Below are 57,671 nucleotides of genomic sequence, written 5' to 3' on the forward strand. Positions count from 1 at the left end.
GAGGCGAAGGTCGCCTTCGGAAAGCGGGCTGCGTCGAACCATGCCTTGCGCACGACCTCGCCATTGGCTTCCTCGCTGCCCGCATCGATGCTGGCGATGTCCACGTCCAGTGAGGCCTTGGACGCTTCCGGCTTCCTGGCATCGAAATCGAGCTGAACGCTGAATCTGCGGAAGCGTCCTTCGACCGGCACGCCCATCTGCTTGGAGACGAAGGCCACTTCGCTCCTGGCCGGTTCCACGCTCAACGGTGCAGCGGTGGAGACGAGGGGTGCCGCGGCGGCCACGATGGCGAATGCGCAGGCAGAATCACGGGACAAGCGGAAGGCCGGGTGCATCTGGGAGGAGCGGAATTGATTCATCGTGAGTTCGTGTGGTCCTGTCTCAGTGGGGGAACAGAAGCATGGATCGAAGCACGGAATCGCGGTCGACCCAGTGATGCTTCAACGCGGCTGCAACATGGACGACGACAAGAGCCAGCATCAGATAGTTCAAGCTCTCGTGCCAGTCGAGCAGCACTTCGGCCAGGAGCAGATCCTTGGACAGCAGATCGGGGATGGGCCAGCGGGCGAAGTACACCGTCTGGAATCCCTTGGCCGAACTGAACAGCCAGCCCGTCAGAGGCACGGCCAGGGTGAGCAGGTACAGCAGCGCGTGCGAGACCCCCGAGGCTGCGCGCTGCCACGCGGGCATGCCCGGCGGCAAAGGCGGTGGGCGATGGGTGATCCGCCAGAGGATCCGGAGCAGCACCAGCGCGAAGATCGTGACGCCGGCCCACTTGTGATAGGAGTACAGCTTGAGTTTGATCGGCCCTGCGGACAGGGGCAGGTCCGCCATGTACAGCCCGAGGGCGAGGTTGGCGAGGATCGCCAGCGCGATCGCCCAATGGAGGACGATGGCGACGGCGGTGTAGCGGCGCGCGGCAGCCATCTCAGGACACCCGCCGCGAGGCCGCGATCATGCGGGACTTGGGGGTCGACCGGCCCGACGGGATGTCGTCCACCACCATGCGGGACGTGAGCCGGTCGAGATAACTCTCGAGCCGTTCCAGTTCGCTTCCCTTCAATGCACCGAAGGCGCGCCGCAGATGCTCGACGTGCGGCGGAAACACCTCGGCAAAGAGCGCCTGGCCAGCGGGAGTGAGGCTCACGAATACCCCCCGCCGGTCGCCTTCGCACGTCACACGGGAAAGCAGGCCACGGGCCTCGAGTCGATCCAGCACGCCCGTGAGGGTGCCCTTGGTGATGAGGGTCCGCTCGCCCAGTTCCTTGCAGAGCAGGCCCGGCTGGTTTCCCAGGGTGGCGATCACGTCGAACTGCGCTGGCGTGAGTCCGGTCGTGCGCAGGTGGGCATCCGAATAGGCCTCGAAGGCCTGGAAGCACATGGCAAGGCGCCGCAGGGTTCTGAGAAATCGGTCGGGCATTGTTCGGGACAGTCGTGCAGGGCGGGCGCAGAATAGTTCGCGTTAGAACCAAAAGTCAACGCATGGTTCCTCCACGGGGGAACGCGGGATGTGGTGGTCGGGGCGACAGGGAGAGGCGGCCCTTCCCGGGCCGTTCGTCAGAATCTGAGGACGAGATTGAGCGACAGGTCGTCGAAGTTGAACTCGCCCACCGTCGCGGCATCGCCCACCTTCTGGAACCGCTGATACTCCAGGCGCAGCCCGCCCTGCGGCATGAAGAACCAGGTGACGCCGATGCCCGCCGTGGGTGCGAAGCCTGCGTCGGTCACGTTGGTGGCGGTGGAGAAGAACCGGTCCGCCTTGAGATCCCACCGGGCCACGCCTGCCTTGGCGTGCAGTTCGAATGCATTGCCCAGCGGCAAAAAGCCCACTGCGCTGAGACCGACGGCGTAGCCGTCGCGCTCGCCGCTGATCGCCGTTCCGCTCAGCGTCCCGACCGTGCGTGTCTTGCCGAAGTTCGTGTAACCCAGTTCGATGCCGAAATGCTGCTGTACCTTGTGGGCCCCGAAGATCCGGAACGACGTGTCGGAATCGTCGCAGGTCCCCGCGAAATTGACGGCCGAAGCGGAATTGCAGCTGTTCCGGGCCTTGGCCAGCCCGGTGCCCAGACCGAAGTAGTCCTCGTAATAGCGTGGCTGGGCGGCCTGGGCCCCGGTGGCGGAAACCAGCGCTGCGGCAAGCAGATACTTCGCGATCGAAGGCATGGGGAGCGTCTCCTGTCGTGCGGGCAGCGGCCCGCATCAAGGGGCATTATCGCAATGCCGCCGCAGGCTTCTCAACCCGGGGGATGACAACGGGGTGCGTGCTAAACTCGATCGAACCAGGATGGTGCCATGGCCGAAGACAGCGACCTCGAACGAACCGAACCAGCATCACAGCGACGGCTCGACGAGGCCCGCAGCCGTGGCCAGATTCCACGATCCCCCGAACTGGCGACATTCTCCATCCTGCGTGCCGGCGGGGCCGCGATCATGACGCTGGGCGGCGGGCTGGTGGGGAGTCTCCAGTCCGTCATGGTTCACGGCCTGACCCTCGACCGCGCCGCCGCTTTCCGCCTGGATGTCATGACCGCCCGCCTGCGCGAAGCCGGCGAGCATGCGCTCATGAGCTTTCTCCCGTATCTCGCCATTCTCATGCTGGTGGCTCTGCTGGCGCCCATGCTCGTGAGCGGATGGGTCTTCACCTTCGAGTCGGTGGCGCCGCAGTTCAAGCGGATCAATCCGGCTGCGGGACTGGGGCGGATGTTCTCCACTCACGGCCTGGTGGAACTCGGCAAGGCCGTCATCAAGTCGCTGGTCGTGGGCGGAATCGCGACGCTGGTCGTCATGAACGAGCTCGATGCCATCCTGGGGCTGGCTGCGGAACCACTGGACGTGGCCGCCGGCCACCTCGGGCAGTTGCTTCTGGTGACCTTCCTGTGGGTGGTCGGAGGCATGGCGCTGGTGGTGGCGGTGGATGTGCCGTTCCAGATCTGGGAACACCACCGCCAGTTGCGAATGACCAAGGAAGAAGTCAGGCAGGAATACAAGGAGACCGAGGGCGATCCGCAGTTGAAGGCGCGGATCCGTCAGTTGCAGCGTGAGCAGGCCCGGCGGCGGATGATGGCGGAGGTGCCCAAGGCCGACGTGGTGGTCACCAACCCGACGCACTTCGCCGTGGCGCTGCGCTACCGCGAGGGCAGCATGCGGGCGCCGATGGTCGTGGCCAAGGGATCGGACAAGGTCGCGGAGCGCATCATCGAACTGGCCCGCGACAATGCCGTACCGGTGCTGCGCGCCGCGCCTCTTGCGCGCGCGCTTCACGCCCACGGCGATCTGGGACGGGAGATCCCCGCCGCGTTGTACACGGCAGTGGCCGAAGTGCTCGCCTACGTGTATCAGCTCACACGCTACGAGCGGAGCGGAGGCGACGAGCCGGTGGCGCCCACCGCGATCGCGGTGCCTCCGGAACTGGACCCCGCCATCGGCGGCGACGAGGCGTAACCGATGGCAGAGGCCTCGACCGCCGCAGCCCGGCCGCCCGGCCGGCTGCCCCTGAACACCCTTGCGGGTCCGATCCTCATCCTGCTCGTGCTGGGCATGATGACGCTGCCTCTGCCCACGATCCTGCTGGACATGCTGTTCACGTTCAACATCGCGATGTCGATGATTGTGCTGCTGGCGGCCCTGTTCTCGCTCAAGCCGCTCGACTTCTCGGTGTTTCCGACGGTCCTGCTGGTGACGACGCTGCTGCGGTTGTCGCTCAACGTCGCCTCCACGCGCGTAGTGCTGCTGGAAGGGCACACGGGACCCGGGAGCGGCAGGGCACGTCATCGAGGCCTTCGGCAATTTCCTCGTCGGTGGCAACTACGCGGTGGGCATCGTCGTGTTCGTGATCCTGGTGGTGATCAACTTCGTCGTGATCACCAAGGGCGCCGGCCGCATCGCGGAAGTCTCCGCCCGGTTCACCCTGGATGCGATGCCGGGCAAGCAGATGGCGATCGATGCCGACCTCAACGCCGGACTCATCGGGGAGGAGGAGGCACGCAAACGCCGGGCGGTGGTGGCCCAGGAGGCGGATTTCTACGGTTCCATGGACGGTGCCAGCAAGTTCGTCCGCGGGGATGCCATCGCCGGGATCATCATCACCATCATCAACGTGCTGGGCGGGCTTGCCGTGGGCGTGATCCAGCACGACCTGGATTTCGCGACCGCCGCCCAGAACTACACGCTGCTCACGATCGGCGACGGGCTGGTGGCCCAGATCCCGTCCCTCATCATCTCCACGGCCGCAGGCGTGGTCGTGAGCCGAGTAGCGACGGACGAGGATCTGTCGCAGCAGTTCATGACGCAGATGTTCATGCGTCCGCAGATCCTCTACATCACCGCTTCCGTCCTGCTGTTGCTGGGCATCATCCCGGGCATGCCGCACGTGGCCTTCCTCTTCATGGCATCGGTGCTTGCCGGAGTGGGTTATCTGTCCGACCAGCGCGCCAGGAAGGCGCCGCCGCCACCGCCGCCACCGCCTCCGGCCCCGGAATCGGTGGAGGTCGGCTGGGAGGATGTCGGCACAGTCGACGTCCTGGGCCTGGAGGTGGGCTACCGGCTGATTCCGCTCGTGGACAAGGCGCAGGATGGCGATCTGCTGCGGCGCATTCGCGGCATCCGCAAGAAGATCGCGCAGGAGATGGGTTTTCTGGTCCCGGCCGTTCACATCCGCGACAGCCTGGAACTGAAGCCCAACGGGTACCGCATCACGCTGAAGGGCGTCGAGGCGGGAACCGGGGAGGTTCTGGTCGGCCAGTTCCTGGCGATCAATCCGGGACGGGCATTGGGGTCGCTCCAGGGCGCGCCGACACGGGATCCCGCGTTCGGCCTGCCGGCCGTCTGGGTGGACCAGGCGAACCGGGAGCAGGCCATCACCATGGGCTACACGGTCGTGGATGCCGGCACGGTGATCGCGACGCACATCTCGAGCATCGTGCAGGGGCACGCGGCGGAACTTCTCGGTCGCGAAGAGGTGCAGGCGCTGCTGGATCACCTGACCAAGGAAGCGCCGAAGCTCGTCGAGGATATCGTGCCCAAGGTCGTGCCGGTGGGCGTTCTTCACAAGGTGCTGCAGAGCCTGCTTGCCGAAGGCGTCCACATCCGGGACATGCGCTCGATCCTCGAGACACTGGCCGAGCACTATCCGAAACAACAGGACCCGGAAGAGCTGACGGCAGCGGTAAGGGTCACATTGTCGCGTGCTATCATCCATTCGATCGCACCGGGTACTGGCGACGTTCAAGTGATCGCCCTCGACCCGCAACTCGAACAGATCCTGTTGCAGGCCGCGCAATCGAAAACAGGCGACAGCGCGGGCTTGGAACCCAATCTCGCGGAGAACCTGTTGAAGCAGGCAGCGAAGCTCGTGCAGGAACAGGAAGCCTCCGGCCGCGCAGCCGTTCTGATGGTCCCCGCACCGATCCGCAGTCTGCTGTCACGCTTCCTGCGCCGATCCGCGCCCCAGCTGCGCGTCATATCCCACGCAGAGGTTCCCGACAGCCGCGTCATCAAGGTGATTGCGGTCCTCGGAGGCCGCGCGTGATGCGGCCCTCTCCCGTTCCGGCGCGCGATCCGAACCATGGTCGTTAGGAAGTTCTTCGCAGCCAACACGCGGGAAGCCCTGCGCCTCGTGCGCGAGGCGCTGGGCGCCGATGCGCTGATCCTGGCCAATCGGACCATGCCGGGCGGCGTGGAAATCATGGCGGTCGCCGAACACGAAGTCGCGTCGGTGGCCGCTCCGGTCAAAGGCGACGGACTCGCAGCGGCTCCACCTGCGCCGAAACCGGACTCGCCGAGGCCGGCCATGGAGACCGGGTTCGCGCAGGAACTGCTCGACGAAGTCCGGCACCTGCGCGGCATGGTGGAAGGGCAGCTCGCAGGGTTCGCGTGGCGGGAAATGGCGACCGCATCCCCGGTGCAGGCGGAACTCATGAAGGAACTGCTCATGCGCGGATTCGGCGCCGGCTTCGCCCGCGCCGTCGCTTCGCGCATGCCGCCTGGCGAATCGCTCACGCGGGCGTTGCGCTGGGTAAAAGGCGTTCTCTCCAACAGCCTTCGATGCGTGCCGGCCGGTGAGGACATCGTCTCCACGGGCGGCGTGTACGCGCTGGTGGGGCCCACGGGAGTCGGCAAGACCACCACGGTCGCCAAGATCGCCGCCAGTTGCACGCTGCAGCACGGTCCTTCCCAGGTGGCGCTGGTCACCACGGATACCTACCGGATCGGGGCCGTGGACCAGTTGCGCATCTACGGCAAGATTCTCGGCATTCCGGTCTATGCGGCGAAGGACGGTGACGATCTCAAGGTCACGCTCGCGGAACTGCACGGGCGCAAGCTCGTGCTCATCGACACGGTGGGCATGAGCCAGCGGGATCGGCGCGTGTCCGAGCAGGTGGCCATGCTCACCGGCCACGGCAAGCCGGTTGCAAGGCTCCTGCTGCTGAGTGCCGTCGCCCAGGGCGATTCGCTCGAGGACGTGCTGCGAAACTACCAGGGCGAGGGACTGAGCGGCTGCATTCTCACCAAGGTGGACGAAGCGATCTCGCTGGGCGGCGCCATCGACGTGCTCATCCGTTCCGGCCTGCCGTTGCACTATGTGGCCAATGGACAGCGGGTTCCGGAGGACCTGCATCTCGCGAACAGTCTTTACCTGATCGAGCGCGCATTCAGGGCCGAGAGCCGCGGCAGCGGTTTCCGGCCTGCCGCGGAAGAGATACCGCTGGTCCTCGCAGCACGGGCGGCCACGGTGTCGGCGATGCCGGAAGCCTGACGAAGCATGTCCATCGTCATCCCGGATCAGGCCGCCGGCCTTCGCAGGATGTTCTCCCGCGGCCTGGTCCGCACCGTCACCGTCACATCCGGAAATGCGGAATCCGGCCGTTCGTCTGTCGTGGCCGATCTCGCCGTGGCACTTGCCCGGCGGGGCCAGAACGCCTGCGTGGGCGAGCAGGGCGACTCGAGCCAGGGAGCCGCGGCACGCCTGGGTCTCACGCTGCGGCACGACCTCGCCGATTTCATTCGCCGCGACCGCCGCATCGAGGACATCCTGCTGCATGGGCCTGAAGGCGTGCGGTTCTTCGGGGCGGCCTGGGCCGGCAGGCTGCTGGGCATGCTGCCCCAGGACGAGGAGACACGGCTGACCGATGCCCTCTCACGGCTGGACCCGCCGGTGGACTTCCTCCTTCTCGATTCTCCCGCGCCCGCACGGGACGACGTCGCGCCGTGGGCTGCGGCCTCGTCCGAGATCGTCGTGGTCGTCTCCGCGGCGGCGGACGGAATCACCGACGCGTACGGACTGATCAAGCGTTTGTCGCAGGCGATCGCGCGCCGGAGGTTCCATGCCGTCGTCACGCGGGCCGGAGACGAGGACCACGCCCGGACGGTGCATGCCAACCTCGCGGCCACCGCCGAGCGGTTTCTGGGTGTCACCGTTGCGTGGCTGGGCTGGATGCCGCCCGATCCGGACATGTCGAAGGCATTGCGCTTGCATCAGGCGGTATCATGCGCGTTTCCCATGTCACGTTCCGCTGCAGCGATCGGCGCGGTCGCCGACACCCTGCTCACCTGGCCGTACGCCGGGGAAGACGGTCTCGATGGCTTCGTTCACCGGCTCGTCCAGGCGAGCCGAACGTCGCTGTCTGCAAATGTTCGAGCTAACTGATGGTCAATGCCACTTCCATAGCCAATCGCGATGTAGATGCCATCGTCAACGAGCTGGCGCCGCTCGTGAAGCGCATCGCTTACCATTTCATGGCAAAACTGCCGGCCAGCGTCGAAGTGGACGATCTCATCCAGGCGGGTCTGATCGGGCTTCTCGACGCCGCCAAGAACTTCGACGACACGCAGGGCGCCCAGTTCGAGACCTACGCGATCCAGCGGATCCGCGGGTCCATCCTCGACGAACTCCGTCAGGCCGACTGGCTGCCGCGAAACGTCCGCAAGAACCTGCGCAAGATCGAGACGGCCATGGCCCACCTCGAACAGGAACTCGGACGGATCCCGAAGGAAAGCGAACTTGCCCAGCGGATGGAGATCCCGCTCGAGGACTACCAGCAGATGCTGCTGGACGCACGGGAGCTACCAGCTGCTGCACTACGAGGACTTCCAGGAGTCGGAAGAAGGTGATTTCTTCGATTCGTTCGTCCAGGACGGTCAGCGCGGTCCTCTCGACGTGCTGGAAGACCAGGGCTTCCGGCGCCATCTCATCCAGGCGATCAGCGCACTGCCCGAGCGCGAGAAGCTCGTCATGGGTCTGTACTACGAACAGGAAATGAACCTCAAGGAAATCGGCGAGATTCTCGGGGTCAGCGAATCCCGCGTGTGCCAGCTTCACAGCCAGGCTGTGGCGCGGTTGCGTTCACGGATGAAGACGTGGACTGCCAAGTGATCTCGACCTCATCGCGCTGACCTCATCGCGCTGACCGGGGAGCCGGTCGGCCCGCCGGATGAGTGCCATTCCGGCGCCATCCTCATGCAGGTGTCCTGAAGCCGTCGCCCCCGAATCTCAAGTCGGGGCACCCCCACGCCGTAAAGGGATGCAGGTCCGGTCTCCGGGCCGTCCTTCCGCCATCCCGTATTCATGGACATCCTGAGCCTGCTGGGCCTATTCATCGCCATCGGCGCCGTCATCGGCGGTCAGTGGCTCGAAGGCGGTCACCTCGCGTCCCTTCTGCAGGCCACGGCGTTCTTCATCGTCATCGGCGGCACTCTGGGTGCCGTCCTCCTGCAGAGCCGGCTGCCCGTGTTCGCTCAGGGCGTCCGGATGGCCAGGTGGGTGTTCCAGCCACCCCCCTGCGACTACCGCGGCCTGATATCCCGAGTGATCCACTGGAGCAATGTCGCCCGCCGCGGCGGTCTTCTGGCACTGGAACCGCAGGTCCGGATCGAGAAGGCGGAATACGAGCGCAAGGGACTGCAGCTCCTGATCGATGGAGCGGATCCGGTGATGCTGCGCGAAATCCTGGAGCGCGACATCGACACCCACGAGGATACGCAACTAGCCGCCGTCCGCATCTGGGAAGCCGCCGCAGGCTATGCGCCCACCATCGGCATTCTCGGTGCCGTCCTGGGCCTCATCCACGTGATGGAGAATCTCACCGACCCGACCAAGCTCGGTGCGGGCATTGCCGTCGCCTTCGTCGCGACGATCTACGGCGTAGGCGCGGCCAACCTTCTGTTCCTTCCCGTGGCGAACAAGCTGAAATCGCTGGTCGCCCGGGAGGTCAAGAGACGCGAGATGCTCATCGACGGGCTGGTCTGCGTCGCCAACGGCGAGAACCCCAGGATCATCCAGGGCAAGCTCGAGGGCTATCTCGCGGAGGGGGATTGATGCGGTCGGTACGCCGGGCACCCTCACAGTTCCCCGGCGGCAGGTTCGGACCGCCATCCTGCGGCGCAGGGTGACGAGGCGTGGCGCGGCGCAAACGCAGGGAGAACCCCGAGAACCAGGACCGCTGGGTGGTCTCCTATGCCGACCTTGTCACTCTGCTGCTCGCTTTCTTCGTCGTCATGTACTCCATCTCGTCGGTCAACGAAGGCCGTTACCGCGAGGTCTCGGAGGCTCTGGTGCAGGCATTCCAGACGGTGGAGAAGAAGCCCACGCCCAGCGTCGTGCCGCCCCCCATCGATCATCAGTATCCCCGGATGCGGGAGCGCCAGATGCGCATGCAGGGCATGGCCAACGACCTGCGGACCGTGCTCGACTCGCTCATGAAGACCGGCCAGGTCCGCATCACCGAGAACGCCCGAGGCATCGCGGTGGAGATCAACGCCAGCGTCCTCTTCGCATCGGGTCAGGCAGAACTCAATGAGGCGTCAGCGCGGTCCCTGGAGGCCGTGGGACAGGTTCTCGCCCGGGCCCCGAATTCCATCGAGGTGGAGGGGCACACGGACAACAGCCCCATCAACAGCCCCGTGTTTCCGTCCAACTGGGAACTGTCGGCAGCTCGGGCGAGCAGGGTCGTCCGGCTGTTTGCCCAGGCCGGAGTGGCTCCCGAGCGGATGGGCGCGATTGGCTACGGCGAATATCGCGACGTCGACACCAATGACACCCCGGAAGGACGAAATCGGAATCGAAGGGTGACGGTCGTGATTCTCCCGATGGACGATCCATCCGCCGAATCGACAAACTCGCCGTCGGTGGCGCCGGCAGAGTGAGTTCGAGGAGAACCGGGTGTGGGGAAAAGCAGGTGTTGGGGGAACAGCGAACGCGGCGAAGGACCGCCTGACCGGCCTGCCGGTTATGCGAGTCCGAGGGCGCGGCTGCGCCCGCCGTCGAAGTCGGGCGCGCCGTCAGGGCCGTAGAGCGTGGATTGCTGCATGGCCGACCGCAGGGCGGTCAGCGCGGACTGATTGAACCGCAGGCGCGATTCGATGAGCACGCCGTTGGACTTGTTGAGATCGCGGGCCTCTCCTGCCTTTGCCAGCAGTTCGGCCCAGGTCCGGGACAGCCTGGAATGATCGTTGCCCCCGTGGACGATGAGCCATTCCGTCATGCCCACGCGGTCGGGAGAGAATCCCTCGTCTGCGAGCGTGGCCCGTCGAGCCGTGCCCACGAGCGACAAATTCTCCACCAGCGAAGACTTGGTTTCGGCGAGTTGCAGGACTTCGTCCACATCGCCGCGGAGCAGGGCGGAACTCTCCGCCCGGAGTGTCTCGAGAAACCGGGCGAAGGCGTCGCGTTCGGCAAACAGGGCGTCGATGAAAACTTGGCGGTTGGGCATCGTCGTCTGCGTTCGCAACTCGTTCGCGCGGGCCGCTCAACCCTTCTGGCTGAGCAGATACTCCTTGACCGTGGCGATCAGCTTGTCTGCAACCACTTCCGAATTGACGCTGAAGCGCCCTTCGGAAATTGCCTGCTTGATCGCATCGACTCTTGCGGAGTCGACGACGCTCACGTCCGAGAGCTTGCTCTCGAGCGCCTGCAGTTGCGACGACAGCGGGCTCACGGAGACGGTGTCTCCAGATCCCTTGCTGGTGGGTTGAGGCGTTACCGGCGCTTTTCCGCCGCTCACGTCCTGGGGACCCGTCACGCCCTGGGCCCTGCTCACCGGATTGTTGATCTTCACGTTTGACCTCTATTTGCTAGAAAGGCCCTCTCAGCCTTCCGGACCTGTTATCGGCAAGCCTTCTGGAAAACTTTAGCGGGTCTCCCGGCGGGCCATTCATGCATGGGCAGTCAGTATAGCAATCGGAAAACCCGGGTCCATGTGAGTGTTCGCATAAGTCGAATGACCTCCCGGACGAATCATCGGACCTCCACTTCTCCGGGCGCCGTCACGGTCCCCTTCAAGGCCTTTCCCGAGGCGCTGCGCACCTGCACCGACTCGCCCAGGCCGGCGGCGTGAAGGGCCCGTCCTTCGCTGCGAACGACGATTCCATTGCTGCGGTAGACGATGGAGACGTTCTGTCCGGCCGCGACGATGGCCTTGCCTCGCAGCATGTCCCCCCGCAGTGCCTGGCCTGCGCTCACCCCCAATCTGGGCACCTTGCCAATGGCATCGTCGACGGATGACAGCACGCCGGCGGAAAGCTTCGTGAGATCGGAATCCCGCTCGACGACATCGGTGGCGCCGATCGGCTGGCCGGCGACCAGGGGCCTCGCCGAGTAGACGGCGGGACCGAAGACCTGCACCTGCACGGGTACGAGCACAGACCACGAATCGGGCCCCTGGCAGCGGATGCCCACCTGAGTCCGGCCCCATAGCCGGGTACCGGGCGGCGTGAACGTCTCGAGCGATTCGCAGGCCGGCAGCCTGACACGGCTATCCATCGCCGGCACGTCGATGACGACGCGGCCCGGCAGATCGGCCGTTCCCTGGCGGGCGGCCGTCTCGGCGATCCGTCTCAGGGCAGCCAGATCCTGAACGTCCGCCGCCGCATGGACCGTGGACGCGAAGGCCGTGCAGGCCACCGCGGCCGCGAGGCGCCGTGCAACGCGCGCTGTCATTTGAAGGTCCTTTTCCTGTTCCAGTGGCAAGTTGCGGAGGATAATTCAAGTGCTTTGCGCGCGAAGCCGATACTGGGCCGAAGCCAGCACCGTCGACAAGAATCCATGGCCGAAGCCGACAATCCCACCGTCATCGCCCGCGAGACCCTTCGGGTCCTCGCGACCCGCCGTCTCGCGCCGACACCGGAGAACTACCGGAAGATCTACGCCGAGATCGGCGGCCAGGCCGCCAGCGAGCCGCTGGCAACCGACCGGCTGCTCTCGGTCGTCGCGCCGCTGAGCGCGCGACACCCCGACGATCAGTCGCTGGGGGCACTGGTGAAATCGCTCCAGACCGGCGACGCCGAAGGGACCGCGGCAGCCCTGCAGGCGTTCTGTGCCCGCGGGTCGCGCACGGGCGGCAGCCAGCTGGGCACCGTCTTCCGCGAGACGCTCCGTCAGATCGATGCCGCGCATCGCGGTTGGACGGTCGCACGCAAGCGCGACGGGGTGGATCGTGTCCTTGGGGCGGCGCCCAGCGACGAGGCACTCGCGGTGCGTCTGCAGAATCTCGTGCGCAGCTGGCAGGAGAACCCGGCCGGTGCGCTGCCATTGCCGGATGCGCCGCCCGCCGATGGTCTCGAGCGTGTCCCGGCTGCCGCGACCTTTCCCGTGGACCCGGCCCTTTCGCAGGCGCGCGAGCTCCTGGCCGCCACACTGGAAAACGGCCTCGCTCCCCGGCTCGAGCGCTATTCCGACGTCTACTCCGAACTGTTCCAGATCGCCTGGCGGATCCGCGAGGCGGAATTGCCGGATGACTGGAACCGCGTGGGGCAGCAGCTCAAGCAATACTGGCTCAAGGTCGAACTGCGCGTGGAGCCGGACGAGGAACTCATCGACAACCTGATGCGGCTGCTTGCCCTCGTGGTGGACAACCTGGACGAACTGGTCGAGGATGACCAGTGGGTGCAGGGGCAGGTGGCCGTCCTCCGCGAACTCATCAGCAAGCCGGTGGATTTGCGCGCGGTGCGCGAAGCCGAGCGCGGCTTCAAGGAAGTCATCTTCAAGCAGTCCCAGCTCAAGTCGAGCCTCTCGGATGCGAAGTCGACGCTGAAGAGCCTGCTATCGGTGTTCATCGAACGGCTCGGAGAAGTCACCGGCACCACGGTGGAATACCACCAGAAGATCGAGCGCTATTCCGAGCGCATCGCGTCGACCGAGAGCATCGACAGCCTCAAGACGATCGTCGAGGAACTCATGCTGGATACCCGCAGCATGCAGGTCGACATGCTTCGTTCCCGGGACGATCTGCTGGCGGCGCGCCAGCAGGCCGAACTTGCCAGCCGGCGAGTGCGCCAGCTCGAGACCGAACTCGAGCAGGTGAGCGAGAAGGTTCGGGAGGATCAGCTCACGGGGACCCTGAATCGTCGCGGATTGGACGATGCCATGACGCGGGAGATCGCTCGCGCCCAGCGCACCGGCAAGCCGATGTGCATCGCGTTGCTCGATCTGGACAACTTCAAGCGTCTCAACGACACCTACGGTCACTCTGCCGGCGATGCAGCGCTCGTGCATCTGGCGCGCGTCATTCGCCGGACCGTGAGACCCACCGACCTCATCGCCCGCTTTGGTGGAGAGGAGTTCGTCATCATCCTGTCCGAAACGGATCTCGACAACGCCCTCGCCATCACGACGCGGCTGCAGCGCGAACTCACGAAACGGTTCTTCCTCCACGACAACGAACGCGTGCTCATCACCTTCAGTGCCGGCGTGGCCCAGTACGTGAAGGGAGAGACGGACGAGGCGTTCCTGGAGAGGGCCGACCGTGCCATGTACGAGGCCAAGCACCAGGGCAAGAACCGAGTCGTTCCTGCGAACTGAGCCCGCTGTCGGCCTGCTTCGCGACTCCGCACGTCGCATCCATCCGCTATCGCAGACGGAAGCCTGCTCCGGCTGGCGTCGCCCGACCGTGCCATGTACGAGGCCAAGCACCAAGGGAAGAACCGGGTCGTTCCTGCGATCTGAGTCCGCTGTCGGCCCGCTTCGCGACTCCGCACGTCGCATCCATCCGCTATCGCGGACGGAAGCCTGCTCCGGCTGCGCGCTCGCCCGACCGTGCCATGTACGAGGCCAGGCACCAGGGCAAGAACCGAGTCGTTCCTGCGAACTGAGCCCGCTGTCGGCCCGCTTCGGGACTCCGCACGTCGCATCCATCGGCTTCGCCGACGGAAGCCTGCTCCGGCTGCGCGCTCGCCCGACCGTGCCATGTACGAAGCCAAGCACCAGGGCAAGAACCGAGTCGTTCCTGCGAACTGAGCCCGCTGTCGGCCCGCTTCGCGACTCCGCACGTCGCATCCATCCTGTCGCGGACGGAAGCCTGCTCCGGCTGCGCGCTCGCCGACCGTGCCATGTACGAGGCCAGGCACCAGGGCAGAACGCTCCTGCGAACTGAGCCCGCTGTCGGCCCGCTTCGCGACTCCGCACGTCGCATCCATCCGCTATCGCGGACGGAAGCCTGCTCCGGCTGCGCGCTCGCCCGACCGTGCCATGTACGAGGCCAGGCACCAGGGCAAGAACCGGGTCGTTCCTGCCGCCTGAGCTTCGTGTCGGCCTGCTCCGCGACTCCGCACGTCGCATCCATCGGCTTCGCCGACGGAAGCCTGCTCCGGCTGCGCGCTCGCCCGACCGTGCCATGTACGAGGCCAGGCACCAGGGCAAGAACCGGGTCGTTCCTGCCGCCTGAGCTTCGTGTCGGCCTGCTTCGCGACTCCGCACGTCGCATCCATCGGCTTCGCCGACGGAAGCCTGCTCCGGCTGCGCGCTTGCCCGACCGTGCCATGTACGAGGCCAAGCGCCAGGGCAAGAACCGGGTCGTTCCTGCGAACTGAGCCCGCTGTCGGCCCGCTTCGCGACTCCGCACGTCGCATCCATCGGCTTCGCCGACGGAAGCCTGCTCCGGCTGCGCGCTTGCCCGACCGTGCCATGTACGAGGCCAAGCACCAAGGGAAGAACCGGGTCGTTCCTGCGGCCTGAGCTTCGTGTCGGCCCGCGTCGCGACTCCGCACTTCGCATCCATCGGCTTCGCCGACGGAAGCCTGCTCCGGCTGCGCGCTCGCCCGTTTCCATCGCTCGTGTTGCCTTGCAGCATCGATCGTGTGCCGGTGCCGCCGCCCGATGCAAGTACACTTCCCTTCGAGTCATCTGCGGCACGAAGTACATGAGCATCCCGGAATCCTCCCCCCGCGCCCTGTTCCCGAGCATCGCCAGCAAGCTGGTGGGGATCCTCGTGGCGGCACTCGTCTTCGGGCTGGTGGCCATCGGGCTCACTCTGCTGCAGTCGTGGAAGCTCGAAGGCGGAGCTGCCGCGATCAACGACATGGGCAGCCAGCGGATGAGGTCCTACCGGATCGGCATGCTGCTCTCCGAATACGCGCACACCGGCAGGACACTGGCGCAGCGCCAGGCGATCGAGGCGGAACTCGCGCAGTTCGACTCCGTGCTTGCCACCATCAAGCGAGGAGATCCCTCGCGCCCCCTGTTCCTCCCCAAGGCCACCGGAATCGCGGAAAGGCTGGCAGTGGTGGAGTCGCGGTGGCAGGAGAGCGTCCTCCCTGCGGTTCAGGGCGCGCTTGCTTCTCCATCGGCAGCTTCTCCGCCGACGGCCGCCCTCGCTGGCGAGATCACCCGGTTCGTCGCTTCCATCGACGATCTCGTGCATGCCATCGAGCAGGAGAACGCCGATGCGACGAGCTGGCTCCGCTCGCTGCAGTTCGGACTGATCGCGGTGGCCGTGATCGGCACGGTGACGCTCATCTATCTCATGTTTCTTCTGGTGATCCGTCCGGTGACGGCCTTGTGCGCTGGCATCCAGCAGATCCAGGCGGAAGATTTTTCCGCTCGCGTCCCGGTGGAGAGCCGTGACGAGTTCGGGACGGTGGCGAAGGCGTTCAATGCCATGGCGGCCCACCTCGAGAACCTCTACACGACTCTCGAGGCGCGAGTGAAGGACAAGACGCGCCTGCTCGAGGCGCAGAATCAGGAACTCTCCACGCTCTATTCCGTGACAACGGCGCTGGGCGATGGCAACGATACCGAGGACCTCTGCCGGCGGTTCCTTCAGCAACTCATGAAGAGCTACGGCGCCCAGGCCGGGGCGGTCAGGTTCAACAACGAGCGATCCGGGTCTGTCCGTCGCGGTATCGGAAGGGCTGCCCGCTCCGTTCGTGCAGGGGGAGACATGCGCTCACGCCGCCTTGTGCGACTGCGGCGAGGCCAACCGTTCTGCGGAAGCGATCTCGGTGGATCTTTCCGCGCCCCAGGGAACCCGTGCCTGCGCGACGGCGGGATTCCGGACAGTGGGCGTGTTCCCCATCCGGCTGTCGGGCCGCGCGATCGGCGTCTTCAATCTGTTCTTCGGGCGGGTCCGCAGCTTCGAGGAGCGCGACATCCGCCTGCTCGAAATGGTCGGCCAGCATCTCGGTGCGGCGCTGGAGAACGAAAGACTGCGGTCGGCAGCCCGCGAACTCGCGGTGAGCGAGGAGCGCAATCACATCGCCCGGGAACTGCATGATTCCATCGCGCAGTCGCTTGCCTTCCTCAATCTGCAGGCGCAGATGCTGGACGATTCGTTGCAGCGCGGGCACGTGGACTCGGCACGGCAGGAGGTGAAGCAGATGCGCGACGGCGTGCAGGAGTGCTACGACGACGTGCGCGAACTGCTGGTGCACTTCCGCGCGCGAGTGAGCGATGCGGAACTCGCCGCCGGACTGCGGCAGGCCGCCGAGCGTTTCGAGGGACAGACCGGAATCGCGACGAGCTTCGAGGAGTCGGGCGAGGGCGTGGAGCCGCCACCCGAAGCCCAGATCCAGATTCTCCATGTCATCCAGGAGTCGCTGTCCAACATCCGCAAGCACGCCTTGGCGCACCATGTGCACGTCCGCATGGAACGCGGTCCGGTGTACCGGTTCTCGGTGGCGGACGACGGCATCGGCTTCGCAACGGGCAATGGCACCGATGGCGGAACGCACGTGGGCCTCCAGATCATGCGCGAGCGTGCCCATCGTGTCGGCGGCAGCGTGGAGGTGGCTTCCGTACCGGGCCGCGGCACGACGGTCACGCTCAGTCTGCCGGTGTTGTCGAGGCAGGTGGCATGACCCCGATCCGCGTGCTGCTGATCGACGATCATGCGCTGTTCCGCGGGGGCGTGCGCATGGTGCTTTCCCGCCAGCCGGGATTCGAGGTGGTGGGCGAAGCGTCCGATGCGCTGGACGGCATCAAGAGAGCGCATCAGCTCCTCCCCCACGCGGTCCTTCTGGACCTGCACATGCCGGGCATGTCGGGCAAGGAGGCACTCAAGGTGCTGGTGGAAGAACTGCCGCAGGTGTGCGTGATCATGCTGACGGTGTCGGAGGACGCCGAGGATCTCCTCGACTGCCTCCGGGCCGGCGCGAGCGGCTACCTGCTCAAGAACGTGAATGTGGACGCGTTCGCCGACGCGATCCAGCGCGCCGTGCGCGGGGATTCGGTTGTTTCTCCCGAGATGACCGGCAAGCTGGTCCGGGGCGTGAAGGACATGGCGACGGCATCGCCTTCTCCGCTTGCCGTGCTGAGCCAGCGGGAACGTGAAATCCTCGGCTATCTCGCGAAGGGTGCCGCCAACAAGGAGATCGCGCGCTCGCTCGACCTCGCCGAAAGCACGGTCAAGATCCACGTGCAGTCGATCCTGCGCAAGCTCAAGCTCCAGAGCCGGGTGCAGGCCGCCGTCTTCGCCGTGGAACACGGTCTGTCCGGTTCCTGAACGGGACCGTCCCCGGACCGGGGCGTGGTTCGAATGCGTTGATCGATCCGATTTACGCGCTCACCGGATGCCGGTAGCCTTGAAGCTTCCTGTCACCGGTATGCGACAAGTGCCTTTGGAACGTACCCGCAGTCGCCAGTCCTTGCGCGCATTGACCTTTTCCTTGCCGCCGCGGGCCGTTTCCGCGCCACCATCGGCCAGGTTGCGGGTCTGTCGCGTGGCGCCCGGCGCAGCCCGATCCGGTGCTGTTCGTTCGAACTGGAACGGAGCCCCGTGTCGTGGCCGCTGAGCGGACTCAGCTCGAAGCGGGCGATCTGGTCGCCGGCGAGTCCCTTCCCCTGGATGTGTACACGCGCACGGGCGTGCTCCTGCTGGCCCGGGGGCAGGTCGTGCTGACGGAGCGGCAGCTGGCGCGTCTGCTCGAGGAAGGCATCTGGGGCGAGGCGGAGACGGTGGCCCGCCTGCGCGAGGAGCGTGGAGGTGACGCAGCACAGACGGCGGATTGGAGGAAGGTATCGGTCTTCCACGAACTCGAAACGCTCCGGAACGATCTTGGGGCGCTCTTCGGTTCCGGCAACGACGCGGGGTTGCCCGGCGGCCTTGCCGACTGCGCCATGCGGCTGCGCCGGGCGGTGTCCCTGGATGTGGATGCCGCCATCGCGAGCATCCAGTGGCTGCGGACTTCGCCCTATGCCATCCGGCAGTCGGTCAATGTGGCCGTTCTGTCCGAGGTGCTTCTGGGCGATCTCGAAGTTCCGGACGACGTGCGCACGGCCACCGCGGCTGCCGCACTCGCCATGAACCTCTCGATCGTGGAGGTCCAGGAAGCGCTGTTCTTCCGGCAGGCCATGACCCCTGAGGAGAAATCGCAGATCGCCCGGCATCCCCAGGCCGCGGTGGACCGCCTGACCGCGGCAGGCGTCGACGACGCGGTACTCCTGCAGGCCGTTCTGGAACATCACGAGGCCCACGACGGCACGGGATATCCACGCAAGCTTGCGGGCGACGCGATCGGCCTCCCGGCCCGCGTGATCTCCGTGGCGGACAAGTTCTGCGCGACCGTGAGCGAGCGCGCCTACCGCACAGCCGTGCCATGCAGCATCGCTTTGCGCAAGCTGCTCACCGACGCCGGTCCGACCATGGATACGCAGGTGGCCGCACGGCTCGCGCGCGCCGTCGGCATCTATCCTCCCGGGACGGTCGTGCGGCTCAAGAACGGCGAGACGGCCATGGCCGTCAAGCGGACGCTCGATCCGCAGGCGCCAGTCGTGCGGCTGGTGCGTTCCCGCGACGGCGTCCTCACCTCCACCTACTCCAAGCGGCTCACCAGCAAGCTCGCGTTTGCCGTGACCGAGGAAGCGGGGCGCTCCGCATTGCCGGAAGGGTTCGACGCCCTGCAGCTCTGGAACCCGGCGCTTGAACGAGGCGAGGACTGAAAGCCCTGCGTCCGCGAGTTCCGGTTCTGCCCGTTGCGGCGTGCCCGCCGAAGTCGCAGTACTCCAAGCGCCGCCCCCTTTTGCTCTATACCTCCGTCCCGCCCCGCGCGCCTGAGGCGCCGGACCGGCTCTGGCGGCGCACCCCGGCACGGGTACGCCGGTTGCGGGGCTCCTGCCACGGCTTTCGTGTGGCGCCGGACTTGATAGTTCAAAAGTACTAGCTCCGCTCCGCCTTCCGACGCGTGTCTTCTGTTCCTCCGGCGAATGCCGGTGCCGGCGTTCGCTCCGTAAATTGCGTGCATGACAAGCGGAGGAAAAGCACAGTGAGCACGCAGGTAACGCGGCAGACATCGGTACTGGTGGCAAGCACGATCGCGTTCACCATCTGCTTCGCCGTCTGGATGATGTTCGCGGTCATCGGCATTCCCATCAAGAAGACGCTGGGTCTCAACGCAACGCAATTCGGTCTGCTGACGGCCACGCCGGTCCTGACGGGCTCCCTGGTCCGCGTGCCCCTGGGCATGTGGACGGACAGGTTCGGGGGCCGCGTGGTGTTCTTCGCGCTCATGCTGGCCACCGTCGTGCCGATCTGGCTCATCTCCTACGCCACGGAGTTCTGGCACTTCCTGGTCCTGGGCCTCTTCGTCGGCGTGGCCGGCGGTTCGTTCTCGGTGGGAACGCCTTACGTCGCACGCTGGTTCAAGAAGGAACGGCAGGGGCTCGCCATGGGCGTGTTCGGCGCCGGCAACTCGGGCGCGGCCGTCACCAAGTTCGTGGCGCCGGCCATCGTGGTCGCCGCCGGCTGGACCATGGTGCCGCGTGTCTACGCCATCGCGATGGCGGTCACGGCCGTCCTCTTCTGGATCTTCACGCACTCCGATCCCGCGCACCGTGTCGATGCCACGGTCACATGGCGCCAGCAGCTTGCAGTTCTCAGGGATCCGCGGGTTTGGAAGTACTGCCAGTACTACTCGATCGTCTTCGGCGGTTATGTCGCGCTCTCGTTGTGGATGGTCCAGTACTACCTCAACGAATACGGCTTCGACATCCGCATCGCCGCATTGCTCGCCGCCTGTTTCTCGCTTCCCGGCGGCGTGCTGCGCGCGCTGGGCGGGTGGATGTCGGACAAGTGGGGCGCGCACATGGTCACCTGGTGGGTGCTGTGGGTGAGCTGGATCTGCCTGTTCCTTCTTTCCTACCCGCAGACCGACTTCACCATCCAGACCGTGCAGGGTCCCCGCACGTTCCACGTCGGACTGGGCCCCTGGGGCTTCACCGCCATCATGTTCGTCATGGGCATGGCGTGGGCCTTCGGCAAGGCCTCCGTCTTCAAGTACATCTCCGACGACTTCCCCGGAAACATCGGCGTGGTGTCCGGCGTGGTCGGCCTGGCCGGCGGGCTCGGCGGATTCCTCCTTCCCATCCTGTTCGGTGCGCTGCTGGATCTCACGGGCGTGCGGACGAGCTGCTTCATGTTGATGTACGGCGTCGTGTGGGTCTCCCTCATCTGGATGTACTTCACAGAGGTCCGGCGTCTCGAAGTCATCGGGCCCCGCGCGGCCTGAAGGAACGCCGAACCGTCTCGCCACGACGCAATTTCCAGGAGAACACCATGACAACCCAAGTCTTGAACCAAGGCCGGCGCTCCCGCGTGCTGACCATCTGGACGCCCGAGGACAAGCAGTTCTGGGAACGCCAGGGTCAGGCCATCGCCAATGCCAATCTATGGATCTCCATCCCGGCGCTGTTTCTCGCCTTCGCCGTATGGCAGCTCTGGAGCGTGGTGGCCGTCAACCTCAACGGGCTCGGCTTCCGGTTCACGACCAACCAGCTCTTCTGGCTGGCCGCGGCACCGGCGCTTTCCGGCGCGACGCTGCGCATCTTCTATTCCTTCATGGTGCCCGTGTTCGGCGGCCGCCGGTGGACGGCGCTGTCGACGGCGTCGCTGCTCTTTCCGGCCGGGGGGATAGGCGTGGCGGTGCAGGATCCGACGACCAGCTATCCGACGATGCTGGGCCTCGCGCTCCTGTGCAGACTGGGCGGAGGCAATTTCTCCTCCAGCATGGCGAACATCAGCTTCTTCTTTCCCAAGGAACGCAAGGGTTCCGCCCTCGGCCTCAACGCCGGCCTGGGGAACCTGGGCGTCTCGTCGGTCCAGTTTCTCGCGCCCATCGTGATCACCATGCCGATCTTCGGCTTCATCGGCGGCGCCTCCCAGTTCATCACGGCCAAGACCGGCCAGCCGGTCGAGGTGTGGGCGCAGAACGCAGCCTTCATCTGGGTTCCGTTCATCGCGCTGGCGGCCGCGGCAGCCTGGTTCGGCATGAACGACATCGCCGACGCCAGGGCGTCGTTCGCCGACCAGGCGGTGATATTCAAGCGCAAGCACAACTGGCTGATGTGCCTGCTCTATCTCGGCACCTTCGGCTCGTTCATCGGTTACGCCGCCGGTTTCCCGCTGCTCATCAAGTCACAGTTCCCGGCGGTGAATCCGCTGCATTTCGCGTGGATGGGACCTCTGGTCGGAGCAGTCGTGAGGCCCTTCGGCGGATGGTTGTCCGACAAGCTGGGCGGCGCGCAAGTGACCCTGTGGAACTTCGTGGCCATGACCGCAGGGGTCGTCGGAGTCCTGTTCTATCTTCCGGTTCAGGGTCAGGGCGGCAACTTCACGGGCTTCCTGATCATGTTCATGCTGCTGTTCCTCACCACGGGCATCGGCAACGGTTCGACCTTCCGCATGATCCCGATCATCTTCCTCACGGAGCATCTGCGCGCCTCGGGCAACCGCGATGGCGCCCAGCGTGAAAAGGCCGTCAAGGAAGGCAACAAGGAAGCGGCGGCGGTTCTGGGTTTCGCCGGTGCCGTCGGCGCCTACGGCGGATTCTTCATTCCCAAGAGCTACGGCACGTCGATCGCGATGACGGGCAGTCCGGCCGCGGCCCTCTACTGCTTCATCGGCTTCTACGTGACGTGCGTGCTCGTCACGTGGTGGCAGTACGCGCGCCGCAACGCGCCGATGCCCTGCTGATCGGGCACGGCCTCCTTCTTTCGCATGCCAGGACACAACAAGACAAGCACCGCGGGCAGACCCCATCCCGTCATTCCCGCCGACCTCCAGGAGCACTGAATGAGCCATTTTCTCGACCGTCTGCTTTTCTTCACCGAGACCCCGGAGGAGTTCTCCGAGGGGCACGGCATGGTCACGCGCGAAGATCGCACGTGGGAGGACGGCTACCGCAAGCGGTGGCAGCACGACAAGATCGTCCGTTCCACGCACGGAACGAACTGCACGGGCTCGTGCAGCTGGAAGATCTACGTGAAGGGCGGCGTGGTCACCTGGGAGACGCAGCAGACGGACTACCCGCGCACGCGGCCCGACATGCCCAACCACGAGCCGCGCGGCTGCGCGCGCGGCGCGTCGTACTCCTGGTACCTCTATAGCGCAAACCGCATCAAGTATCCGATGGTGCGCGGCCGGCTCATACGTCTGTGGCGCGAGGCGCGCAGGAACCTGGGGCCGGTTCAGGCGTGGACGTCCATCGTGGAAGATCAGGAGCGCGCGCGTTCGTACAAGTCCATCCGCGGGCAGGGCGGCTTCGTCCGTTCCAACTGGGACGAAGTGCAGGAGATCATCGCTGCGGCCAACGTCTACACGATCCGCAAGTACGGACCGGACCGCATCGTGGGGTTCTCGCCCATCCCCGCCATGTCCATGGTGTCCTACGCGGCAGGTTCGAGATACCTGAGCCTGATCGGCGGCGTGTGCATGAGCTTCTACGACTGGTATTGCGATCTGCCGCCGTCGAGCCCGCAGACCTGGGGCGAACAGACGGACGTTCCCGAGTCGGCCGACTGGTACAACTCCACGTTCCTCATCGCGTGGGGTTCGAACGTACCGCAGACGCGCACACCCGACGCGCACTTCTTCACGGAAGTCCGCTACAAGGGCGCCAAGGTGGTGGCGGTCACGCCCGACTACGCGGAGGTCTCCAAGCTGGCCGACCTGTGGCTGCATCCGAAGCAGGGCACCGATGCGGCACTGGCCATGGCGATGGGGCACGTGATCCTGCGTGAATTCCACCTGGACAGGAAGGCCGACTACTTCCAGGACTACTGCCGGCGCTACACCGACATGCCGCTGCTCGTGAAGCTGGTCGAGCGCGACGGACGACTGGTGCCGGACCGCTTCGTCCGCGCTTCGGACTTCTCCGACACCCTGGGACAGGCGAATCAGCCGGAATGGAAGACCGTGGGCTTCGACGAGCACACCGGCAAGGTCGTCGCGCCCAACGGTTCCATCGGATTCCGCTGGAACCAGAAGCCCGGCGAAGACCTGGGCAAGTGGAACATCGAGCAGCGCGACGGCGCGACCGGCGCCGACGTGAGGCTCAGCCTGTCGCTCATCGGTTCCGCCGACAGCATTGCGGCCGTCGCGTTCCCCTACTACGGCGGAATTTCCACGGCGCACTTCGCGGCGAACGATCAGGGAACGGACGTGCTCGTGCGCAACGTGCCGGTGAGGAAGCTGGCTCTGGTCGAAGGCGAGACACTCGTCGCCAGCGTGTTCGACCTCATGTGCGCCAACTATGGCCTCGACCGGGGACTGGGCGGGGGCAACGTTGCGTCGTCCTACGACCAGGACATTCCCTACACGCCTGCGTGGCAGGAACGCATCACCGGCGTCAAGGCCGAAGACGTGATCACGGTGGCGCGCCAGTTCGCCGACAACGCCGAGAAGACCGGCGGCAAGTCGATGGTGATCATTGGCGCGGCCATGAACCACTGGTACCACTCCGACATGAACTACCGGGGCGTGATCAATCTGCTGCTCATGTGCGGGTGCGTGGGCCAGTCCGGCGGCGGTTGGGCGCACTACGTGGGGCAGGAAAAGCTGCGCCCGCAGACCGGCTGGACGGCCCTGGCGTTCGCCCTGGACTGGCACCGCCCGTCCCGCCAGATGAACTCGACGTCCTTCTTCTACGCGCACACGGACCAATGGCGCTACGAGAAGCTGGATGTGGGTGAAATCCTGTCACCGCTGGCGGACCGCAAGGACTTCAAGGGATCGCTGATCGATTTCAACGTTCGCGCCGAACGCATGGGCTGGCTTCCGTCCGCTCCACAACTCGAGACGAACCCTATCCAGATATGCAAGGACGCGCAGGCGGCCGGAAAGGATGCGAAGGAATACGTCGTCGAGGCGCTGCAGTCGGGGAGCCTGCGGATGTCGTGCGAGGACCCGGACAATCCCGCGAACTTCCCGCGCAACATGTTCGTGTGGCGCTCCAACCTGTTGGGGAGCTCCGGCAAGGGACACGAGTACTTCCTCAAGCATCTGCTCGGGACCCGGCATGGCGTGCAGGGCAAGGACCTGGGCGTGGAAGGGGGGAGCAAGCCGGAGGAGGTGCGGTGGCGCGAGCAGGGGCCGGAAGGAAAGCTCGACCTGCTGGTCACGCTGGACTTCCGCATGTCGACGACCTGTCTGTACTCCGACATCGTGCTGCCCACGGCCACCTGGTACGAGAAGAACGATCTCAACACCTCCGACATGCATCCCTTCATCCACCCGCTCTCGGCGGCCGTGGATCCGGTGTGGGAAGCACGCAGCGACTGGGAGATCTACAAGGGAATCGCCCGCAAGTTCTCGGAGGTCGCTCAGGGACACCTGGGCGTGGAGAAGGAAGTGGTGCTCACCCCCCTGATGCACGACACGCCTGCCGAACTGGCGCAGCCGTTCGAGATGAACGACTGGCGCAAGGGCGACTGCCCTCTCGTGCCCGGGAAGACCGCGCCGGTCATCACCGTGGTGGAACGCGACTATCCGAACACCTACCGCAAGTTCACGGCGCTCGGTCCGCTCATGACGAAGGCGGGCAACGGCGGCAAGGGCATTTCGTGGAATACCGAGCACGAGGTCGACAATCTGCGCGCCCTCAACTATCCGGTCACGGAACCGAAGATCACGCAGGGCATGCCCCGGATCGAATCCGACATCGACGCCGCGGAGGTGATCCTGATGCTGGCACCCGAGACCAACGGCGAGGTCGCGGTGAGGGCGTGGGAGGCCCTGTCGAAGATCACGGGACGGGAGCACCTTCACCTGGCGATTCCGAAGGAGGACGAGAAGATCCGCTTCCGCGACGTGCAGGCCCAGCCGCGCAAGATCATCTCGTCGCCCACGTGGTCCGGCATCGAATCGGAGCGCGTGAGCTACAACGCCGGCTGGACGAACGTCCACGAGCTGATCCCCTGGCGCACACTCACCGGGCGTCAGCAGTTCTACCAGGACCACCGGTGGATGCTCGCCTTCGGCGAAGGTCTGTGCGCCTACCGTCCGCCCGTGGATCTCAAGGCGGTGGCACCGGTGGCGGGCAAGCGCGCCAACGGAAACCGCGAGGTGGTGCTCAACTTCATCACTCCGCACCAGAAGTGGGGCATCCACTCCACCTACACGGACAACCAGATCATGCTGACCCTGTCCCGCGGCGGACCGATCGTGTGGCTGTCGGAGACCGACGCGCGCAAGGCGGACATCGAGGACAACGACTGGATCGAGCTCTACAACGTGAACGGCGCCATCACGGCCCGCGCGGTGGTCTCCCAGCGCGTGAACGAGGGCATGTGCCTCATGTACCACGCGCAGGAAAAGATCGTGAACGTACCCGGTTCGGAGATCACGGGGACCCGCGGCGGCATCCACAACTCCGTCACGCGCTGCGTGCTCAAGCCCACCCACATGATCGGCGGCTACGCGCAGCTCTCCTACGGCTTCAACTACTACGGAACCATCGGCACCAACCGGGACGAGTTCGTGGTGGTGCGCAAGATGGCCAGGGTGGACTGGATGGACGAGGTCGCCTCGGGCGATCGGTGAGCAGGAGACACACATCATGAAAGTACGCGCACAGATCGGCATGGTCCTCAACCTGGACAAGTGCATCGGTTGCCACACCTGCTCGGTGACCTGCAAGAACGTGTGGACCAACCGGGAGGGCATGGAGTACGCCTGGTTCAACAACGTCGAGACCAAGCCTGGCATCGGCTATCCCAAGGACTGGGAAAACCAGGAACGCTGGAGCGGCGGCTGGGTTCGCAAGAGCAATGGCAGGATCGAACCGCGCATCGGCGGCAAGTGGCAGGTGCTGATGAAGATCTTCGCCAATCCGCACCTGCCCCAGATCGACGACTACTACGAGCCCTTCACGTTCGACTACCAGCACCTGCACACCGCTCCGGAGATGAAGGCGCCCCCGGTGGCCAGGCCGCGCAGTCTCATCACGGGACAGCGGATGGAGAAGATCGAGTGGGGGCCGAACTGGGAGGAGATTCTCGGCGGCGAGTTCGACAAGCGCTCGCGTGACGCGAACTTCGAGAACGTCCAGAAGGAGATCTACGGGCAGTTCGAGAACACGTTCATGATGTATCTGCCGCGTCTGTGCGAGCACTGCCTGAACCCGGCGTGCGTCGCGGCGTGCCCGTCGGGCTCCATCTACAAGCGCGAGGAGGATGGCATCGTCCTCATCGACCAGGACAAGTGCCGCGGCTGGCGCATGTGCGTGTCGGCCTGCCCGTACAAGAAGATCTACTACAACTGGCAAAGCGGCAAGGCCGAGAAGTGCATCTTCTGCTATCCGCGCATCGAGGCCGGCCAACCCACCGTGTGCTCGGAGACCTGTGTCGGACGCATCCGCTACCTGGGCGTCCTGCTGTACGACGCGGACCGCATCGAGCAGGCGGCCGCGTGCAGCGATCCCCGCGACCTCTACAAGGCGCAACTGGGGATCTTCCTGGATCCCCATGCCGAGGAAGTGATCGAGCAGGCACGGCGCGACGGCGTTCCCGAGGCCTGGCTCACCGCCGCGAGAAGTTCGCCGGTCTACAAGATGGCGATGGAGTGGAAGATCGCCCTGCCCCTGCACCCGGAATACCGCACGCTTCCCATGGTGTGGTACGTGCCGCCCCTGTCCCCGATCACCTCGGCGGCGCAGAGCGGCCAGATGGGCACGTTCGGGTCGCTTCCGGACGTGCGCAGCCTGCGCATTCCGCTGCAGTACCTCGCGAACATGCTCACCGCCGGCGACGAGAAACCGGTGGCCGACGCCCTGGAACGCATGCTGGCCATGCGCGCCTACATGCGGGACCGCCACGTCGAGAACCGGGAGAACCCGGAAGTCCTGAAGCAGGCGGGTCTCACGGCAGCCGAGGTGGAAGACATGTACCGCTACCTCGCCATCGCGAACTACGAGGACCGCTTCGTCATTCCCACGACGCACCGCGAGTATGCGGAGAACACATTCGATCTGCGCGGCGGATGCGGCTTCTCGTTCGGCAACGGCTGCTCGGACGGCGTGTCCGAGCCGAGCCTGTTCGGTGGCAAATCCAAGAAGAAGTTCATCCCCCTCACGGCGAAGTGAAGGCCACGGAGACAGACGACATGAAGACATTCAAGGTTCTGGGCAGCCTGCTCGACTATCCCTCCGAGGCGCTGGTCGAGGCGCTTCCCGATCTCCACGCCGTGATGGTGGATGAAGGCCTGGTGGGTTCCGGCGGCCGGCGTGCGCTCAAGGTGCTCATGCAGGAGATGGCCGGGTCGGATCCGCTCGACCTGGAGGAGCAGTACGTCGCCGTGTTCGACCGCAACCGGTCGGTCTCGTTGCACCTGTTCGAGCACGTGCATGGCGATTCGCGCGATCGCGGGCAGGCGATGGTGGATCTGCGCCAGGTGTACGAGAAGGGCGGGTTCTTCCTGGCGCCTTCGGAACTGCCCGACTACCTGCCGGCGATGCTGGAATACCTGAGCCGCCGGCCGGTGAAGGAAGCGCGGGAAATGCTCTCGGACTGCGCCCACATCCTCCGGTCCGTGGGAACGCATTTGCGGGACCGGGGCAGCGCCTATCACGCGGTCTTCACCGCCCTCCTGGATGTGGCCGGGGAGGAAGGGCTCGGCCGTCCGGGCGAACCGGCTGCGGTCGACTCGGAAGCCGAACGGGAAGCGATGGATGCGCTGTGGGCGGAACAACCGGCGTTCGGTCCGGGCACGGCCGACGCGTCCTGCAGCGCCGCCGCATCCGGGCGGGGCTGCGGTACGGGCTGGAACGGATCACCGGCGCTGCGGGACTCGCCTCGCGCAGCCTGAGTCAAAGGAGACTGGAATGGACATCGACCACTATCTGCATCAGTTCCTGTTCGGCATCTACCCCTATGTCTGCCTGGGCGTCTTCTTCGTCGGATGCCTCCTGCGCTTCGACCGCGAGCAGTACACGTGGAAGAGCGACTCCTCGCAACTGCTGAGGCGCGGTCAGCTCCGGCTGGGATCCAACCTGTTCCACGTCGGGGTGCTGTTCCTGCTGTTCGGGCATTTCTTCGGGATGCTCACGCCGCACTGGGTCTACGAGCATTTCGTGTCCGCCGGCGACAAGCAGTTGCTGGCCATGGTCTCGGGCGGTCTGGCCGGAGTCGCCGCGTTCGTCGGGCTGACCATACTGCTGCATCGCAGACTGTCCGACCCCCGGATCCGGGCCACCAGCCGACGTTCGGACATCGCCATCGCGGTGATTCTCTGGGTGCAGTTGCTGCTCGGCCTGGCGACGCTGCCGTTCTCCGCGCAGCACCTGGACGGAAGCATGATGGTGCGGCTGGCGGCCTGGGCCCAGCACATCGTCACCTTCCGCAGCGGGGCGGCCGACCTCATCGCGGAGGCGGGGTGGGTCTTCAAGCTCCACATGTTCCTGGGACTCACCATCTTCCTCGTGTTTCCCTTCACCCGCATGGTGCACATCTGGAGCGGATTCGGTGCGCTCGCCTACGCGCTGCGCCCGTACCAGATCGTGCGGACGCGTGGACGTTCACCGATGAGGAGGGCCGGCTGATGAACGCCATCGAAACCGCAGACAGCCCGCTGCGAAGCATCCGCTCGCTGCTGCTGGAGCGAGCCGACGCGCTGGGCCTTGAGGGTGACTCGGACGACGGCCGCATCGAGGCCCTGCTCGATCGTGAGGTCACCGTTCCGCAGCCGACCGAGGCGGAGTGCCAGCGGCACTACGAACGCAACGTCGCGGAGTTCACTGCCGACGAACTTGTGGAGGCCGCGCACATTCTCTTCGCCGTGACACCCGGTGTGGACGTGCGTGCGCTTCTCCACCAGGCCGAGAACACGCTGCTGCGGGTGCGCGAGGAGCCGGGAACGTTCGAGCAGGCGGCCGAGCAGCTGTCGAACTGTCCGTCCGGGAAGCAGGGGGGGCGGCTCGGACAGATCGGCAGGAACGATGTCGTTCCCGAACTCCGGGACGTGCTCTTCGATCCGGAGATCGAGGGCATTGCGCCGCGCCTCGTCCGTTCGCGTTACGGTCTGCATGTCGTCCGGATCGACCATCGCGTGCCGGGCCGGAAGGTGCCGTTCGAGGAAGTCCGTGGCTCCATCGAGGCACAGCTCACGGGCCTCGCCTGGGAGACGGCGGCGCGGCAGTACGTCGAAATGCTTCGCCGCGGAACGCAGGGCACGCTCGGCGTGGACGTCTCTCCGCTGGTGCAGTGACGCGTGAACGATCTCGCCATCGCCCGGGCCCTGCACGTCATCGCCGTCATTCTCTGGATCGGCGGCGTGGCGATGGTGACGACCGTGCTGCTGCCGGCAACACGCCGTCTCGTGGAGGAACGGCGCCGGGTCGCCTTCTTCGAGGCGCTGGAAGGGCGGTTCGCGGCGCAGTCGAGGCTCACGACACTCCTGGCCGGGGCGTCCGGCCTGTACCTGGTCATCGAGCTCGACCTGTGGCCGCGGTTCTTCCTGCCCCGGTTCTGGTGGATGCACGCCATGGTCGCCATCTGGGTCCTGTTCAGCCTCATGCTGTTCGTCCTGGAGCCGCTGTGGCTGCATCGCTGGTTCCAGCATCGCGCGGCGACGCGGCCCGGGGCGACCTTCGATCTGATCGGCCGGCTTCACTGGGTGCTGCTGCTGCTGTCTCTGGCAACGACCGGGGGAGCCGTCCTTGGCGTCCATGGCGGGTTCTAGAGCCATGGCCGGCGAGCGCGACTGCGCGCGCAGCCTGATGCAGGCGGTGGCCGTGAACGAGGAGATCAAGCGCATCGTCCGGACTGCCTTCAGCGTCAATCTCATGGCGCTCAACGCGATCTTCCTTGCGCGGCGCGCCGGCTCCAGCGCTCTCGGATTTCGCGTGCTGTCGGGAGAACTGCGCGACTTCATCCATCAGCTGCAACACGCCATGGAGCGCCTGCGCACCCTGACGGCGGAGATCGTGCGCGCAGTGACCGAGGATGCCTCGCGCACCCGTATCGAACAGACCCTGATGCGCGCCAGATCGCTCACCGGCCCCGAATCACCTGGCGGGCTTGCTCGTCTCGAGCGGGCATTGGCGGAGCACGCCAAGGACGCAGAGCGCCGGCGCCGCGCACTGGCGGGCACCCGGCGGTCCTTCGCCCAGACGCTCTCCGAGGCCGAGACGCTGGCCCAGTTCGGCGCCGTTCTCGCCCGCACCTCGCGGATCGAGGCCGCCTACGGAGGCCCTCACGCGGCGTCACTGTCCCAGGTGGCGGAAGAGTTCGGCGCCACCGTGCAGCAGATCATCGACTCCATCGACACACTCAAGCGCCACGCGCGGGAGGCGGAACAGTGAAGACCTGCCACGTGATCCACCAGGACGGCAAGCATCGCTGGCTGGTCGTCGCGAGAGATCCGGCCCGGCCGGACTACGTGATCGACACGAACGAATATCTGGTGCTGAACGGCGACGCGGGCCTGCTGTGCGATCCGGGCGGGTCCGAGATCTTTCCCGAGGTGTTCTCGGCCATCAGCGCGCAAGTGGATCCGACCTGCATCCGCGAGATCTTCGCCTCGCATCAGGACCCCGACATCATCTCTTCCCTGGCGCTCTGGCTTCAGTGCAACCCCGCGCTGCGCTGCCACGTCAGCTGGCTGTGGTGCGGCTTCATTCCGCACTTCGGCGGTGCCGCAGATACCTTCCTGCCCATTCCTGATGCGGGCAAACAGATATCGCTCGAAGGACTGACGCTGGAAGCGATTCCCGCGCACTACCTGCATTCGTCGGGCAACCATCATCTGTACGACCCCAAGGCGCGCATTCTCTTCTCGGGCGACGTCGGCGCAGCGCTGCTCCCGCCGGACGAGTCTGGCCTGTATGTCGAGGACTTCGATTCGCACATCCGGCACGCCGAGAAGTTTCACCGGCGCTGGATGGGGTCGGCCAGGGCCAGAGACCAGTGGTGCGAACGCGTGTCGTCGATGGAGATCGACATGCTGTGTCCTCAGCACGGGGCCATCTACCGTGGCAGAAGCGTGGGGCGTTTCATCGAGTGGTTCGCGGCGCTGGACGTCGGCGTGCTGGACGACTGAACCGCATGGACGCCTATGGCACCGTGAAGATCGTGCACATGTGCTGTGCCGCCATCAGCTACGCCCTGTTCGTGACGCGCGGGATCTGGCGCTTCACCGGTTCGCCGATGAGCGGCCGGCGATGGGTGCGGGTGGTACCGCATGCCGTCGATTCGGTGCTGCTGCTGTCAGCCGTGTACCTGGCGAGCCACTGGTTCGTCGTGCCTGCGATGCATGGCTTTCTTGCGGCCAAGCTGTCGCTTCTTGTCGCTTACATCGCTCTGGGCATGGCCGCCTTCCGCTGGGCACGGCCGACGCGGATCCGCGTCGCCGCATGGATCGGTGCACAGGCAGTGTTTCTTTACATCGTGGGCGTGGCCGTCACCAAGAGCGCCGTGCTCGCGCCACTCTGGAGAGCAGGATGACAATTCGAACGAGCGCAGCCTTCTGCGCATTCGCTTTGGCCACGGGGTCGGGGATGTGCCGGTCGTGCTGGCTGCGGACGCCGCTCCACCGTCAGCTTCGAGCCTGAACGAAGCACTGACCGGCGGCAAGCTGACCTTCAATCTGCGGCCCCGCTACGAACACGTGGAACAGGACGGCAAGACGGACAATGCCGATGCTTTCACCAACCGGACGCTGCTCGGCTGGCGCACGCTGCCGTACCAGGGATTCAGCCTCTACGCGGAGGCCATCAACGTCGCGCGCATCGGCGACCAGAACTACAACGACACCCCGCTGGCCTCCGCCGTGTATCCCACGGTGGCGGACCCCGAGAACACCGACGTCAACCAGCTGTACCTCGACTACACCGGTCTGCCGCAGACGAAGATCCGCGTGGGACGCATGTCGCTCAAGCTGGACAACGTCCGCTACATCGGCAACGTGGAGTTCCGGCAGGTGATGCAGGTCTTCAACGGGCCCTCGTCGAGAACCGCTCGCTCCCCGACCTGGAACTGCAATACGCGCACTTCGAACGGGTCAAGAACATCTACGCGCTGCAACGGCAGACGCGCATCGATCTGTTCCGCGCCGCCTGGACCTACAGGCCCGACAACCAGCTGGTGGCCTTCGCCTATCTGCAGGACCAGCCGAACACCGGTCAGGCGACGGGCTTTGCCGACAACTCGAACCGCATCGTGGGGGTGCGCGCGAACGGGGCGTGGCCGCTGTCTCCCGCCTACAAGGCCCTGTACACGGCGGAGTATGCCAAGCAGGACAGTTACGCAGACGGGGACAACCGGATCGACGCCTCGTACTGGCGACTCGGCGGGGGAGTCCAGCGGGACAAGCTGTTCGTCCGTTTCGATCACGAGCATCTGGGCAGCAACAACGGCCTCTACGCCTTTCAGACGCCCCTGGGGACGAACCACCTGTTCCAGGGCTGGGCGGACCAGTTCCTGCCACCCCGGCGCAGGGGATCCGCGATTCGTTCGTGTCCGGCGGAGCCACGATCGCCGGCGTTCAGGTCTACACCGAGTATCACGATCTGCGCTCGGACGTGGGGGGGATCCGCTATGGCAGCGAGTGGGATCTTGGGGTCACGTACGCATTCACGAAACAGTTCACGGGCAAGTTCGAGTTTGGCCGGTTCGACGAGGACGACGTGCTGACCCCGGCAGGTGCCCGCAAGCGGGATACGACCAAGCTGTGGGTGACGGCGATCTACAACTGGTGAACTGCCGACGAAGGGGCTGGCCGGAAAAGAAAGGCCCGGGCGCCATGGCCCGGGCACGCAAGACAAGACCCCGGAGGAGAGAGCGATCAAGGTGGGGCTTGTGACAGGATCACCCGCATCAGCATGCCGGAACATCCGTGATGCATCTGTGTTGCGGGAATCGAGCTGAGGCGATTAGAGCACAGGTACGTCCGTGATGCAAACGTGTTGCACGAAGCGCGGGTCGAGGCGGCTTCGTGTCACCGGGCAGCGACAGGCCCGGAAGACTTCCTCGAATGGGTTTCCCGCTCTACCGGTGCGGTACCGTGGGCGGTGTCGGGTCACCGGGTCTGCCACCCGGGAGTCCGGACGCCGACCGGGCGCGGGTGGCCACGAATCGCGCATTCCCAGGCTTTGCTTTCGGCGCCGCCTGGCCGGGACGGGCCCGGCTCACGCGGACGCCTGATAGACCGGGACGACGTAAGGGCCTTCCGGAATCACGGCGACGTGGGGATCGCCGGTTTCGCGGATGCTGCGCGCGACCGCGTCGTCCACCGCGTCGATCATGTCGACGCCCGTGAGGGGCCTGTCCTGGGGCCCGAGCTTGCCGGCATAGAGCCGCACCCGACCCACCCGCATCGGCTTCACCTGCATCTGGGTCTGCCATTCGTCGATGTCGGCGTGGCTCTTGACCGAGATTGCGGAGAGGAATCCATCCGGACCCAGACCGATGAGGCGCTTCTGCGCTTCGACGTATTCGGACGATCCCATGCCTTCGGAGCACTCCGATGCGATGATGAGATTGCCGCCGGGAGCGAGAATGTCCAGAGGCGCCACCATGCCCTTCACCGTCTGGTAGTACGTCTTGTCCAGAGGATAGCCTGCGGCGCTGGTGACCACGGTGCCGAAGCGCCGGTTCACCGGAACCCGGGCATAGCGGCCGATGAACTCCACCGCTTCCAGGTGGCTCGCGACGACCTCCCCGAAATTGACGAAGGAAAGGCGGCGATGCTCGTCCAGCACGGTGTTGACTGCGAACACTTCACCGACCATGCCGACGATCGCAAGCTGCTCCCGGTGCAGCGGATTGCCCTCCAGCACGCAGTTCTCCGCGGCCGGGTCGGCCATGAACCGGTGGCTGTGGAACGTCGTGATGGTCTCGGCGTGCGCGATGCCGGGTGCGATGACCTTGCGGCCGCCGGAGTAGCCCGCCATGAAGTGCGGTTCCACGAGGCCGGTGACGATCCGCAACTCGGCTTCGACGAATCGCCGGTCGAGCCGGACGGCCGTTCCATGGGGAGTGCGCCCCAGATCCACGTGATCCTCGTCGTTGCGGGCGTAGTGGTTCTCGACCCGCACCGTCTCGCGGACCCAGCGGTCACCGACCAGTTCGTCCAGTTCCGCGCCCAGGTTCGGGCGATGCAGTCCGGTGGCGACCAGCACGACGATGCGGTCGGCAGGAATGCCGGCGGCCAGCAGTGTCCGGACCAGCGGCGGCAACAGCAGCCCGTTGGGAACGGGACGGGTGATGTCGCATATCAGGATGCAGGCCGACGACTTGCCGCGGGCAATCGCCTGCAGGCGGTCCGAACCCACGGGGGCGGCGAGTGCGGCCTCGACGGCGCCTGCAGGGTCCGGCAGGACGGGCATGGCAGGCTTGCGGATGACGGTGATCTTCGCCTGCGGGGGGAGGGCGACGGGCAGGGTGCCCCGCCCATAACTCAGTTCTACTTGCATCGGTCGGGACCTTCTGGGCGAACGGCATCGCCGCCGACTATAGCACCGGCGTTCCGTGGGTCACGGGGTCGGGAAAGGACAGAAGGACCTTTCCGCTCAAGGGCCCACCCGCACTGCCGATATTGACACCATGGATCGTTCGACGTCTCCCAGGGCCCAGGTACGCCGCCGCAGTCTTCTCGCGTGGACGCTGCTGGCAGGATGGCTGACCGCCTCCGTGTGGACGCTATGGGACTTTGAAGCCGCTTCCGCGGTCGAACGGGGCATGTGCCGCGCGATCCTCAACTGACCCAGGGAGCACCATGAACACCGGTTCACATCAGGACGACGAGGGGCTCGAAGCATTCCGCACGCGAGCCGACAGGATCCTTCTGGCCGCGCTGGCGGCCCATGTCGTGGCCAGTCTGTGCGTGGCGCTCTGGAACGGAAGCTGGGTACCCGCGCTGGTCCTCGCGGTGCCTGCCGCCATCGTGCCGGCCCTCATCTACCGTCTGGCTCCCGGCGCGCTGGTGACACGCCTGGCAGTCGCGGCATCCTTCATGGTTCTCACCGGAGTGCTCATTCATCAGGTCCAGGGCGAACTGGAGGCGCACTTCGGCGTCTTCGTGCTGCTCGCATTGCTGGTGCTCTATTGCGACTGGCGGCCGATCGTGATGGCCGCAGCCGTCATCGCGGTTCATCACGTGGGGTTCGCGTGGATGCAGAGCGCGGGCGTCGCGGTCTTCGTCTTCCCGCAACCGGCCGGGTTCGGCCGGGTGCTGGTCCACGCCGTCTACGTGGTGGTGGAGTCCGGCCTTCTCTGCTATGTGGCGTCGGTGCTGCGGAGCATGGTGGAGGACGGAACGATCATCGCGACGTTCACCCGCAGGGCGTCGGATGGACATCTGGACTTCCCGTTTCCGGCGGCCACGAACCGCCCTGTGCTGATCGCCGCGGCGCGCATGCAGTCGGAGCTCAAGCGCACGCTGGTCGAGGCGTCCCACGCCGCCGACGCGATGGGATCGGTCTCCGGACGGCTGAAGGCGACTGCGGCGGAACTGGCGCAGCGCGCGGACGAGCAGAGCCGGTCGACCGAAGCGGTGGTCGCCGCCGTGGAGGAGATGACGTCCTCCATCGACCGGATCAACGAAACCTCGGGCAATGCCCGGCAGCTTGCCGGTTCGTCCATGGAGGCGGCACGCAGCGGTGCGCGGGTGGTGAAGGAAACCATCGACGAGATGTCCTCGATCGCCGCCGTGATCTCGGCGGCGTCCCGGAGCGTGGAGGAACTGGGCAGCAAGTCGGAGCGTGCCGTCGAAGTCGTGAACATCATCAAGGATGTCGCGGACCAGACCAATCTGCTTGCGCTGAATGCGGCCATCGAGGCCGCACGGGCCGGGGAACTGGGACGGGGTTTCGCCGTCGTCGCCGACGAGGTGCGCAAGCTCGCCGAGCGGACGTCGCTGTCGACCAGCGAGATCACCCAGATGATGAACGAGATGCGCAGCGCCAAGGAGTCGGTGCTGGAAGGCATTGGCGATGCGGTGAGCCGTGTGGAATCGGGCGTGTCCCACGCCGGCCGGGCAGGAGAATCGATCGGCGCGATCACCGAGAAGGTGACATCGGTCGATGCCGTCGTCGAAGGCATATCCGGGGCGATGCAGGAGCAGCACGTCGCTTCGGGCGAGATATCGAGGCATGTGGAGCGGCTCACGCAGATGGCGGAATCCGCCGCCGCCGCCACCGCGGGCATCGCCACCGAGGCCACCACGCTGGACGACGACGCGCGCAAGCTGCGCGACGTGCTGAGCCGGTTCCGCGTGGCCTGATCCTCCGTTCCGGAGTCTTGCGGCGAGGGAGCCGCACCACACCCCATCGTCCGTCGCGGCCGTCGCAGCGCGGCTCCTGACCCCTGACATCCACTGACGAGCGCGCGCCGGCCATCGGCGCGCGTGGCGTTTCTCTGCCTGCTGATCGGTACCTCACCCCCCGCCGGCTCTGACTGTTCTGTCAGGAGGCAGGCGTTTCGCGTGACGATCCCCATTGCACGAAGGCGGTGCGGACGGTCCAGGCCGGGGCACTGCAACTGTGCACTGCATTCGATCCCGGTGCACATGCCGACGGCGTTCCCGCTCTGCGATGTCCTCTGCATCGGCATGGGCACGGCCATTGCAGTCCGGTAGCGGCGAGAACAATGACCTCCGCACCCCGCGGAGGCGAATGCAGTCTTCCCCTTCAGAGGAGCGTGCCCAGCATGGACGATCATCGTTTCAACGGCAGCCGTCGCGATGTGCTCAAGGCCCTGTCGGCCCTCGGCGTCTCGGCAGGAACCGCCGCGCTGCCCTTGCGCGGCTTCGCGGCCGACAAGCTGGTCGTGGGTGTGATCTACGTCGGCCCGAAGGATGACTACGGATACAGCCAGGCACAGGCGCAGGCCGCCGCCGCCATCAAGAAGATGGCCGGTGTCACGGTGATCGAGCAGGAAAAGGTGGCCGAAACCACGGACGTGCAGAAAGTCATGGCGTCCATGATCGAGGAGGATGGCGCGAGCCTCGTCTTCCCCACGTCGTTCGGCTATTTCGATCCGCACATGCTGCGGATGGCGGAGAAGTATCCCAAGGTGCGATTCGCCCATTGCGGCGGACTCTGGACGGACGGCAAGCATCCCAGGAACACGGCGAGCTACTTCGGTTACATCGACGAGTGCCAGTACCTCAACGGTGTCGTCGCGGCGCACGCCACCAAGTCGAAGAAGCTCGGGTTCATCGCGGCGAAGCCCATTCCTCAGGTGCTCCGGAACATCAATGCGTTCACGCTGGGCGCGCAGAGCGTGAAGCCCGACATCACGACCCAGGTCGTGTTCACCGGTGACTGGCTGCTGCCGGTGAAGGAAGCCGAGGCCGCGAACAGTCTCATCGACCAGGGCGTCGACGTCCTGACCATGCACGTGGACAGTCCCAAGGTGATCGTGGAGACGTGCGAGCGTCGCGGCATCCACGTGTGCGGCTACCACGCGGACCAGTCTGCCCTGGCCCCCAAGGGCTACCTCACCGGGGCCGAGTGGAACTGGCTCACGCCCTACACCGAGCACGTCAAGGCGGCGCAGGCCGGGAAGCCGCTGCAGAACTTCCTGCGCGGCGGCCTGAAGGAAGGATTCGTGAAGACTTCGGCCTATGGCAAGTCCGTGTCCGAAGCGGCGCGCAAACAGGCCGATGGCGTGAAGGCCTCCATGATGAAAGGCGAGCACGTGATCTTCAAGGGACCGCTGAAGGACAATTCAGGCAAGACGGTCATCCCGGCCGGCACGACGCAGAAGCAGACAGACGTCGCGCTCGAGCAGATGAACTACCTCGTCGCGGGCGTCATCGGCAAGGTCTGACCTCCGGCTCGCGCGGAGCACCGCCCGCATGACCGCCCCGGCGATCGCCGCCGGTTCCGCGCCGCCCGCCACCGCGCATCCGGTGGCGCTCGACGCGATCCGGCGTGGCGCCGAGGCGCTGCTCATTCCCGTCGCGGCGCTGCTGCTCGCCTTGGTCATCTTCGGGATCTTCATCGCTTTCGTGGGCAAGTCGCCGGCCGAGGTCTACGGCTACATCTACAAGGGCGGATTCAGCTCGTCCTTCGCCTGGCAGAACACGCTCGCACGCGCAGCGCCGATCATCCTGACGGCGCTGTGCGTCGCCCTGCCGGCACAAGCGGGCCTCATCGTGATCGGGGGCGAAGGGGCGCTCGTGCTCGGAGCGCTCGCCGCAGCCGTGGCCGGACACCGTCTGGCCGGCGCGGGTCTGTCTCCCCTCACGGTGCAGGTGGCCATGGCACTGTCCGCCATGGCGATCGGAGGCGCCTGGATCGCCGCCGCCGGCGCGCTGCGCCACTTCCGCGGCGTCAACGAGACGATCAGCAGCCTGTTGCTCACCTACATCGCGGTCGCGATCTTCAATCACCTGGTGGAAGGGCCTCTGCGCGATCCGGCCAGTCTCAACAAGCCCTCCACCATGCCCATCGGCGACAGCGTGATGGTCGGTTCGCTTCCGGGCCTGGATGTCCATTGGGGTCTCGTCTACGGGATCGTCTTCTGCGTGGCTGCCTTCGTGCTGACCCGTTACTCCACGCACGGGTTCGCCGTTCGCGTGGTCGGAGGCAACATGCGGGCAGCCCGTCTCGTCGGGCTTCCCGTGGGCACTCTCGTGGTCGGCAGCTGCTTTCTCGGCGGTGCCGCCGCGGGGCTCGCCGGAATGGTGGAAGTCGCCGCGGTGCATGGCGCCGCGAACGCCTCGGTGATCGCTGGCTACGGTTACGCCGGCATCCTGGTGGCGTTCATCGCCCGGCACAATCCGCTCGCGGTGGTTCCTGTCGCCATACTGCTCGGAGGCATCAACGCGAGCGGTGGAATGCTGCAGCGCCGGCTGGATCTTCCGGACGCGACGGTGCTGGTGCTGCAGGGCATCGCGTTCATGACCATCCTGGCCTCCGAAACGCTCTACGGCCGTTTGCGCATCTTCCAGACGGACGGCCGGACGTGATGCGCCGATCCTCGATGCACTCCTGACGGAACCGCATGGACTCCTCCCTCGGCTGGCTCGGTGTGCCCATCGCGGTGTTCGGCGGTGCGCTGCGCGTGAGCACCCCATTTCTCTTCGTGAGCCTGGGAGAATGCCTCACCGAGAAGAGTGGTCGCATCAACCTGGGTCTGGAAGGCGTGCTGGTGATGGGCGCCATGAGCGCCTATGCCGTGTCCTATCTCACCGGTAATCCCTGGCTGGGCGTGATCGCCGCGGGTTTCGCGGGCTTGTTGCTCGGCATGCTGCACGCGCTCATCTGCAATCTGCCGCGCGTGAACGACATCGCCGTGGGCATCGGCCTCATGCTGTTCGGCACCGGCGTCGCGTTCTTCCTGGGCAAACCGTTCGTGCAGCCGCAGGCGCCGACGCTGCCGGCCATTCCGCTCGGGGGCTGGTCTGCTTACCCCCAGATCCAGGCGGCCCTGCAGATCAACGTGCTGTTCGTCGTGGGAATCCTGCTGGCGATCGCCTTGCACTGGGCCTTCCGCAACACCCGCTGGGGCATGGTGGTGAGGATGGTGGGCGACAGTGCGGATGCCGCGCGCGCCATGGGATACAGCGTTGCGGGCGTCCGCTTCGCCGCCACGGCGGGGGGCAGTTTCCTGTCCGGCATCGGCGGATCCTTTCTTTCGCTGTACTACCCGGGAAGCTGGAACGAAGGCCTGTCGAGCGGGCAGGGCCTGATGGCCGTGGCGCTGGTGATCTTCGCGCGCTGGCGGCCGCTCGCATGCTTCTGGGCGGCGCTGCTGTTCGGGGGCGCGGCCGCCCTGGGGCCGGCGCTGCAGTCGGTGGGCATCACCAGTGGCTACTACCTGTTCAATGCGGCGCCCTATGTGTTGACGCTCGTCATCATGATCGCCACGTGTTCGCCGAAGCGGACGCTTGCGGGCGCGCCCGGCGAACTGAGCGTGACGCGATGAACCCGCACTGCTGCCGGGATGCCGAAGGGCGTGGCGCCATGACATCCACGAAGAGAGGAGAGAGGCAACGGCGATGAACGGACTCGGCGGACTCAACAAGTCACCCCAGGGCGTGGTGATGGGGCTGGTGCAACTGCAGCTGCCCGTCGTCGTCACGCCGGAGGATCTTGCCGCGCAGACGCGGCAGATCTGCGCCATGGTCGCGAAGGCCAGGCGCAACATGGCCACGCTGGATCTGGTGGTGTTTCCCGAATACGCGTTGCACGGCCTGTCCATGGACACGAATCCGGCGATCATGTGCCGGCTCGATGGACCGGAGGTGGCGGCATTCCGCCAGGCCTGCATCGATAACCGTGTCTGGGGCTGCTTCTCCATCATGGAGTTCAACCCGCGCGGCAATCCGTTCAACAGCGGCCTCATCATCGACGATGCTGGCGAGATCCAGCTCTACTACCGCAAGCTGCACCCCTGGGTGCCGGTGGAGCCCTGGGAGCCGGGCGACCTGGGCGTTCGCGTGTGCACCGGTCCGAAGGGTTCGAAGATCGCGCTCATCATCTGCCACGACGGAATGTTTCCCGAGATGGCGCGCGAGGCCGCCTATCAGGGCGCGGAGATCATGATCCGCACCGCAGGCTACACGGCCCCGATCCGCGACAGCTGGAAGTTCACCAACCAGGCGAACGCGTTCTGCAATCTCATGGTGACCGCCAGCGTGTGCATGTGCGGCTCGGATGGCACGTTCGACTCCATGGGCGAGGCCATGTTCGTGAACTTCGACGGTTCGGTGATCGCCGCCGGCGGCGGCCGCCCGGACGAGATCGTGACGTGCGAAGTGCGTCCGGACCTGGTGGGCGAAGCGAGCCGGCACTGGGGCGTGGAGAACAACATCTACCAGTTCGGGCACCGCAGCTACACCGCCGTGAGGGGCGGCGCGCGGGACTGCCCCTACACCTACATGCGCGACCTGGTGGCCGGCAGGTACCGGCTGCCCTGGGAAGCGGAGGTGGTGCACACCGACGGCACGTCCTGCGGCTTTCCCGCACCCACCCGCGATTACGTCCCCGAATCCGACGAGGAGCGCCGCTATGCCTGATGCCGCAAGCCCGGGCCGTCATGTGGCCGCCGATCCTTACCCCTGGCCGTTCGACGGCGACCTTCGGCCGCAGAACACGGCGCTCGTCATCATCGACATGCAGACCGATTTCTGCGGCGTGGGCGGGTACGTCGACAAGATGGGTTACGACCTGTCCCTCACCCGAGCGCCGATCGAGCCCATCCGCCGGGTGCTGGCGGCGGCAAGGGCCGGCGGATATGCGGTCATCCACACTCGGGAGGGACACCGTCCCGATCTCTCCGATCTACCCGAGAACAAGCGGTGGCGATCGCGGCGCATCGGCGCAGGCATCGGCGATCCGGGTCCCTGCGGGCGCATTCTCGTCCGTGGTGAGCCGGGCTGGGAGATCATTCCGGAACTCGCGCCCGCTCAGGGCGAGGTCGTGCTGGACAAACCGGGCAAGGGCTCGTTTTGCGCGACCGATCTCGAACTCATCCTGCGCACTCGCGGCATCCGCAATCTGGTGCTCACCGGCATCACCACGGACGTCTGTGTGCACACCACCATGCGCGAGGCGAACGACCGGGGATTCGAATGCCTGGTGCTCGAGGACTGCACCGGCGCCACCGACTACGGCAACCATCTCGCCGCGATCAAGATGATCAAGATGCAGGGGGGCGTATTCGGCGCGGTCGCCTCGTCGGACGCGCTGATCGGAGCGATCTCCTGATGCGTGTTCTGGAGCCTCCCGCCGCGCCGGACCGGGCGCTCGAAGTGCAGATGCTGGGCGTGACGAAACGCTTCGGCAGTTTCACGGCGCTGGACGACGTGAGCGTGCACGTGAAGCCGGGGTCCTTCCACGCCCTGATGGGCGAGAACGGCGCGGGCAAGAGCACGCTGGTGAAGTGCCTGGTCGGTTACCACCCGCCGGAATCGGGGCAGATTCTCGTGGACGGCCGCGAGCAGGAGGTGCGCACGCCTCACCACGCACATGCGCTGGGTGTGGGCATGGTCTATCAGCATTTCACCCTCGTCCCCAGCATGACGGTGGCGGAGAATCTCGTCATGGCCCGGGACGACGTTCCCCGGGTGGTGAACTGGCGTGCGGAACGTGCGCGGCTCGATGCTTTCCTCAATACCGTGCCGTTCCGCCTCGACCTCGACGCGCCCGCGTCGAGTCTGGCCGCGGGCGAGAAGCAGAAGGTCGAGATCGTCAAGCAGCTCTACCTGCAGCGCCGCTTCATGATTCTCGACGAGCCCACTTCCGTGCTCACGCCGCAGGAGGCGGACGAAGTGCTGGGCATGCTGCGCGCGATGACGCGGGCCGGCGAGATCACGGTGCTGCTCATCACGCACAAGTTCCGCGAGGTGATGGCGTTCGCCGACCGGGTGTCGGTGCTCCGGCGGGGCAGGCTGGTGGGAGAGGGCGAGGTCGCCGACCTGGATCCGTCCAGGCTTGCCGAGATGATGATTGGCCAGAAGGAGGCCGGCATGGCCCCTGCGCACCGGACGGCGGGCAAGCCGCCAGGCGAGGTCCGCCTGTCGGTGCGCGGCCTGCAGGTTCTCGACGATGCCGGCCTCAAGGCCGTCGATATCGAATCCCTCGACGTGCGCGGCGGCGAGATCGTCGGCGTCGCAGGTGTGTCGGGCAACGGCCAGCGGCAGTTCTTCGAGGCGCTGCTGGGCCAGCGTGCGCGGGAATCGGGACAGGTGAGCGTGCATGGCGCGCCCTTCCGTGCCCGGCGCGGCGAAATGCATCTCCACCGCGTGTTCGCCCTGCCGGAGGAACCGCTGCGAAACGGTTGCGTGCCTGGACTCTCCGTGGCGGAGAACATGGCGCTGCGCCGCTTCGACCGGCCGCCGCTGGCCCGGCGCAGGTGGGTGAGATAGGGCGCGCTGTTTCGCGAAGCGCGCAGACTGGTGGCGGAATACCAGGTGAAGACGCGTGGTCCGCGGGCGCCGATCCGCACCCTGTCCGGCGGCAACGTGCAGCGAGCAGTGCTGGCGCGCGAACTGTCGGAGGAAGTCTCCGTGCTGATCGTCGCCAATCCGGTGTTCGGCCTCGACTTCGCCGCCGTCGCGGACATCCACGCGCGCATTGTCGCGGCACGCGACCGCGGTGCGGCGGTCCTTCTGATCAGCGAGGACCTGGACGAACTGCTGGAATTGTCCGACCGCATCGTGGTGATGTTCGGCGGACGGCTCGTCCTCGAAACGCCCAACGATTCGGTGGACGTGGGGCTCATCGGACGCTCCATGGCCGGTCACAGGGAGGCCGCATGACGATGAACGCCGGTCTGCACACGTCCATGGTCACTGTGCCGGGCGCCCGTCCGTACGCATTCGAATGCGTTCCCGCACACACGGCGCTGGTCGTCATCGACATGCAGCGGGACTTCATCGAACCGGGCGGCTTCGGCGAGATGCTGGGCAACGACGTGCGCCGGCTTGCCGGCATCGTGCCCACTGTCGCCCGCCTCCTCGCCGCATGCAGGGCGGCGGGCATGACGATCATCCACACACGGGAATCCCATCGGCCGGACCTCGCCGACTGTCCGCCCGCCAAGCGGCTGCGCGGCAACCCCCGGGTACGCATCGGCGACGGCGGGCCGATGGGGCGGATCCTCGTGTCCGGTGAACCCGGCAACGCGATCCTCCCCGCGGTGGGACCGGTGCCGGGCGAGATCGAACTGGACAAGCCAGGCAAGGGCGCGTTCTACGCCACGCCGCTGGCGGAGATCCTGCGGCACCGTGGTATCGGGAAGCTGGTGTTCGCGGGCGTGACGACCGAGGTGTGCGTGCAGACGTCCATGCGCGAGGCCAACGATCGCGGCTACGACAGCCTGCTGATCGAAGACGCGACGGAGAGCTATTTTCCGGAGTTCAAGCAGGCCGCGATCGAGATGATCCGGGCCCAGGGCGGCATCGTCGGCTGGACCGCGACCTGTGCGCAGTGGGAAGCGGCGCTGGGCCTTCGGGCCACGGCACCGGCCGCGCGCAGCGGAAACGCGTGAACGCATGCGGACAGCGTGTGCGGTACCCACAGCCTCCGGCCGCATGCCGGCGAGGCAGGGAGTGACGGGATGAGAGGACTCTGCAGGCCCGATGTCGCCGTGGAGGAGGTTCGCACCTACGTGCGGGCCGCATGCGAGGCACAGGATCTTCCGCTGGACGACGCAGCGCTCGAGCGCGTGGCGGAGGTGTTCGCCCGCAATGCCCGCATGGCGTCGCTCGTGACGGCGTTCGAGCTGCCGGAAGAACGTGACCCGGCAGCCCTCCTGAGGCTCGACTGACATGCGCACTGCGCTCGAAATCGCCCGCCTGGTCGGCAGCGGCGCCGTGCCCGCCCGGCAGGTCGTCGAGGACGCGCTCGCGGCAATCGCTCGCGACGATGGGGCCCTCAACTGCTTCACGACGGTCACGGCGGACCGCGCGCGCCGCGAGGCCGAAGCCGTGGACGCCGCGCTGCGCGCCGGCCGTTCCGTCGGGCCGCTGGCAGGCGTGCCCGTCGCCGTCAAGAATCTTTTCGACGTGGCCGGGCTGCCGACGTTGGCGGGGGCCGCCACGCGCGGCCGGAGCGCCCCGGCCGACGCCGACGCCGAGCTCGTCAAACGCCTCGCTCGAGCCGGTGCCGTGCTGGTGGGGACGCTCAACATGGACGCCTACGCCTACGGTTTCACCACCGAGAACACCGCCTTCGGCGTGACGCGCAATCCGCACGATCACGACCGCATCGTCGGGGGCTCCTCCGGCGGGTCCGCCGCGGCTGTCGCGGCCGGCATGGTGCCATTGACGCTGGGCTCCGATACCAACGGATCCATCCGCGTGCCTTCGTCCCTGTGCGGTATCTTCGGACTCAAGCCGACCTTCGGGCGGCTTCCCAGGACGGGCAGCTATCCGTTCGTCGCCAATCTCGATCATCTCGGTCCCTTCGCGACCACCGCGGCGGATCTCGCTGCAGCCTACGACGTCCTGCAGGGACCGGATCCGGCAGACCCGGCCTGCGCTCAGCGGGCGACACAGAGCACGGGTCATCGCCTCGGCCAGCCGTGGGGCGAACTGCGGGTGGCGCGCCTGACCGGCTACTTCGACGAGTGGGCCTCCGACTACGCGCGCACCGCCTCGATGCGGGCGGCCACGGCGCTCGGCTCGCTCGGCGACATCGAACTGCCCGAGGTGGAGCGCGCCCGGGCAGCCGCCTTCGTCATCACGGCCACGGAGGGCGGCACGCTGCGGCTGCCGGAACTCAGGACCCGGTACGCCGAGATGGAACCGCACTCGCGCGACCGGCTCGCCGCGGGCGTGATCCAGCCCGGGTCGTGGTATATGCAGGCCCAGAAACTGCGGGGCTGGTTCCTCGAACGCGTGCTCGAGATCTTCAACCGCTACGATCTGCTCGTGGCGCCGGCCACGCCCGTGCCGGCCACCACGGTCGGTCAGGACTGGCTGCAACTCAACGGCCAGCGTCTTCCCCTCCGCCCCAATCTGGGACTCTTCACCCAGCCTGTGTCCTGCATCGGCCTGCCCGTGGCCGCCGTGCCCATCGAAGGCGTGGGATCCCTGCCCATCGGCGTGCAGATCATCGCCGCGCCGTGGCGCGAGGATCTCTGTCTGCGTGCCGCGGCGCATCTCGAACGGCTGGGCATTGCCAAGGCCAGGCTCGCCGAGGTCACGCGACGATGAACATCGATCTTCCCCATGTGGTGGAGGAAGTGACGCGCATGTTCGAGCGCTACGAGATCGCGCTCGTCTCCAACGACGTGGACGTGCTGGACGAGCTCTTCTGGCGGGATGCGCGCACCCTGCGCTACGGCATCGCCGAGAATCTCCACGGTCACGACGAGATCGCAGCCTTCCGTGCGGCGCGTTCGCCGGCGGGGCTTGCGCGCACGCTCGCTCGCACGGTGATCACGACGTACGGAGAGGATTTCGCCACAGCCAACACGGAGTTCTCCCGGCCGCCCGTGGAGCGGATCGGCCGCCAGAGCCAGACGTGGGTGCGCATGCCGGAGGGCTGGCGCATCGTGGCCGCGCACGTGAGCTTCATGGCCTGACGCGTTTCGCGCGGTTCACCCGGGGGGCGTCCCCGCGGATGCCGGCTTCGCCAGCATTCCGCCTGGGGGCACATGAGCCTCGAGCGCAAGCTTGCCGAGCCGGCAACGGGTGGCGGGGGTGCGGGTCGTCTCGACGCGGAGCCCGATCTTCGCGACGGCGCCGGCGTCTGGACGTCCCCTGCTTCCGGCCGCGGGTCGATTCCCGCGTACAGTATTCGCATCTTCCCCAGGCCGTCGCCGCCGATGCCGGCGACAGGAACGTCCCATGAACCCACCGAAGGTGCTCGTCTTCGCCGGCAGTCTGCGCGCGGCGTCCTACAACAAGAAGGCGGCCAGGCTCGCCTCCGCGGCCGCCTCGGCGGCGGGCGCGGATGTCACGCAGATCGACCTGCGCGACTATCCCCTGCCGCTGTTCGACGGCGATCTGGAGGCCGCCCAGGGTCTGCCGCCGAACGCCCGCAGGCTCAAGGATCTGTTCATCGCCAGCGACGGCCTCATCATCGCCTGTCCCGAGTACAACGCCGGGATCACGGCGGTGCTCAAGAACACGATCGACTGGGTCTCGCGCCAGTCGGGAGACGAAGCGGGCACGTTGCCCTACGACGGCAAGGTGGCGGGTCTCATCGGAGCGACGCCAGGACAGTTCGCCGCGTTGCGGTCCATGGACATGACCCGGCATGTCCTGATGAATCTCGGGTGCAACGTGATCGCGAAGCGGCTGGGCATCGCCCGCGCGCACGAAGCCTTCGACGAGGCAGGCAACCTGCGCGATCCCAAGGTGGCAGCCGCGCTCCATGCGGTTGCCGGAGAGGTCGTGCGGACGGCCGCCGCATGGCGCCGCTGACTGCCGGTGCCCCGCTGCGGAGCGCATGCACTGCCTTGGAGCGGCGGCGCGGCGGACTGGGCCAACCTGGTGCGCATGACAGGCAGGGCTTGCATGCGGACGGTCTCAAGTGATGGAATGACAAGGACTTCGGGGCGAATTGCCGTCATGGCATATGGGTTGCACTCCGGCTGGGCAGGGAGAGCGTCAAACACAGGCCGTCATGTCCTATAGCGCGTATTTCAACGAGATGTATCGGGGGGATGGCACCGTCCGGCCCCATTACCGCGAAGTCGAGAGCTGGATCCACAACACCCCCGGCGAGCGGATCCAGCGGATGCGCGAAGCCGCCAACATCCTCTTTCACCGTGTCGGCATCACGTTCGCCGTCTACGGCGAGGAAGCCGGCGCAGAACGGCTGATCCCGTTCGACATGCTTCCGCACATCATTCCCGGAGAAGAGTGGCGCGCCCTCGAACGGGGGTTGCGTCAGCGCGTGCGGGCGCTCAACGCCTTCCTTCACGACGTCTATCACGGCAAGGAGATCCTCCGGGCCGGGCGCATTCCCGAGGAACGGGTGCTGCGCAACAAGTTCTTCCGTCCCGAGATGGACGGCATCGACGTGCCGAACGGCATCTACGCCCACATCGCCGGGATCGACCTCGTGCGGGCGGGGGCGGGCGAGTACTACGTGCTGGAGGACAACCTGCGCACACCTTCCGGCGTGTCCTACATGCTCGAAGACCGCAAGATGATGATGCGCCTCATGCCCGAGCTGTTCTCCCGCCAGTCGATCGCGCCGGTGGAGCACTATCCCGATCTGCTGCTCGACACGCTGCGTTCGGTGGCGCCTCCGCAGGTGGAAAGCCCGGTCGTCGTCCTGCTGACGCCGGGTCATTTCAACAGCGCGTATTTCGAGCACGCGTTCCTCGCGCAACAGATGAGCATCGAACTGGTGGAAGGCCCCGATCTCTTCGTGGAGGACGACACGGTCTACATGCGCACCACGCGCGGTCCGACGCGGGTGGACGTGATCTACCGCCGTATCGACGACGACTTCATCGACCCGAGGGCCTTCCGCCCCGATTCCGTTCTCGGCGTGCCGGGCGTCGTGAATGCCTACCGCAAGGGCCGGGTCACGCTCTGCAACGCCATCGGCACCGGCATCGCCGACGACAAGTCGATCTATCCCTTCGTGCCGGACATGATCCGGTTCTACCTGGGCGAGGAGCCGCTCCTCAACAACGTGCCCACCTATCAGCTGCGCAATCGCGAGGATCTCGAATACACGCTGGCGCATCTGGCCGAGCTCGTCGTGAAGGAGGTCCACGGTTCCGGCGGCTACGGGATGCTGATCGGCCCGGCGAGCACCGACCGGGAACGCGAAGCCTACAAGCTGCGGATCATGGACAGCCCCGAGAGCTTCATCGCCCAGCCCACCCTGTCGCTGTCGACCTGTCCCGTGTTCGTGGACCAGGGAATCGCGCCCCGCCACATCGACCTGAGGCCGTTCGTGCTGTCGGGCAAGGAGATCGTGATGTGTCCGGGCGGTCTCACGCGCGTGGCCCTGAAGGAGGGCTCGCTGGTGGTCAACTCCTCGCAGGGGGGAGGCACCAAGGACACCTGGGTGCTCAACTGAAGATCGGTCGACGGGAGAGGGCTGTCCGGCCCACCTGACCATAAGGCGACAATCGCCGGGCTCGCGCGAGACCGGCACTCCGGGAATCACAGGCACCGCCTCGAGAACGCAGAACGCAAATGCTGAGCCGCACCGCCAACAACCTGTACTGGATGGCCCGCTACGTCGAGCGGGCAGAGAACACGGCGCGCATGCTGGATGTCACCTACCGCATGTCGCTCGTACCCAAGGAGCCGCGCCTGGCGGATCAGGAGTGGTTCGCGCCGCTCAACATCACCGGTACCCTCTACCCGTTCACCGGCCGGTACGACGAGGTGAACGCGACGGGCGTGCTGCGCTACATGGTGCTGGACCCGGACAACGCCTCCAGCATCTATTCCTGCGCCCGCGATGCCCGCGAGAACGCGCGGGCGGAACGCGGCAAGATCACCTCGGAGATGTGGGAGGTCATCAACGGCACCTGGCTCGAGGTGCAGCGCCTGCAGGAAGACCGGATCACGTCCGACCGCATCGGCGAATTCTTCGAGTGGGTGAAGGAGCGGTCCCATCTCTTCCGCGGCGTCACCGTCGGGACCATGCTGCGGGACGAGGCGTTCCACTTCAACCGGCTGGGCACGTTCCTGGAACGTGCGGACAACACGGCCCGGATCCTGGACGTCAAGTACCACGTGCTGCTCTCCAGCGCCCAGGAAGTCGGCGGAGCGGTCGACTACTACCAATGGGCTGCCGTGCTGCGTTCGGTATCCGCCTTCGAGTCCTACCGCAAGGTATACCGGGACGTCATCACGCCGCTCAGAGTGGCCGAGCTGATGATCCTCCGCGACGACATGCCCCGCAGTCTGCACGCCTGCATGAACGAGGCGTACGACATCATGCAGCGGATGAGTGCGCAGGGGGGCAACGAGGCCGTGAGGCTGGCCGGCGAGATGCACGCCGCACTGCACTTCGGAAGAATGGATATCATCTTCGCCAACGGCCTGCACGAGTACCTCACGGACTTCCTTCACCGGACCGACATGCTCGGCCAGGAAGTCAACCGCACGTTCTTCTCGACCGGGAGCTCGCGGGCCGTCGCGTGAACGGAAGAGGGCCGACGAAGTCCTCATCCCTTCGAAGAAGAACCACGGAAGTCGGGAATGGATCGTGACCTATTGCGTATCGCTGTTGCTGGATTCGGGAATGCTGTTCGCCTCGGACTCCAGAACCAATGCCGGCGTGGACCACATCGCCACGTTCAGCAAGATGAAGGTGTACGAGAAGAAGGACGACCGCGTGATGGTGCTGCTCACGTCGGGCAATCTCGCCATCACCCAGGGTGTCGTGAACATCCTCGACAGGCATGCCCATGCCGAGCCGGGCAAGGACACCATCTGGAACGCGCGCAGCCTGTATGACGTCGCCTGCATGGTCGGCGATGCGCTGCGCGAGATGCAGCGGCGCGACGGCCCTCACCTCATGCAGAACAACATCGACTTCAGCGCGTCGCTGATCCTCGGGGGACAGATCAAGGGCGAACCGCCCCGCCTGTTCAACATCTACTCGCAGGGCAACTTCATCGAGGCGACCCCGGACAACCTCTACTTCCAGGTCGGCGAGAGCAAGTACGGCAAGCCGGTGATCGACCGTGTGGTCACCTCGGCCACCCCGGTTGCCGAAGCGGCCAAGTGCGTGCTGATCTCGTTCGATTCGACCATCAAGTCCAACATCTCCGTCGGTCTGCCCATCGAAGTGCTGTGGTATCCCAAGGATTCGCTGCGCGTCGGGATCTACAAGCGGATCGTCGATGGCGACCCTTACTTCACGATGTTGCGGCAGGGCTGGGGCGGTGGTCTGCGGCGCGTGTTCGGCGAACTGCCGAACCCGGACTGGCTCGCGTGAGGCCGCGTTGAACGTTGCGGCGGGCACGGCGTTTGCCAAGAACTTCTCCCCGGTCTCCCCGGTCTCCTCGGACGCCGCCCGGAGCCGGGACCGCAGGTGGTCCGCCGGGCAGCGCCGTTTCTGCCTCCGATTCACGCTTCACGCTTCCCCCAGGCCCCGATGACCATCCGCGTCGCGCTGTACCACGAAACGCAGTACCGCTACGACCGCCTCATCTCGGTCGGTCCCCAGGAAGTGAGGTTGAAGCCGGCGGCGCACTGCCGCACGCCCATCGACGCGTATTCCCTGCGCGTCTCGCCGCAGAAGCATTTCATCAACTGGCAGCAGGATCCTTACGGAAACTTCCTCGCGCGGCTCGTGTTCCCGGAGAAGACGCGGGAGCTCAAGATCGTCGTGGACCTGGTCGCCGACATGACGGTGATCAACCCGTTCGACTTCTTTCTGGAGAAGTTCGTCGAGCGCTTTCCCTTCGAGTATCCGCCGAACCTGTTGCGCGAACTCGCACCTTTCCTCGAACGGGATGAACCCACGCCCCGCTTCGCGCAGTGGCTCGCGGCGTTCCGGAAGGAGCGCCTCCAGGGCGAGGTCGTGACGGTGGACATGCTGGTGGACATCAACCAGCGCGTGCAGCAGGCGGTGAGCTACATCGTGCGCATGGAACCGGGCGTGCAGATGCCCGAGGAGACGCTGGCCAAGGGCAGCGGTTCGTGCCGCGATTCCGGCTGGCTGCTGGTCCAGCTTCTCCGCCATCTCGGGCTGGCGGCCCGCTTCGTTTCGGGCTATCTCATCCAGCTCGCGCCGGACGTGAAGGCACTCGACGGTCCGAGCGGTCCGGCCGAGGATTTCACCGATCTGCATGCGTGGGCGGAGGTCTATCTGCCCGGGGCGGGCTGGGTCGGGCTGGATCCCACTTCGGGGTTGCTTGCCGGCGAGGGCCACATACCGCTCGCTGCGACGGCCCTGCCTTCCAGTGCCGCGCCCGTGACGGGCCTCATCGATCCGTGCGAGACCGCTTTCGAAGTGAAGATGCACGTGACGCGGGTGCACGAGGACCCGCGGGTGACGAAGCCTCTCACCCAGACGCAGTGGGAGGCCGTCGACGCCCTCGGCCGGAAGGTCGACTCGCAATTGGTGGCGTGGGACGTGCGCCTCACCATGGGCGGCGAACCGACGTTCGTGTCGGTCGACGACATGGACGGTGCCGAGTGGAACTTCAACGCGCTGGGCGACCGCAAGAGGGAACTGGCTGGCGAACTGTTGCTGCGCCTGCGCGATCGTTTCGCAAAGGATTCGGTGCTTTACCATGGCCAGGGCAAGTGGTACCCGGGCGAACCGCTGCCGCGCTGGGCGCTCGGGTTTCTGTGGAGAGACGACGGACTGCCGTTGTGGAAGAAGCCTGAACTTCTCGCAGGAGACGAGCCCGGCCGCGCGGGTCCCGCCGAGAGTTCGCAGTTCGCACGGACGCTTGCGGCATTGCTGGGCCTGCCGGCGTCCTGCCTGATTCCCGCCTACGAGGACGTCTGGTCGGCCGTAAAGGACGAAGCCCGCCTGCCGGCCAACGTCGACCCGCTGCAGAGAGACCTCGCCGATCCGGCCGCACGCACCCGTCTCGCCGCGCTGCTGGACGGAAAGCTGGGCGAAGTGCGGGGTTACGTGCTTCCCTTGCGGCCCGCTCCGGCGCAGGCCACGGCGGATTCGAAGTCGAAGGTGACGGAGGGACATCCAGGCTGGCAATCGTCTGCCTGGCCGTTGCGCCGGGAGAACCTGTATCTCGTGCCCGGCGATTCACCCATGGGATACCGCCTGCCGCTCGGTTCGCTCCCGTGGCAGGCCCCCGAGGACGAGGAGCCGATCGTTCATCCCGATCCCTTCGCCGAGCGCCTGCCGCTTCCCGCAGGCGTGGCGTTTCCGGTCGAAGCCGGCAAGACGCCGTCCGCGGGCACCCGGGACGTCATCAAGACGGCCCTCTGCATAGAGACCAGGAATGGCTGCCTGCATGTCTTCCTGCCGCCGGTGCCTGCGGTCGAGGATTTCGTGGCCTTGCTGGCCACGATCGAGGAGACCGCCGCGCGCACGGGCATCCCGCTGCGGATCGAGGGCTACCTGCCGCCTGCGGATCCCCGTGTGAAGCGTCTGTTCGTCACCCCGGATCCGGGCGTCATCGAAGTGAACGTGCATCCGGCGGACTCCTGGACCGAACTGGTGGAGAACACGCGGATCCTCTACGAGGAGGCGCGACTCACCCGGCTGGGCACCGAGAAGTTCATGCTGGACGGGCGTCACACCGGAACGGGTGGAGGCAATCACGTCACCATCGGCGGCGCGGCACCGGTCGACAGTCCGCTGCTGCGGCGCCCCGACCTGCTGCGCAGCCTGATCACGTACTGGCAGAACCATCCGGCGCTTTCCTACCTGTTCTCGGGCATGTTCATCGGGCCCACGAGCCAGGCGCCGCGGGTGGATGAGGCGCGCGACGACAGCCTGTACGAACTGGGGATCGCCTTCGACGAGATGTCGCGGCTGTCGTGTGCCGGGCAGGAAGTGCCGGAGCCCTGGCTGGTGGACAGGCTGCTGCGCCACATCCTGGTGGACGTCACCGGCAACACCCACCGTGCCGAGTTCTCCATCGACAAGCTGTACTCGCCGGACGGGCCCACCGGACGCCTCGGGCTGCTGGAATTCCGGGCCTTCGAGATGCCGCCGCACTGGCAGATGAGTGCGCTGCAACTCCTGCTGCTGCGCGCCCTGGTGGCGCGGTTCTGGAAGACACCCTACGAGGGGCGCCTGATCGACTGGGGTACGAGCCTGCACGACCGTTTCATGCTGCCGCACTTCGTGGCCGGCGACATGCAGGAGGTCATCGAGGATCTCGCGCAGTCGGGCTACGGGTTCGAGGCGGAGTGGTTCGCGCCGTTCTTCGAGTTCCGCTTCCCGCGCTACGGCACGGTCAACTATCAGGGCATCGAACTGGAGGTGCGCCAAGCCCTGGAGCCGTGGCACGTGCTGGGGGAGGAAGCCCAGGCGGGCGGCACGACGCGCTACGTGGATTCATCGGTGGAGCGGGTGCAGGTCAAGGTCCGCCACATGCACGGCAACCGCTATTCGGTGCTCTGCAACGGCAGGACCGTCCCGCTAACCTCCACGGGAACCCGCGGCGAGTTCGTCGCGGGCGTGCGATACAAGGCCTGGCAGCCGCCTGCCGCCCTGCATCCCACCATCGGCGTTCACACGCCCCTCGTGTTCGATCTCTACGACACGTTCAGCGGGCGCGCCGTCGGAGGCTGCACTTACCACGTCATGCATCCCGGCGGCCGCAACTACCAGCGCTTTCCCGTGAATGCCAACGAGGCCGAGGCAAGGCGCGTGGCCCGTTTTCTCGCGATGGGCCACACCCCGGGCGCCATGGCCTACCGGCCGGAACAGCCGAGCCAAAGCTTTCCGCTCACCCTCGATCTGCGGCGCGAACCCGATTACGGTGTCGCCATGGTGGTGGCAGGGCGCCAGATGGCCCAGGAGCAGCAACAGCAGCAATCGTGAAGCGGGACGGCCGATGGACCGGAGGGCGTGGCCGCCGGATCCATCGCACGCAAAGCCGTCATCGGGCATGGGGAACGACCGATCGATGTGCGCGGTCGACGTACATCGATCAGGTCTTCCCCGGCGCCGACCGTTGCTCCCGCCCGAAGATGGCGAGGCCTACTGCGGAGGCGTCGCCGTCGCCTCGATCTCCACGCGGCGGTCCGGCGCGAGGCATTCGCGCATCGCAGGCTTGGCCAGGTGGGCGCAGGCCGAGGCCGCGGTCACCGGTTCGGCGCTGCCCTTGCCCGTCGCACTGATCCGTGCGGGATCCAGGCCCCTGGCCACCAGATAGCCCCGGACCGCCTCCGCCCGCCGCTGGGACAGGCGCCGGTTCAGCTTGCCGGAACCCATCCGGTCGGTGTGACCGGTGATGGTCACCTTGCCGTAGTCCGCCGCGGACTTGAGCACCGAGACGACTTCGTCGAGTTCCGGAATCAGCTTGCCTCTCAGCCTGGCGCTGTTGCTGTCGAACAGACCGGTCTTGTCGATCTGCAGCGATTTGCGCAGCAGCTTCGCCGGTGATGCTGCCGGCTTGCCGGCATCGGCCGGGGCCGCCGCCGGCGTCTTCGCGTCGTCGGCCGTGTAACGGGTCACGGGAAACTCCGGCAGACGGTTGTCGATGACCGGCGCCGCTTCCCGGGTCGCAGTGGACGGCCCGGGCACACCCGGCGACCGGTCCGTGATCTCGACACTGCCCGGGGCATATGCAGGGTCGTCGGCCGGCGAGACCGCTTGCACGTCGCCTTCGTCGTCCATGACAGGCAACCCGATGGTGTCGCCGTCGTCGATGGCGTCGTCCCCGCTCGCCGTCGTGTCGTCCTGGTCGGTATCGTCCTCGGCCAGTTCAGACGTCGCCGCGCCATCGCCGTTGTCGTCCGCGGTCCCGGCGATCACGGGCGCCACGGCAGGCGCCGCATCGAGAGATTGTCTGTTCTCGGGAAAGACGGCTGCCGATTCATCGGTCCCCGCGCGGGGAGCCGGCTTGCCGGCTGGGGTGGCTGCCCCGGGCGACGGCGGCGTTGCCGGCTCTGGCCGCTGCGCTTCGGACGGGGGCATCTGGATGCGCTTTGCGAGTCCTTCTTCGGTGCCCGCGGCCGCGGCCCCGGACAGGTCGCAATCGCTGCCCGGAACACCGCGGGAGTCGCGAACGCAGGCGCGCGCCTGTCCGTCACGGACAGCGTTGCCCTTGGCGTCGCGCACGAGAGGCTGCCCGGATCCCGGCCCGGCGTTCGGTTGTTCCTTGGGGGCCTCCACATAGATGGTCGAGGTGCCGCCTTCCTTGGCAGGTCCGGAAGTGCCCGCGGTCCTGGAGGACGGCTTGGTTCCGTTCGGGGGCGCGGCCGGCGAGGCTTTCTGCGCATCACCGGTGCCGCCCTGGCAGTCGGGATTGGCGAACGCGTGGTCGTCGCCCCCGCTCGAGACGCAGGTGCTGCCGTGGCCGTCGCGAGTCGCGCGCCCCATGCCGTCGTTGATCCAGCGGCCCTTGCTGTCGGCAGCCGATGCGAGGGTGGGAAGAAGAAAGGCCACGGCGGAAAGCGCCACGAGCGTGCGTTGAATCGGATGTTTCATCGGTTTCCCTGTCCTGGATGTCGCGAATGGCTGGCATGCTTTGCGGCATGGCAGCATTTGCCACTATAGCGTGCGGCATGTCTCCCTGGGGCCGTTACCGCGAGTGCTCGCCGCCGGCGCATGCCGTCGGGACGCGACCCGTGCCATGGCGGGCGGGCTGGGGAGATTTCCAGCCTCCATGGCGTACACTCGACCCACCTCATTCCTGCCTTGCGACGCCATGATTCGACTGGCTGCAGTGCTGCTGTTCCTGCTTGGAATTCCGCCCTCGTTCGCCGACGAGAACACCGCGCGGGTCGAGTTGTTCTCCCCTCAAGGCGAAGTCAAGGGCGTGCGGCAGGTCACCGCCCGATTCACCACGCCGATGGTTCCGTTCGGCGACCCGGCACTGGTGGAGCCCTTCGAGGTCCTGTGCGCCGAGAAGGGGCAGGGGCGCTGGGCGGACAGCCGCAACTGGGTGTTCGATTTCGAGCACGACCTGCCGGCCGGTGCCCGCTGCAGCTTCACTCTCAAGACCGGTGTGACCGACATGGAGGGGCGAAGCGTTCCCGCGGCGCGCTTCGAATTCACCACGGGCGGTCCGTCCATCCGGCAGGCGATGCCCTGGGACGGGCAGGAGTTCATCGACGAGAACCAGGTCTTCATCCTCGGGCTGGACGCGCCCGCGACGGATGCCTCCGTGCAGAAGCACGTCTGGTGCAACGTGAGCGGGCGCGCCGAGCGGGTGCCCGTCCGGATCGTGAGCGGGAAGGAACGCAAGGCGATCCTCGACCGCCGCAAGGATTTCCTGTCCGAGTTCGCGTCCGGTTTCGCGACGGGGTCGGACTTCGAGACGTTCCTCCGCACGCGTGCGTACGACAAGCTGCCGCTGCAGCTCGTGGCCTGCCAGGGCCGGCTTCCCTACGAAACCGAAGTGCAGCTCGTCTGGGGTGCGGGCGTGGAGACGCCCGGCGGCGTTGCCACGAGCGCGGATCAGTCGCTCGCCTTCAAGGTGCGGCCGGCCTTCACGGCGCGCTTCTCCTGTCAGCGCACGAACGCGAAAGGGAACTGCATTCCGGTGCTCGGCATGGCGCTCGATTTCACGGCGCCCGTGGCCGTGTCGCTCGCCGACAAGGTGCAGTTGAAGGGACGCGGTGGAGAGGTCTACCGGTGGAAGATTTCGGACGACGACCGGCGATCCGGTTTCGTGAACGGGCTGCATTCGCCGGGACCGTTCCCCGAGGCGTCCACGTTCACGATCACGCTGCCCGAGGGCTTCGTCGACGATGGCGGCCGCAGCCTGTCCAACGCGAAGCGGTTCCCGCTCTCGGTCAAGACCGATCCGGCGCCGCCGCTCGCCAAGTTCGCGGCGCGCTTCGGGGTGCTGGAACTGAACGCCGAACCCGCCTTGCCGGTGACGCTGCGCAACGTCGAGAAGGAACTGGCGGGCAACCAGGTGCAGCTGGGCGGGGCGGCGAACGTCAAGGGGCTGCCCGCGCGGATGCTCAAGGTGCAATCTCCGCGCGACATGGTGCGCTGGCTCAAGCGGCTGAACGATGCCGAGGCCCGCTGGACGGAAGGTGGCTATGTGTCGCACAGCATCTTCGGTGCTGCGGACGCCACGTCGTCCATGACGTTGCCCAAGCCCGGGACCGAGAAGGAGTTCGAGGTCGTGGGTATCCCGTTCAAGGTTCCCGGCTTCTACGTGGTCGAGATCGTGAGTCCGCGTCTGGGTCAGGCGCTGCTCAAGG

At 66.3% G+C, this 57,671-nt stretch carries 47 protein-coding genes and 5 pseudogenes (2 of these 52 cut by a window edge); 43 read left to right on the plus strand and 9 right to left on the minus strand.

All coding sequences use genetic code 11. From position 1 onward, the window contains the following. The 4 genes from IPK20_08405 to IPK20_08420 form a co-directional block, all read right to left on the minus strand. A protein-coding gene (locus tag IPK20_08405) for a YceI family protein (GenBank protein MBK8016736.1) crosses the window boundary here: on the minus strand, window positions 1–335 show its 5' portion. The gene continues 244 nt to the left of window position 1, outside the view; the window shows 335 of its 579 coding nt (coding positions 1–335); the start codon lies at window positions 333–335; its stop codon lies off the left edge, out of view. 46 nt (window positions 336–381) lie between these two features. Then, window positions 382–927 carry a cytochrome b gene (locus IPK20_08410; GenBank protein MBK8016737.1) on the minus strand — a complete coding sequence of 182 codons (546 nt, stop codon included), beginning with the start codon at window positions 925–927 and terminating at the stop codon, window positions 382–384. Between the two features lies 1 nt (window position 928). Next, window positions 929–1,420: a MarR family transcriptional regulator gene (locus tag IPK20_08415; GenBank protein ID MBK8016738.1), complete on the minus strand. Its 492-nt coding sequence runs from the start codon at window positions 1,418–1,420 to the stop codon at window positions 929–931. Between the two features lie 137 nt (window positions 1,421–1,557). Further along, complete coding sequence (locus IPK20_08420; GenBank protein ID MBK8016739.1) at window positions 1,558–2,163, minus strand: outer membrane beta-barrel protein; 606 nt, start codon at window positions 2,161–2,163, stop codon at window positions 1,558–1,560. A 129-nt stretch (window positions 2,164–2,292) separates the two neighbouring features. Here IPK20_08420 and flhB point away from each other — a divergent pair, with 129 nt between their 5' ends. From flhB to motD, 7 genes and pseudogenes are all read left to right on the plus strand, one after another. Continuing rightward, the gene (gene flhB / locus IPK20_08425; protein ID MBK8016740.1) at window positions 2,293–3,441 is read left to right on the plus strand and encodes a flagellar type III secretion system protein FlhB; all 1,149 of its coding nucleotides are present in this window, start codon (window positions 2,293–2,295) and stop codon (window positions 3,439–3,441) included. 3 nt (window positions 3,442–3,444) lie between these two features. Continuing rightward, a pseudogene (gene flhA / locus IPK20_08430) lies at window positions 3,445–5,527 on the plus strand (flagellar biosynthesis protein FlhA). A 36-nt stretch (window positions 5,528–5,563) separates the two neighbouring features. Then, on the plus strand, window positions 5,564–6,754 hold the full coding sequence (gene flhF / locus IPK20_08435) for a flagellar biosynthesis protein FlhF (GenBank protein ID MBK8016741.1): 1,191 nt from the start codon (window positions 5,564–5,566) through the stop codon (window positions 6,752–6,754). A 6-nt stretch (window positions 6,755–6,760) separates the two neighbouring features. Beyond that, window positions 6,761–7,645, plus strand: coding sequence for a hypothetical protein (locus IPK20_08440; protein ID MBK8016742.1), 885 nt, complete (start codon window positions 6,761–6,763; stop codon window positions 7,643–7,645). Further along, window positions 7,645–8,371 (plus strand): annotated as a pseudogene (locus IPK20_08445) (RNA polymerase sigma factor FliA). Before IPK20_08440 ends, IPK20_08445 begins: the two are co-directional and overlap by 1 nt. Window positions 8,372–8,563: 192 nt before the next feature. Continuing rightward, window positions 8,564–9,313, plus strand: a complete 750-nt coding sequence (locus IPK20_08450; GenBank protein MBK8016743.1) for a flagellar motor protein — start codon at window positions 8,564–8,566, stop codon at window positions 9,311–9,313. An 80-nt stretch (window positions 9,314–9,393) separates the two neighbouring features. Beyond that, the gene (gene motD, locus IPK20_08455; GenBank protein ID MBK8016744.1) at window positions 9,394–10,140 is read left to right on the plus strand and encodes a flagellar motor protein MotD; all 747 of its coding nucleotides are present in this window, start codon (window positions 9,394–9,396) and stop codon (window positions 10,138–10,140) included. An 83-nt stretch (window positions 10,141–10,223) separates the two neighbouring features. Here the strand turns inward: motD and IPK20_08460 are convergent, their stop codons facing one another. From IPK20_08460 to flgA, 3 genes are all read right to left on the minus strand, one after another. Continuing rightward, entirely contained in the window at window positions 10,224–10,706 is a 483-nt protein-coding gene (locus IPK20_08460) for a flagellar protein FlgN (GenBank protein ID MBK8016745.1), read from the minus strand. 36 nt (window positions 10,707–10,742) lie between these two features. Next, window positions 10,743–11,051 (minus strand): flagellar biosynthesis anti-sigma factor FlgM, encoded by a 309-nt coding sequence (gene flgM, locus IPK20_08465; protein ID MBK8016746.1) that lies wholly within the window; start codon window positions 11,049–11,051, stop codon window positions 10,743–10,745. 179 nt (window positions 11,052–11,230) lie between these two features. Then, window positions 11,231–11,932, minus strand: a complete 702-nt coding sequence (gene flgA / locus IPK20_08470) for a flagellar basal body P-ring formation protein FlgA (GenBank protein MBK8016747.1) — start codon at window positions 11,930–11,932, stop codon at window positions 11,231–11,233. 105 nt (window positions 11,933–12,037) lie between these two features. Between flgA and IPK20_08475 the strand changes: the two genes are divergently transcribed. The 18 genes and pseudogenes from IPK20_08475 (at window position 12,038) to IPK20_08560 (ending at window position 33,272) form a co-directional block, all read left to right on the plus strand. Further along, a complete protein-coding gene (locus IPK20_08475; GenBank protein MBK8016748.1) occupies window positions 12,038–13,792 on the plus strand; it encodes a diguanylate cyclase in 1,755 nt (584 codons plus the stop codon). 1,336 nt (window positions 13,793–15,128) lie between these two features. After that, a pseudogene (locus IPK20_08480) lies at window positions 15,129–15,557 on the plus strand (type IV pili methyl-accepting chemotaxis transducer N-terminal domain-containing protein). Between the two features lie 174 nt (window positions 15,558–15,731). Further along, window positions 15,732–15,884 (plus strand): annotated as a pseudogene (locus tag IPK20_08485) (HAMP domain-containing protein). 325 nt (window positions 15,885–16,209) lie between these two features. Then, complete coding sequence (locus IPK20_08490) at window positions 16,210–17,064, plus strand: GAF domain-containing protein (GenBank protein MBK8016749.1); 855 nt, start codon at window positions 16,210–16,212, stop codon at window positions 17,062–17,064. After that, the gene (locus IPK20_08495) at window positions 17,061–17,708 is read left to right on the plus strand and encodes a response regulator transcription factor (GenBank protein ID MBK8016750.1); all 648 of its coding nucleotides are present in this window, start codon (window positions 17,061–17,063) and stop codon (window positions 17,706–17,708) included. The genes IPK20_08490 and IPK20_08495 overlap by 4 nt, the downstream gene beginning before the upstream one ends. Before the next feature lie 278 nt (window positions 17,709–17,986). Next, a complete protein-coding gene (locus tag IPK20_08500; protein MBK8016751.1) occupies window positions 17,987–19,144 on the plus strand; it encodes an HD domain-containing protein in 1,158 nt (385 codons plus the stop codon). A gap of 296 nt (window positions 19,145–19,440) precedes the next feature. Further along, the gene (locus IPK20_08505) at window positions 19,441–20,709 is read left to right on the plus strand and encodes a NarK/NasA family nitrate transporter (GenBank protein ID MBK8016752.1); all 1,269 of its coding nucleotides are present in this window, start codon (window positions 19,441–19,443) and stop codon (window positions 20,707–20,709) included. Window positions 20,710–20,756: 47 nt separating this feature from the next. After that, window positions 20,757–22,172: a NarK family nitrate/nitrite MFS transporter gene (locus tag IPK20_08510; GenBank protein MBK8016753.1), complete on the plus strand. Its 1,416-nt coding sequence runs from the start codon at window positions 20,757–20,759 to the stop codon at window positions 22,170–22,172. Window positions 22,173–22,271: 99 nt separating this feature from the next. Next, window positions 22,272–26,018, plus strand: coding sequence for a nitrate reductase subunit alpha (locus IPK20_08515; protein ID MBK8016754.1), 3,747 nt, complete (start codon window positions 22,272–22,274; stop codon window positions 26,016–26,018). A 16-nt stretch (window positions 26,019–26,034) separates the two neighbouring features. Beyond that, on the plus strand, window positions 26,035–27,558 hold the full coding sequence (gene narH / locus IPK20_08520; protein ID MBK8016755.1) for a nitrate reductase subunit beta: 1,524 nt from the start codon (window positions 26,035–26,037) through the stop codon (window positions 27,556–27,558). 20 nt (window positions 27,559–27,578) lie between these two features. Further along, window positions 27,579–28,280 carry a nitrate reductase molybdenum cofactor assembly chaperone gene (gene narJ, locus IPK20_08525; GenBank protein ID MBK8016756.1) on the plus strand — a complete coding sequence of 234 codons (702 nt, stop codon included), beginning with the start codon at window positions 27,579–27,581 and terminating at the stop codon, window positions 28,278–28,280. Between the two features lie 16 nt (window positions 28,281–28,296). Beyond that, the gene (gene narI / locus IPK20_08530) at window positions 28,297–29,013 is read left to right on the plus strand and encodes a respiratory nitrate reductase subunit gamma (protein ID MBK8016757.1); all 717 of its coding nucleotides are present in this window, start codon (window positions 28,297–28,299) and stop codon (window positions 29,011–29,013) included. After that, window positions 29,013–29,678, plus strand: coding sequence for a peptidylprolyl isomerase (locus tag IPK20_08535; protein MBK8016758.1), 666 nt, complete (start codon window positions 29,013–29,015; stop codon window positions 29,676–29,678). The genes narI and IPK20_08535 overlap by 1 nt, the downstream gene beginning before the upstream one ends. Window positions 29,679–29,681: 3 nt before the next feature. Then, window positions 29,682–30,152 carry a hypothetical protein gene (locus IPK20_08540; protein ID MBK8016759.1) on the plus strand — a complete coding sequence of 157 codons (471 nt, stop codon included), beginning with the start codon at window positions 29,682–29,684 and terminating at the stop codon, window positions 30,150–30,152. After that, window positions 30,139–30,774 (plus strand): chemotaxis protein, encoded by a 636-nt coding sequence (locus tag IPK20_08545; GenBank protein ID MBK8016760.1) that lies wholly within the window; start codon window positions 30,139–30,141, stop codon window positions 30,772–30,774. Before IPK20_08540 ends, IPK20_08545 begins: the two co-directional genes overlap by 14 nt. After that, window positions 30,771–31,511, plus strand: coding sequence for an MBL fold metallo-hydrolase (locus IPK20_08550; protein ID MBK8016761.1), 741 nt, complete (start codon window positions 30,771–30,773; stop codon window positions 31,509–31,511). The genes IPK20_08545 and IPK20_08550 overlap by 4 nt, the downstream gene beginning before the upstream one ends. Before the next feature lie 5 nt (window positions 31,512–31,516). Next, window positions 31,517–31,915, plus strand: a complete 399-nt coding sequence (locus tag IPK20_08555; GenBank protein ID MBK8016762.1) for a SirB2 family protein — start codon at window positions 31,517–31,519, stop codon at window positions 31,913–31,915. A 64-nt stretch (window positions 31,916–31,979) separates the two neighbouring features. Next, window positions 31,980–33,272, plus strand: a complete 1,293-nt coding sequence (locus tag IPK20_08560) for an alginate export family protein (protein ID MBK8016763.1) — start codon at window positions 31,980–31,982, stop codon at window positions 33,270–33,272. Between the two features lie 325 nt (window positions 33,273–33,597). Here the strand turns inward: IPK20_08560 and larA are convergent, their stop codons facing one another. Further along, the gene (larA, locus tag IPK20_08565) at window positions 33,598–34,884 is read right to left on the minus strand and encodes a nickel-dependent lactate racemase (protein MBK8016764.1); all 1,287 of its coding nucleotides are present in this window, start codon (window positions 34,882–34,884) and stop codon (window positions 33,598–33,600) included. Window positions 34,885–35,014: 130 nt separating this feature from the next. Between larA and IPK20_08570 the strand changes: the two genes are divergently transcribed. The 17 genes and pseudogenes from IPK20_08570 to IPK20_08650 all read left to right on the plus strand — a co-directional run bounded on the left by IPK20_08570 (window position 35,015) and on the right by IPK20_08650 (window position 54,330). After that, the gene (locus IPK20_08570) at window positions 35,015–35,173 is read left to right on the plus strand and encodes a hypothetical protein (GenBank protein ID MBK8016765.1); all 159 of its coding nucleotides are present in this window, start codon (window positions 35,015–35,017) and stop codon (window positions 35,171–35,173) included. Between the two features lie 13 nt (window positions 35,174–35,186). Continuing rightward, entirely contained in the window at window positions 35,187–36,692 is a 1,506-nt protein-coding gene (locus IPK20_08575) for a methyl-accepting chemotaxis protein (GenBank protein ID MBK8016766.1), read from the plus strand. Window positions 36,693–37,117: 425 nt separating this feature from the next. After that, entirely contained in the window at window positions 37,118–38,242 is a 1,125-nt protein-coding gene (locus IPK20_08580) for a BMP family ABC transporter substrate-binding protein (GenBank protein MBK8016767.1), read from the plus strand. Window positions 38,243–38,270: 28 nt separating this feature from the next. Next, window positions 38,271–39,386 (plus strand): ABC transporter permease, encoded by a 1,116-nt coding sequence (locus IPK20_08585; GenBank protein MBK8016768.1) that lies wholly within the window; start codon window positions 38,271–38,273, stop codon window positions 39,384–39,386. 35 nt (window positions 39,387–39,421) lie between these two features. Then, on the plus strand, window positions 39,422–40,345 hold the full coding sequence (locus IPK20_08590) for an ABC transporter permease (protein ID MBK8016769.1): 924 nt from the start codon (window positions 39,422–39,424) through the stop codon (window positions 40,343–40,345). Between the two features lie 73 nt (window positions 40,346–40,418). Continuing rightward, complete coding sequence (locus IPK20_08595) at window positions 40,419–41,438, plus strand: formamidase (GenBank protein MBK8016770.1); 1,020 nt, start codon at window positions 40,419–40,421, stop codon at window positions 41,436–41,438. Continuing rightward, the gene (locus tag IPK20_08600; protein MBK8016771.1) at window positions 41,431–42,129 is read left to right on the plus strand and encodes a cysteine hydrolase; all 699 of its coding nucleotides are present in this window, start codon (window positions 41,431–41,433) and stop codon (window positions 42,127–42,129) included. Before IPK20_08595 ends, IPK20_08600 begins: the two co-directional genes overlap by 8 nt. Further along, window positions 42,129–43,682 (plus strand): annotated as a pseudogene (locus tag IPK20_08605) (ABC transporter ATP-binding protein). The gene IPK20_08600 and the pseudogene IPK20_08605 overlap by 1 nt, the downstream one beginning before the upstream one ends. A 2-nt stretch (window positions 43,683–43,684) precedes the next feature. Next, on the plus strand, window positions 43,685–44,413 hold the full coding sequence (locus tag IPK20_08610) for a cysteine hydrolase (protein MBK8016772.1): 729 nt from the start codon (window positions 43,685–43,687) through the stop codon (window positions 44,411–44,413). Window positions 44,414–44,482: 69 nt separating this feature from the next. Continuing rightward, entirely contained in the window at window positions 44,483–44,692 is a 210-nt protein-coding gene (locus IPK20_08615) for a DUF4089 domain-containing protein (GenBank protein ID MBK8016773.1), read from the plus strand. A gap of 1 nt (window position 44,693) precedes the next feature. Further along, window positions 44,694–46,082: an AtzE family amidohydrolase gene (locus IPK20_08620; GenBank protein ID MBK8016774.1), complete on the plus strand. Its 1,389-nt coding sequence runs from the start codon at window positions 44,694–44,696 to the stop codon at window positions 46,080–46,082. Beyond that, entirely contained in the window at window positions 46,079–46,453 is a 375-nt protein-coding gene (gene hpxZ, locus IPK20_08625) for an oxalurate catabolism protein HpxZ (protein MBK8016775.1), read from the plus strand. Before IPK20_08620 ends, hpxZ begins: the two co-directional genes overlap by 4 nt. 265 nt (window positions 46,454–46,718) lie before the next feature. Further along, window positions 46,719–47,297, plus strand: coding sequence for an NAD(P)H-dependent oxidoreductase (locus tag IPK20_08630; protein ID MBK8016776.1), 579 nt, complete (start codon window positions 46,719–46,721; stop codon window positions 47,295–47,297). Window positions 47,298–47,499: 202 nt separating this feature from the next. Continuing rightward, window positions 47,500–48,915 (plus strand): circularly permuted type 2 ATP-grasp protein, encoded by a 1,416-nt coding sequence (locus tag IPK20_08635; protein MBK8016777.1) that lies wholly within the window; start codon window positions 47,500–47,502, stop codon window positions 48,913–48,915. Between the two features lie 119 nt (window positions 48,916–49,034). Beyond that, a complete protein-coding gene (locus tag IPK20_08640; protein ID MBK8016778.1) occupies window positions 49,035–49,994 on the plus strand; it encodes an alpha-E domain-containing protein in 960 nt (319 codons plus the stop codon). Between the two features lie 64 nt (window positions 49,995–50,058). Then, complete coding sequence (locus IPK20_08645) at window positions 50,059–50,793, plus strand: proteasome-type protease (GenBank protein ID MBK8016779.1); 735 nt, start codon at window positions 50,059–50,061, stop codon at window positions 50,791–50,793. Between the two features lie 159 nt (window positions 50,794–50,952). Then, entirely contained in the window at window positions 50,953–54,330 is a 3,378-nt protein-coding gene (locus tag IPK20_08650) for a transglutaminase family protein (GenBank protein ID MBK8016780.1), read from the plus strand. A gap of 159 nt (window positions 54,331–54,489) precedes the next feature. Here the strand turns inward: IPK20_08650 and IPK20_08655 are convergent, their stop codons facing one another. Then, the gene (locus IPK20_08655) at window positions 54,490–55,941 is read right to left on the minus strand and encodes an OmpA family protein (GenBank protein ID MBK8016781.1); all 1,452 of its coding nucleotides are present in this window, start codon (window positions 55,939–55,941) and stop codon (window positions 54,490–54,492) included. Window positions 55,942–56,161: 220 nt separating this feature from the next. On the opposite strand from IPK20_08655, the gene IPK20_08660 reads away from it, so the two are divergent. Continuing rightward, window positions 56,162–57,671: the 5' end (the start) of an alpha-2-macroglobulin gene (locus IPK20_08660; GenBank protein MBK8016782.1), read on the plus strand. 4,322 nt of this gene lie beyond the right edge of the window; 1,510 of the gene's 5,832 nt are visible here — the first part of the coding sequence; the start codon lies at window positions 56,162–56,164; its stop codon lies off the right edge, out of view.

Source organism: Betaproteobacteria bacterium (assembly GCA_016713305.1).
Taxonomy (GTDB): Bacteria; Pseudomonadota; Gammaproteobacteria; order Burkholderiales.

Bases quoted from the DNA above. Each gene is read 5' to 3' on its own strand.
- IPK20_08410 (MBK8016737.1), bottom strand. From the start codon at position 927: ATGGCTGCCGCGCGCCGCTACACCGCCGTCGCCATCGTCCTCCATTGG.
- IPK20_08415 (MBK8016738.1), bottom strand. From the start codon at position 1,420: ATGCCCGACCGATTTCTCAGAACCCTGCGGCGCCTTGCCATGTGCTTC.
- IPK20_08420 (MBK8016739.1), bottom strand. From the start codon at position 2,163: ATGCCTTCGATCGCGAAGTATCTGCTTGCCGCAGCGCTGGTTTCCGCC.
- flhB (MBK8016740.1), top strand. From the start codon at position 2,293: ATGGCCGAAGACAGCGACCTCGAACGAACCGAACCAGCATCACAGCGA.
- flhF (MBK8016741.1), top strand. From the start codon at position 5,564: ATGGTCGTTAGGAAGTTCTTCGCAGCCAACACGCGGGAAGCCCTGCGC.
- IPK20_08440 (MBK8016742.1), top strand. From the start codon at position 6,761: ATGTCCATCGTCATCCCGGATCAGGCCGCCGGCCTTCGCAGGATGTTC.
- IPK20_08450 (MBK8016743.1), top strand. From the start codon at position 8,564: ATGGACATCCTGAGCCTGCTGGGCCTATTCATCGCCATCGGCGCCGTC.
- IPK20_08460 (MBK8016745.1), bottom strand. From the start codon at position 10,706: ATGCCCAACCGCCAAGTTTTCATCGACGCCCTGTTTGCCGAACGCGAC.
- flgA (MBK8016747.1), bottom strand. From the start codon at position 11,932: ATGACAGCGCGCGTTGCACGGCGCCTCGCGGCCGCGGTGGCCTGCACG.
- IPK20_08475 (MBK8016748.1), top strand. From the start codon at position 12,038: ATGGCCGAAGCCGACAATCCCACCGTCATCGCCCGCGAGACCCTTCGG.
- IPK20_08495 (MBK8016750.1), top strand. From the start codon at position 17,061: ATGACCCCGATCCGCGTGCTGCTGATCGACGATCATGCGCTGTTCCGC.
- IPK20_08510 (MBK8016753.1), top strand. From the start codon at position 20,757: ATGACAACCCAAGTCTTGAACCAAGGCCGGCGCTCCCGCGTGCTGACC.
- IPK20_08515 (MBK8016754.1), top strand. From the start codon at position 22,272: ATGAGCCATTTTCTCGACCGTCTGCTTTTCTTCACCGAGACCCCGGAG.
- narH (MBK8016755.1), top strand. From the start codon at position 26,035: ATGAAAGTACGCGCACAGATCGGCATGGTCCTCAACCTGGACAAGTGC.
- narJ (MBK8016756.1), top strand. From the start codon at position 27,579: ATGAAGACATTCAAGGTTCTGGGCAGCCTGCTCGACTATCCCTCCGAG.
- narI (MBK8016757.1), top strand. From the start codon at position 28,297: ATGGACATCGACCACTATCTGCATCAGTTCCTGTTCGGCATCTACCCC.
- IPK20_08535 (MBK8016758.1), top strand. From the start codon at position 29,013: ATGAACGCCATCGAAACCGCAGACAGCCCGCTGCGAAGCATCCGCTCG.
- IPK20_08545 (MBK8016760.1), top strand. From the start codon at position 30,139: ATGGCGGGTTCTAGAGCCATGGCCGGCGAGCGCGACTGCGCGCGCAGC.
- IPK20_08555 (MBK8016762.1), top strand. From the start codon at position 31,517: ATGGACGCCTATGGCACCGTGAAGATCGTGCACATGTGCTGTGCCGCC.
- larA (MBK8016764.1), bottom strand. From the start codon at position 34,884: ATGCAAGTAGAACTGAGTTATGGGCGGGGCACCCTGCCCGTCGCCCTC.
- IPK20_08570 (MBK8016765.1), top strand. From the start codon at position 35,015: ATGGATCGTTCGACGTCTCCCAGGGCCCAGGTACGCCGCCGCAGTCTT.
- IPK20_08575 (MBK8016766.1), top strand. From the start codon at position 35,187: ATGAACACCGGTTCACATCAGGACGACGAGGGGCTCGAAGCATTCCGC.
- IPK20_08580 (MBK8016767.1), top strand. From the start codon at position 37,118: ATGGACGATCATCGTTTCAACGGCAGCCGTCGCGATGTGCTCAAGGCC.
- IPK20_08585 (MBK8016768.1), top strand. From the start codon at position 38,271: ATGACCGCCCCGGCGATCGCCGCCGGTTCCGCGCCGCCCGCCACCGCG.
- IPK20_08590 (MBK8016769.1), top strand. From the start codon at position 39,422: ATGGACTCCTCCCTCGGCTGGCTCGGTGTGCCCATCGCGGTGTTCGGC.
- IPK20_08595 (MBK8016770.1), top strand. From the start codon at position 40,419: ATGAACGGACTCGGCGGACTCAACAAGTCACCCCAGGGCGTGGTGATG.
- IPK20_08600 (MBK8016771.1), top strand. From the start codon at position 41,431: ATGCCTGATGCCGCAAGCCCGGGCCGTCATGTGGCCGCCGATCCTTAC.
- IPK20_08610 (MBK8016772.1), top strand. From the start codon at position 43,685: ATGAACGCCGGTCTGCACACGTCCATGGTCACTGTGCCGGGCGCCCGT.
- IPK20_08615 (MBK8016773.1), top strand. From the start codon at position 44,483: ATGAGAGGACTCTGCAGGCCCGATGTCGCCGTGGAGGAGGTTCGCACC.
- IPK20_08620 (MBK8016774.1), top strand. From the start codon at position 44,694: ATGCGCACTGCGCTCGAAATCGCCCGCCTGGTCGGCAGCGGCGCCGTG.
- hpxZ (MBK8016775.1), top strand. From the start codon at position 46,079: ATGAACATCGATCTTCCCCATGTGGTGGAGGAAGTGACGCGCATGTTC.
- IPK20_08630 (MBK8016776.1), top strand. From the start codon at position 46,719: ATGAACCCACCGAAGGTGCTCGTCTTCGCCGGCAGTCTGCGCGCGGCG.
- IPK20_08635 (MBK8016777.1), top strand. From the start codon at position 47,500: ATGTCCTATAGCGCGTATTTCAACGAGATGTATCGGGGGGATGGCACC.
- IPK20_08640 (MBK8016778.1), top strand. From the start codon at position 49,035: ATGCTGAGCCGCACCGCCAACAACCTGTACTGGATGGCCCGCTACGTC.
- IPK20_08650 (MBK8016780.1), top strand. From the start codon at position 50,953: ATGACCATCCGCGTCGCGCTGTACCACGAAACGCAGTACCGCTACGAC.
- IPK20_08655 (MBK8016781.1), bottom strand. From the start codon at position 55,941: ATGAAACATCCGATTCAACGCACGCTCGTGGCGCTTTCCGCCGTGGCC.